Origin of the sequence: Nocardioides halotolerans DSM 19273, from assembly GCF_000422805.1 — a bacterium.
GTDB classification, from domain to species: Bacteria; Actinomycetota; Actinomycetes; order Propionibacteriales; family Nocardioidaceae; genus Nocardioides; species Nocardioides halotolerans.
Genome location: NZ_KE383922.1, coordinates 326,802 through 382,931, shown reverse-complemented (window position 1 = coordinate 382,931; position 56,130 = coordinate 326,802). Strand labels below are relative to the sequence as shown.

General features: G+C 73.3%; 54 protein-coding genes, 1 pseudogene and 1 riboswitch (2 of these 56 running past the window's edge). Of the genes and pseudogenes, 12 read left to right on the top strand and 43 right to left on the bottom strand.

Annotated elements, in window-relative coordinates; all coding sequences use genetic code 11:
- The 4 genes from G514_RS26530 to G514_RS26525 form a co-directional block, all read left to right on the top strand.
- On the top strand, positions 1-832 hold the 3' portion of the coding sequence (locus G514_RS26530) for a maleylpyruvate isomerase family mycothiol-dependent enzyme (protein WP_028652008.1). It extends 5 nt beyond the left edge of the window; only the last 832 of its 837 coding nucleotides appear in the window; its start codon lies beyond the left edge, outside the window; its stop codon occupies positions 830-832.
- 26 nt (positions 833-858) lie between these two features.
- Positions 859-1,914, top strand: coding sequence for an L-glyceraldehyde 3-phosphate reductase (mgrA, locus tag G514_RS0112440; RefSeq protein ID WP_028652007.1), 1,056 nt, complete (start codon positions 859-861; stop codon positions 1,912-1,914).
- A 428-nt stretch (positions 1,915-2,342) separates the two neighbouring features.
- Positions 2,343-3,353 (top strand): daunorubicin resistance protein DrrA family ABC transporter ATP-binding protein, encoded by a 1,011-nt coding sequence (locus G514_RS0112435; protein WP_028652006.1) that lies wholly within the window; start codon positions 2,343-2,345, stop codon positions 3,351-3,353.
- Positions 3,350-4,198: an ABC transporter permease gene (locus G514_RS26525; protein WP_084152077.1), complete on the top strand. Its 849-nt coding sequence runs from the start codon at positions 3,350-3,352 to the stop codon at positions 4,196-4,198. Before G514_RS0112435 ends, G514_RS26525 begins: the two co-directional genes overlap by 4 nt.
- Positions 4,199-4,235: 37 nt before the next feature.
- Here the strand turns inward: G514_RS26525 and G514_RS0112425 are convergent, their stop codons facing one another.
- The 7 genes from G514_RS0112425 to G514_RS0112395 all read right to left on the bottom strand — a co-directional run bounded on the left by G514_RS0112425 (position 4,236) and on the right by G514_RS0112395 (position 16,458).
- Positions 4,236-7,361: an ATP-binding protein gene (locus G514_RS0112425; protein WP_028652005.1), complete on the bottom strand. Its 3,126-nt coding sequence runs from the start codon at positions 7,359-7,361 to the stop codon at positions 4,236-4,238.
- On the bottom strand, positions 7,358-8,224 hold the full coding sequence (locus tag G514_RS0112420; protein WP_028652004.1) for an aldo/keto reductase: 867 nt from the start codon (positions 8,222-8,224) through the stop codon (positions 7,358-7,360). Before G514_RS0112420 ends, G514_RS0112425 begins: the two co-directional genes overlap by 4 nt.
- The gene (gene pheT / locus G514_RS0112415; RefSeq protein WP_028652003.1) at positions 8,208-10,688 is read right to left on the bottom strand and encodes a phenylalanine--tRNA ligase subunit beta; all 2,481 of its coding nucleotides are present in this window, start codon (positions 10,686-10,688) and stop codon (positions 8,208-8,210) included. Before pheT ends, G514_RS0112420 begins: the two co-directional genes overlap by 17 nt.
- Positions 10,689-10,755: 67 nt before the next feature.
- Positions 10,756-11,853, bottom strand: a complete 1,098-nt coding sequence (gene pheS / locus G514_RS0112410; RefSeq protein WP_028652002.1) for a phenylalanine--tRNA ligase subunit alpha — start codon at positions 11,851-11,853, stop codon at positions 10,756-10,758.
- Between the two features lie 146 nt (positions 11,854-11,999).
- The gene (locus tag G514_RS26520) at positions 12,000-14,597 is read right to left on the bottom strand and encodes a DUF4153 domain-containing protein (protein WP_051247405.1); all 2,598 of its coding nucleotides are present in this window, start codon (positions 14,595-14,597) and stop codon (positions 12,000-12,002) included.
- Positions 14,594-15,298, bottom strand: coding sequence for a response regulator transcription factor (locus G514_RS0112400; protein WP_036564822.1), 705 nt, complete (start codon positions 15,296-15,298; stop codon positions 14,594-14,596). The genes G514_RS26520 and G514_RS0112400 overlap by 4 nt, the downstream gene beginning before the upstream one ends.
- Positions 15,299-15,402: 104 nt before the next feature.
- Positions 15,403-16,458: a sensor histidine kinase gene (locus tag G514_RS0112395; RefSeq protein WP_028652000.1), complete on the bottom strand. Its 1,056-nt coding sequence runs from the start codon at positions 16,456-16,458 to the stop codon at positions 15,403-15,405.
- Positions 16,459-16,554: 96 nt separating this feature from the next.
- On the opposite strand from G514_RS0112395, the gene G514_RS0112390 reads away from it, so the two are divergent.
- Positions 16,555-18,066, top strand: coding sequence for a hypothetical protein (locus tag G514_RS0112390; protein ID WP_028651999.1), 1,512 nt, complete (start codon positions 16,555-16,557; stop codon positions 18,064-18,066).
- 11 nt (positions 18,067-18,077) lie between these two features.
- On the opposite strand, the gene G514_RS0112385 is transcribed toward G514_RS0112390, so the two are convergent.
- The 5 genes from G514_RS0112385 to G514_RS26515 all read right to left on the bottom strand — a co-directional run bounded on the left by G514_RS0112385 (position 18,078) and on the right by G514_RS26515 (position 21,073).
- The gene (locus G514_RS0112385; protein ID WP_425411446.1) at positions 18,078-18,815 is read right to left on the bottom strand and encodes a TrmH family RNA methyltransferase; all 738 of its coding nucleotides are present in this window, start codon (positions 18,813-18,815) and stop codon (positions 18,078-18,080) included.
- 35 nt (positions 18,816-18,850) lie between these two features.
- The gene (rplT, locus tag G514_RS0112380; protein ID WP_028651997.1) at positions 18,851-19,243 is read right to left on the bottom strand and encodes a 50S ribosomal protein L20; all 393 of its coding nucleotides are present in this window, start codon (positions 19,241-19,243) and stop codon (positions 18,851-18,853) included.
- A 52-nt stretch (positions 19,244-19,295) separates the two neighbouring features.
- Positions 19,296-19,508 carry a large ribosomal subunit protein bL35 gene (locus G514_RS0112375; RefSeq protein WP_028651996.1) on the bottom strand — a complete coding sequence of 71 codons (213 nt, stop codon included), beginning with the start codon at positions 19,506-19,508 and terminating at the stop codon, positions 19,296-19,298.
- Between the two features lie 150 nt (positions 19,509-19,658).
- The gene (gene infC, locus G514_RS0112370) at positions 19,659-20,324 is read right to left on the bottom strand and encodes a translation initiation factor IF-3 (RefSeq protein ID WP_342662585.1); all 666 of its coding nucleotides are present in this window, start codon (positions 20,322-20,324) and stop codon (positions 19,659-19,661) included.
- 299 nt (positions 20,325-20,623) lie between these two features.
- Positions 20,624-21,073, bottom strand: coding sequence for an SseB family protein (locus G514_RS26515; protein WP_051247404.1), 450 nt, complete (start codon positions 21,071-21,073; stop codon positions 20,624-20,626).
- 59 nt (positions 21,074-21,132) lie between these two features.
- On the opposite strand from G514_RS26515, the gene G514_RS0112360 reads away from it, so the two are divergent.
- From G514_RS0112360 to G514_RS0112345, 4 genes are read left to right on the top strand one after another with little or no spacing between them, the layout of a single operon-like run.
- The gene (locus G514_RS0112360; RefSeq protein WP_028651994.1) at positions 21,133-21,579 is read left to right on the top strand and encodes a hypothetical protein; all 447 of its coding nucleotides are present in this window, start codon (positions 21,133-21,135) and stop codon (positions 21,577-21,579) included.
- Positions 21,580-21,592: 13 nt separating this feature from the next.
- Positions 21,593-22,819, top strand: coding sequence for an amino acid deaminase/aldolase (locus G514_RS0112355; protein ID WP_245582188.1), 1,227 nt, complete (start codon positions 21,593-21,595; stop codon positions 22,817-22,819).
- On the top strand, positions 22,797-23,375 hold the full coding sequence (locus G514_RS0112350) for a uridine kinase family protein (RefSeq protein WP_036564634.1): 579 nt from the start codon (positions 22,797-22,799) through the stop codon (positions 23,373-23,375). The genes G514_RS0112355 and G514_RS0112350 overlap by 23 nt, the downstream gene beginning before the upstream one ends.
- A 5-nt stretch (positions 23,376-23,380) precedes the next feature.
- Positions 23,381-24,295: an aldose 1-epimerase family protein gene (locus G514_RS0112345; RefSeq protein WP_028651991.1), complete on the top strand. Its 915-nt coding sequence runs from the start codon at positions 23,381-23,383 to the stop codon at positions 24,293-24,295.
- A gap of 108 nt (positions 24,296-24,403) precedes the next feature.
- Here the strand turns inward: G514_RS0112345 and G514_RS0112340 are convergent, their stop codons facing one another.
- Genes G514_RS0112340 through G514_RS0112330 form a run of 3 tightly spaced genes read right to left on the bottom strand, consistent with a single transcriptional unit; the run spans position 24,404 to position 26,040 of the window.
- Positions 24,404-24,871 carry a PH domain-containing protein gene (locus G514_RS0112340; protein WP_028651990.1) on the bottom strand — a complete coding sequence of 156 codons (468 nt, stop codon included), beginning with the start codon at positions 24,869-24,871 and terminating at the stop codon, positions 24,404-24,406.
- Positions 24,855-25,703, bottom strand: coding sequence for an ATP phosphoribosyltransferase (gene hisG / locus G514_RS0112335; protein WP_028651989.1), 849 nt, complete (start codon positions 25,701-25,703; stop codon positions 24,855-24,857). The genes G514_RS0112340 and hisG overlap by 17 nt, the downstream gene beginning before the upstream one ends.
- 19 nt (positions 25,704-25,722) lie before the next feature.
- A complete protein-coding gene (locus G514_RS0112330) occupies positions 25,723-26,040 on the bottom strand; it encodes a phosphoribosyl-ATP diphosphatase (protein ID WP_211222126.1) in 318 nt (105 codons plus the stop codon).
- A gap of 20 nt (positions 26,041-26,060) precedes the next feature.
- On the opposite strand from G514_RS0112330, the gene G514_RS0112325 reads away from it, so the two are divergent.
- Positions 26,061-26,630 carry a GNAT family N-acetyltransferase gene (locus tag G514_RS0112325; protein WP_028651987.1) on the top strand — a complete coding sequence of 190 codons (570 nt, stop codon included), beginning with the start codon at positions 26,061-26,063 and terminating at the stop codon, positions 26,628-26,630.
- On the opposite strand, the gene ribH is transcribed toward G514_RS0112325, so the two are convergent.
- From ribH to ribD, 4 genes and pseudogenes are all read right to left on the bottom strand, one after another.
- On the bottom strand, positions 26,617-27,093 hold the full coding sequence (gene ribH / locus G514_RS0112320; protein WP_028651986.1) for a 6,7-dimethyl-8-ribityllumazine synthase: 477 nt from the start codon (positions 27,091-27,093) through the stop codon (positions 26,617-26,619). The genes G514_RS0112325 and ribH overlap by 14 nt on opposite strands.
- Positions 27,090-28,343, bottom strand: coding sequence for a bifunctional 3,4-dihydroxy-2-butanone-4-phosphate synthase/GTP cyclohydrolase II (locus tag G514_RS0112315; protein ID WP_028651985.1), 1,254 nt, complete (start codon positions 28,341-28,343; stop codon positions 27,090-27,092). The genes ribH and G514_RS0112315 overlap by 4 nt, the downstream gene beginning before the upstream one ends.
- On the bottom strand, positions 28,340-28,942 hold the full coding sequence (locus tag G514_RS0112310) for a riboflavin synthase (protein WP_028651984.1): 603 nt from the start codon (positions 28,940-28,942) through the stop codon (positions 28,340-28,342). Before G514_RS0112310 ends, G514_RS0112315 begins: the two co-directional genes overlap by 4 nt.
- Before the next feature lie 161 nt (positions 28,943-29,103).
- A pseudogene (ribD, locus tag G514_RS26510) lies at positions 29,104-30,090 on the bottom strand (bifunctional diaminohydroxyphosphoribosylaminopyrimidine deaminase/5-amino-6-(5-phosphoribosylamino)uracil reductase RibD); the annotation flags it as partial.
- 83 nt (positions 30,091-30,173) lie between these two features.
- Positions 30,174-30,303, bottom strand: a riboswitch (FMN riboswitch).
- Between the two features lie 157 nt (positions 30,304-30,460).
- On the opposite strand from ribD, the gene G514_RS0112300 reads away from it, so the two are divergent.
- Entirely contained in the window at positions 30,461-31,366 is a 906-nt protein-coding gene (locus G514_RS0112300; protein WP_028651983.1) for an EamA family transporter, read from the top strand.
- A gap of 92 nt (positions 31,367-31,458) precedes the next feature.
- On the opposite strand, the gene G514_RS30305 is transcribed toward G514_RS0112300, so the two are convergent.
- The 3 genes from G514_RS30305 to G514_RS29250 are packed head-to-tail and all read right to left on the bottom strand — an operon-like array spanning position 31,459 to position 32,856.
- Entirely contained in the window at positions 31,459-31,611 is a 153-nt protein-coding gene (locus G514_RS30305) for a hypothetical protein (RefSeq protein ID WP_157544764.1), read from the bottom strand.
- On the bottom strand, positions 31,608-32,270 hold the full coding sequence (gene rpe / locus G514_RS0112290) for a ribulose-phosphate 3-epimerase (RefSeq protein WP_028651982.1): 663 nt from the start codon (positions 32,268-32,270) through the stop codon (positions 31,608-31,610). Before rpe ends, G514_RS30305 begins: the two co-directional genes overlap by 4 nt.
- A gap of 13 nt (positions 32,271-32,283) precedes the next feature.
- A complete protein-coding gene (locus G514_RS29250; protein WP_051247403.1) occupies positions 32,284-32,856 on the bottom strand; it encodes a MarR family winged helix-turn-helix transcriptional regulator in 573 nt (190 codons plus the stop codon).
- Positions 32,857-32,901: 45 nt separating this feature from the next.
- Here G514_RS29250 and G514_RS0112280 point away from each other — a divergent pair, with 45 nt between their 5' ends.
- Positions 32,902-33,327, top strand: a complete 426-nt coding sequence (locus tag G514_RS0112280) for an SRPBCC domain-containing protein (RefSeq protein ID WP_028651981.1) — start codon at positions 32,902-32,904, stop codon at positions 33,325-33,327.
- Positions 33,328-33,358: 31 nt separating this feature from the next.
- On the opposite strand, the gene ligD is transcribed toward G514_RS0112280, so the two are convergent.
- The 21 genes from ligD to G514_RS0112175 all read right to left on the bottom strand — a co-directional run.
- Positions 33,359-34,333 carry a non-homologous end-joining DNA ligase gene (ligD, locus tag G514_RS0112275; protein ID WP_028651980.1) on the bottom strand — a complete coding sequence of 325 codons (975 nt, stop codon included), beginning with the start codon at positions 34,331-34,333 and terminating at the stop codon, positions 33,359-33,361.
- Positions 34,334-34,358: 25 nt separating this feature from the next.
- Positions 34,359-35,726: an RsmB/NOP family class I SAM-dependent RNA methyltransferase gene (locus G514_RS0112270; protein WP_028651979.1), complete on the bottom strand. Its 1,368-nt coding sequence runs from the start codon at positions 35,724-35,726 to the stop codon at positions 34,359-34,361.
- Between the two features lie 40 nt (positions 35,727-35,766).
- Complete coding sequence (locus G514_RS0112265; protein WP_036564815.1) at positions 35,767-36,183, bottom strand: MmcQ/YjbR family DNA-binding protein; 417 nt, start codon at positions 36,181-36,183, stop codon at positions 35,767-35,769.
- A 10-nt stretch (positions 36,184-36,193) separates the two neighbouring features.
- Positions 36,194-37,141, bottom strand: coding sequence for a methionyl-tRNA formyltransferase (gene fmt / locus G514_RS26500; protein ID WP_051247402.1), 948 nt, complete (start codon positions 37,139-37,141; stop codon positions 36,194-36,196).
- 22 nt (positions 37,142-37,163) lie between these two features.
- Positions 37,164-37,706 (bottom strand): peptide deformylase, encoded by a 543-nt coding sequence (def, locus tag G514_RS0112255; protein WP_036564629.1) that lies wholly within the window; start codon positions 37,704-37,706, stop codon positions 37,164-37,166.
- 413 nt (positions 37,707-38,119) lie between these two features.
- Positions 38,120-40,162 carry a primosomal protein N' gene (locus G514_RS0112250; RefSeq protein WP_084152075.1) on the bottom strand — a complete coding sequence of 681 codons (2,043 nt, stop codon included), beginning with the start codon at positions 40,160-40,162 and terminating at the stop codon, positions 38,120-38,122.
- Positions 40,163-40,569: 407 nt separating this feature from the next.
- Positions 40,570-41,760 carry a methionine adenosyltransferase gene (gene metK / locus G514_RS0112245; protein WP_028651975.1) on the bottom strand — a complete coding sequence of 397 codons (1,191 nt, stop codon included), beginning with the start codon at positions 41,758-41,760 and terminating at the stop codon, positions 40,570-40,572.
- A gap of 123 nt (positions 41,761-41,883) precedes the next feature.
- Positions 41,884-43,038, bottom strand: coding sequence for a bifunctional phosphopantothenoylcysteine decarboxylase/phosphopantothenate--cysteine ligase CoaBC (gene coaBC, locus G514_RS0112240; RefSeq protein WP_425411445.1), 1,155 nt, complete (start codon positions 43,036-43,038; stop codon positions 41,884-41,886).
- Between the two features lie 67 nt (positions 43,039-43,105).
- The gene (gene rpoZ / locus G514_RS0112235; RefSeq protein ID WP_028651973.1) at positions 43,106-43,429 is read right to left on the bottom strand and encodes a DNA-directed RNA polymerase subunit omega; all 324 of its coding nucleotides are present in this window, start codon (positions 43,427-43,429) and stop codon (positions 43,106-43,108) included.
- 93 nt (positions 43,430-43,522) lie between these two features.
- On the bottom strand, positions 43,523-44,101 hold the full coding sequence (gene gmk / locus G514_RS0112230; protein ID WP_028651972.1) for a guanylate kinase: 579 nt from the start codon (positions 44,099-44,101) through the stop codon (positions 43,523-43,525).
- Between the two features lie 144 nt (positions 44,102-44,245).
- The gene (gene mihF / locus G514_RS0112225; protein WP_028651971.1) at positions 44,246-44,560 is read right to left on the bottom strand and encodes an integration host factor, actinobacterial type; all 315 of its coding nucleotides are present in this window, start codon (positions 44,558-44,560) and stop codon (positions 44,246-44,248) included.
- Positions 44,561-44,667: 107 nt separating this feature from the next.
- Positions 44,668-45,135 carry a hypothetical protein gene (locus G514_RS0112220; protein WP_036564626.1) on the bottom strand — a complete coding sequence of 156 codons (468 nt, stop codon included), beginning with the start codon at positions 45,133-45,135 and terminating at the stop codon, positions 44,668-44,670.
- A gap of 1 nt (position 45,136) precedes the next feature.
- Entirely contained in the window at positions 45,137-45,985 is an 849-nt protein-coding gene (gene pyrF / locus G514_RS0112215) for an orotidine-5'-phosphate decarboxylase (RefSeq protein ID WP_028651969.1), read from the bottom strand.
- Complete coding sequence (locus tag G514_RS0112210; protein WP_028651968.1) at positions 45,982-46,998, bottom strand: quinone-dependent dihydroorotate dehydrogenase; 1,017 nt, start codon at positions 46,996-46,998, stop codon at positions 45,982-45,984. Before G514_RS0112210 ends, pyrF begins: the two co-directional genes overlap by 4 nt.
- Complete coding sequence (gene carB / locus G514_RS0112205; RefSeq protein ID WP_028651967.1) at positions 46,995-50,297, bottom strand: carbamoyl-phosphate synthase large subunit; 3,303 nt, start codon at positions 50,295-50,297, stop codon at positions 46,995-46,997. The genes G514_RS0112210 and carB overlap by 4 nt, the downstream gene beginning before the upstream one ends.
- Positions 50,297-51,430: a glutamine-hydrolyzing carbamoyl-phosphate synthase small subunit gene (gene carA, locus G514_RS0112200; protein WP_028651966.1), complete on the bottom strand. Its 1,134-nt coding sequence runs from the start codon at positions 51,428-51,430 to the stop codon at positions 50,297-50,299. Before carA ends, carB begins: the two co-directional genes overlap by 1 nt.
- 131 nt (positions 51,431-51,561) lie before the next feature.
- Complete coding sequence (locus G514_RS0112195) at positions 51,562-52,617, bottom strand: zinc-dependent alcohol dehydrogenase family protein (protein ID WP_028651965.1); 1,056 nt, start codon at positions 52,615-52,617, stop codon at positions 51,562-51,564.
- A gap of 207 nt (positions 52,618-52,824) precedes the next feature.
- Complete coding sequence (locus G514_RS0112190; protein ID WP_028651964.1) at positions 52,825-53,583, bottom strand: amino acid ABC transporter ATP-binding protein; 759 nt, start codon at positions 53,581-53,583, stop codon at positions 52,825-52,827.
- On the bottom strand, positions 53,580-54,488 hold the full coding sequence (locus G514_RS26495; protein ID WP_051247400.1) for an amino acid ABC transporter permease: 909 nt from the start codon (positions 54,486-54,488) through the stop codon (positions 53,580-53,582). Before G514_RS26495 ends, G514_RS0112190 begins: the two co-directional genes overlap by 4 nt.
- Positions 54,489-54,500: 12 nt before the next feature.
- Entirely contained in the window at positions 54,501-55,415 is a 915-nt protein-coding gene (locus G514_RS0112180; RefSeq protein WP_028651963.1) for a transporter substrate-binding domain-containing protein, read from the bottom strand.
- Positions 55,416-55,493: 78 nt separating this feature from the next.
- On the bottom strand, positions 55,494-56,130 hold the final stretch of the coding sequence (locus G514_RS0112175) for a dihydroorotase (protein WP_028651962.1). Its footprint extends 647 nt past the window's final position; only the last 637 of its 1,284 coding nucleotides appear in the window; its start codon lies off the right edge, out of view; its stop codon occupies positions 55,494-55,496.

Here is a 56,130-nt window from a genome sequence, read left to right as displayed (position 1 = left end):
TCGACTGGAGTACCCCACCTACCTCGACCACATCCGCACCGAGTCGGCGCGGTTCCGCGCCGCGCTGGCCGACTGCGACCCGGCCGCGAAGGTGCCGACCTGTCCCGACTGGGACGCCGCCGACCTGCTGTGGCACCTCGCCGGGGTGCAGCTGTTCTGGGCGAAGGTGATCCGCCACCGGCCCGCCTCTCCCGACGACCCCGCGATCGGCAGCGAGGACGCCGCGGAGCGGCCGGCGTCGTACGCCGAGCTGCTCGACGCGTTCGACGACTACTCCCACGCGCTGGCCACCGAGCTCGAGCGGGCCGACCCCGAGGCCGAGGCGTGGCACTGGTCGGGCGACCTCCGCGTGGGCACGTCCTACCGGCGCCAGGCGCACGAGGCCGCGATCCACCGGATCGACGCCGAGCTGACCGCCGGCCTCGCCGTGACACCGCTCGACGCGGCCCTCGCCGACGACGGCGTGGCCGAGGCGCTCGGGGTGATGTACGGCGGGGCGCCGGAGTGGGGCTCCTTCACCGGCTCCGGCGAGACGATCGGGGTGCACCTGAGCGACACCGGCACCCGGCTGCTCGTCGAGCTCGGCGCGTTCTCGGGCACCGACCCCGACAGCGGCACGACGTACACCGACGAGGACGACATCGCGCTCGTCGACGACGGCGCCGACCCGCTCGCCACCATCACCGGCACCGCCGCCGACCTCGACACCTGGCTGTGGAAGCGCGACCCGGCGCTGCTGCCCGGCAAAGGAGCGGACGACCGGATCCGCGTCGACGGCGACCGGATCGCCTGCGAGAAGCTGCTCGCGATCCTGGGGCAGCCGATCAACTGACGCCGCGGGCGGGTACACATGGACCCATGACCCCGCCGCCCTACCGCGCCGCCGACGACCGCTACGAGTCCCACGCCTACCGCCGCTGCGGCCGCTCCGGGCTGAAGCTGCCGGCCGTCTCGCTCGGCCTGTGGCACAACTTCGGTGACGACAAGCCGCTCGAGGCCCAGCGCGCGATCCTGCGCCGGGCCTTCGACCGGGGCGTGACGCACTTCGACCTGGCGAACAACTACGGTCCGCCGTACGGCGCCGCGGAGACCAACTTCGGGGCGATCTTCGCCCAGGACTTCAAGCCGTACCGCGACGAGCTCGTGATCTCGACCAAGGCGGGCTACGACATGTGGCCCGGCCCCTACGGCGAGTGGGGCTCGCGCAAGTACCTCCTCGGGTCGCTCGACCAGTCGCTGGCCAGGATGGGCCTCGACCACGTCGACATCTTCTACAGCCACCGGTTCGACCCGGAGACGCCGCTCGAGGAGACGATGGGCGCGCTGGCCACGGCGGTGCAGTCGGGCCGGGCGACGTACGCCGGCATCTCGTCGTACAACGCCGAGCGGACTCGCGAGGCGGCCGCGCTGCTGCGCGAGATGGGCGTGCCGCTGCTGATCCACCAGCCGTCGTACTCCATGCTCAACCGCTGGGTCGAGGAGGTGCCCGAGGACGGCGGAGCGTCGCTGCTCGACGTGCTCGGCGAGGAGGGCGTGGGGTGCATCGCGTTCTCGCCGCTGGCCCAGGGGATGCTCACCGACCGCTACCTCGACGGCATCCCGGAGGGGTCGCGGGCCGCCCAGGGCAAGTCGCTCGACCCGTCGCTCCTCACCGACGAGGCGCTCGCGCACGTGCGGAGGCTCAACGAGATCGCGCAGGGGCGCGGCCAGTCGCTGGCCCAGCTCGCCCTCGCGTGGGTGCTGCGCGACGAGCGGGTGACGTCGGTGCTGATCGGCGCCAGCAGCGTCGAGCAGCTCGACGACAACCTCGCCGTGCTCGACAACCTGACGATCGCCCCCGACGAGCTCGAGGCGATCGAGCAGGACGCCGTCGACTCGGGGATCAACCTCTGGTCGGCGTCCAGCGAGGGGTGAGGCCCGGTCGGGCTCGGCGCGGGGCGGGGCGGCGGTCAGCCAGCAACCTGGACGAGTCCGGATCGGCGTGTGCGGGTTGCCTGCTGACCGCTGCACCGGCCCGCGCCCGAGGCGGCGGTCAGCCAGCAACCTGGCCGAGTCCGGATCGGCGTGTCCGGGTTGCCTGCTGACCGCTGCACCGGCCCGCGCCCGAGGCGGCGGTCAGCCAGCAACCTGCCCCAGCCCGGATCGGCGCGTCCGGGTTGCCTCCTGACCGCTGCACCGGCTCGCCCAAGGCAGCGGTCAGCCAGCAACCCCGAACAAGCCCAGATCCGCACATCCCGGGTTGCCTGCTGACCGCTGCACCGCAAGTGCCCGTGAAACCGCGCGCCCGGCCGTGAAACCGGTGTGAAGTCGCGCTGAAACCCGCGAGCATCACCGTTGTGGTCATGAACCAGAACTCCTCCCCCACCACCGAGCTCGCGGTCTCCGCGCACGGCCTGGTGAAGACCTTCGGCGACCTGCGGGCCGTCGACGGTGTCGATCTCGAGGTACGCCGCGGCGAGGTCTTCGGCGTCCTCGGTCCCAACGGCGCCGGCAAGACCACGATGCTCCAGATGCTGGCGACGCTGCTGCCGATGGACGGCGGCCGCGCCGAGATCTTCGGCGTCGACGTGAAGCAGCACCCGCACGTGGTGCGCCAGCTGGTCGGCGTCACCGGCCAGTACGCGTCGGTCGACGAGAACCTCACCGCCCGCGAGAACCTCTACCTCTTCGGCCGGCTGCTCGGCGTCGACAAGGCGGCCGCACGCTCGACCGCCGAGGACCTGCTCGGCCGGTTCGGCCTCCAGGACGCCGGCGACAAGCAGATCTCGCAGTTCTCCGGCGGCATGCGCCGCCGGCTCGACCTGGCCGCGAGCCTGATCGCGCAGCCGCCGCTGATCTTCCTCGACGAGCCGACCACCGGTCTCGACCCCCGCACCCGCGGGCAGATGTGGGAGACCATCCGCGACCTCGTCGCGCAGGGCTGCACGGTGCTGCTGACCACGCAGTACCTCGACGAGGCCGACCAGCTCGCCGACCGGATCGCGGTCATCGACCGCGGGCACAAGGTCGCCGAGGGCACGTCCGACCAGCTCAAGAGCCAGGTCGGCACGTCGACGCTCCAGCTGCGGCTGCTCGACCCGGCGCAGACCGGCCAGGCCGTCGACGTCGTACGCCGCGTGGTCGGCGACGAGCCCGTGCTCACCCCGGAGGCGGGCGGCATCAACGTGCCGCTGCCCGACGCGAACCGCGCCGCCGACGTCCTGATCGGGCTGCGCGAGCAGGAGCTGCTGATCACCTCCGCCACCGTCCAGAAGCCCACGCTCGACGAGGTCTTCATGGCGCTCACCGGTCACGGCGCCGGCGAGGACGACGACACCGACCACCACGACTCAGACCTGGAGGCCGTCCGATGACGCTGCTGTCCACCTCCGGCGCGGTCGACGAGACCGTCACCGCCACCACCCACGTCGGCGCCCAGGACCTGCCCGCCCGGCCCTCCGCGCGCGACACCCTCAACCAGAGCCTCGCGATGGCCTGGCGCGCCACCAAGAAGATGCGCCGCAACCCGGAGCAGTTCTTCGACGTGACCATCCAGCCGCTGCTGTTCACCGCGATGTTCGCCTACATCTTCGGCGGGGCGATCTCGGGCAGCGTGGCCGACTACCTGCCGATCATCATCCCGGGCATCCTCGCCCAGACCGCGCTGACCGCCTGCATGGCGACCGGCATCCAGCTGCGCGAGGACATGGACAAGGGCGTCTTCGACCGGTTCAAGTCGCTGCCCATCGCCCGGATCGCGCCGCTGGCCGGGCCGGCGATCGCGGACCTGCTCCGCTACGGCACCGCGGCGACCCTGACGATCCTCACCGGCATCGCGATGGGCTACCGCCCCGGCGGCGGCGTCCTCGGCGTGCTCGGCGGTTGGCTCCTGACCGTCGTGGCCGGCTGGTCGCTCGCGTGGATCTTCACCTGGCTCGGCACGGTCGCCCGCAGCGCGCAGGCGGTGCAGGGCATCTCGATGATGATCATGTTCCCGCTGACGTTCCTGTCCAACGCCTTCGTCCCGGCCGACACCCTGCCGGGCTGGCTCAAGGCGTTCGTCAACGTCAACCCGGTCAGCCACGTCGTCACCGCCGTGCGCGACCTTCTCAACGACGGGCAGGTCACCGCGCAGGTCGGCTGGGCGCTCCTCGGCTGCGTGGTCACCGTCGCGGTCTTCCTGCCGCTCTCGGTGCGCTCCTACAGCCGCAAGATGTGAGCCGTCGACCCGGCGCGAAGTTCGCGCCGGGTCGACCTCATCGCGGGGCGGCGATCCGCTTGGCCACGGTCCGGGCCTCCGGCAGGAGGTCCGGGCCCTTGCGGTCGGCGTACTCCGCGCGCAGGCGTGCCGCGAAGCCCGGCGCGCTGCGCTCGGCCGCCTCGTGGGTGCGGTCGGGGTCCATGGTCGTGGTGAACCGCGGGTAGGAGAACAGGTCGGCCAGCACCAGCAGCCGGATGGCGTCCTCGGGATCCATGGCCTCCTTGACCAGCCCCCACGTGCCGAGCCCGTGGAGCACCAGACCGGCCACCGGGTAGTCCAGCCGCGGCCGGCCCAGGTCGAGGACGCGCGGCGCCTTCTCCCGCAGGGCGTCGAACAGGTCGACCCCCGCTTCGCCCGCGCCGTACAGCGCGTACGCCGTGGTGCCGGCGGCGGTGCCGAACAGCGCCCAGGGCTCGAGGCCGGTGAGCTCCATGCCCGGCAGCGTGATCGCGGCGAGCTCCTCGGCAGCCCGCCGGTAGAGCCGCAGCCCCTCGGCGACGTCGCCCTGGGCGAGCGCCAGCTCCGCACGCACGGTGCCGGTGATGAACGCGCCTCCGAACCCGGCCCGGTCGGTGCCGATCCGCTCGATCTCCGCGATGAGCGCGGTGGCCTCGTCGAAGCGGCCCTCGGCGATGGCGCTCCCGGCGAGCAGCGAGCGCGCCTGGATGCCGTCGTCGTTGGCCTCGAGCTGGTCGAGGATCGGGATCGCGACCCGGGCGTGCTCGGCGGCCTCGGCGCGCTTGCCGAGCTGGGCGTTGAGCCCGCCGGCGACGCTGTGCATCATCGCCTTGAGCCACGGCCCGTCGTCGTCGTGCACCAGCCCCAGGCCGGCCTGGATCTCCTCGAGGGCCTGCTCCGGGTCGCCGTCGTTCTCGAGGTGGTGGGCGGTCATCAGCCGCGCCGACGCGGCGGACTGGCGGTCGTAGCCGCGCGCCGGGTCGATCTCGCGCAGCCGCCGGAGCGACCCGGGGAGGTCGTGGGGGTCCTGGGCGGCCAGCACCGCCACCATCCCCCGGGCGCGGCTGTCGGAGGTGCCCTCGCCGTACTTCTCCAGGAGCGCGACGCAGTTGGGCGACTCGACGATCTGGCCCATCATCGTGTTCATCGCGGTCACCGCGGCCGCGCTCACGGCCCGGTCGACCTCGTCGGGAGCGGGCTCCCACCCCTCCAGGGCCGCGTCGATCGCGGCGGTCACGGCGATCACGCGGGTGTTCTCGCCGCGGATCGTCCAGAAGCCCGCCAGCGCGGCCGTGAGGTCGACCGTGGTGGCCGGGTCGGGGACCGCGGTGGCGGCGCGGAGCGCGTCGGCCAGGTTGCTCTCCTCGGCGGCGATCGCGCGCACCGCCGCCACCTGGTGCTGGGAGAACAGCGCGTCGGCGTGCGCGTTGGCGAGGCCGCGCGCCCACGCGAGCTGCGCCGCGTGGGCCACGGCGTCCTCGCCCGCGCCGACCAGCTGCATGCGGCCGAACTCGCGGACCGTCTCGAGCATGCGGTAACGCACCGACCCGCGCGCATCGATGACCGAGAGCAGCGACTGGTCGACGAGCGACTCGACGAGGTCGAGGGCGTCGCACCCGAGCAGCGTGCCGGCGCTGTCGAGGGTGAACCCGTCGTGGAAGACCGAGAGCCACCGCAGCGCGCGTCGCTCGGCCTCGGTGAGGAGGTTCCACGACCAGTCGATCACCGCGATCAGCGTCTGGTGCCGGTCGGGCGCGCTCCGGTCGCCGCCGCGCAGCAGCGCGAACCGGTCGTCGAGCCGGCGGTCGATGTCGTCGACCGACATCACCCGGACCTTGGCGGCCGCGAGCTCGATCGCGAGGGGCAGCCCGTCGAGGCGGCGTACGACGCGGCGTACGGCGTCGTCGTCGAGGGGTACGCCGGGACGCGCCGCCTCGGCCCGCTGCCCGAACAGGTCGGCTGCGGCGTCCTCGGAGAGCTGGCCGAGGGCGAAGACGCGTTCGGCGGCGATGGCGAGCGGCGCCCGGGTCGTGGTGACCACCCGGAGCTGCCGGCACGAGGCGACGAGGAAGGCCACGAGCTCGGCCACGGCCTCGACCACGTGCTCGCAGTTGTCGAGGATCAGCAGGGTCGGCGCCTGGTCGAGGAGCTGCCCGATGCGGGCGCGGACGTCGTGGCGCTGCTCGGCGGTGAGCACCCGGCGGCCGGTGACGGAGTCGCGCACGCCCAGCGCCGAGCCCACCTCGCCGACGACGTCCTCGGCAGAGGCGACACCGACGAGCTCCACGAAGTGCACGACCGGCTGCTCGGCCTCGCGGCCGAGGAGGTGCGCCAGCCGGGTCTTGCCGAGCCCGCCGGGACCGAGGATCGAGGTGACCCGGGCGTCCCTGACCGCGGCCCGGAGCGCGCGGATGTCGTCGTCGCGCCCGACCAGCGACGTCGACTCGAAGAGCAGGCCCTCGCGCACCGGCCGGTCCGCGGCGAGCAGCTCACCATGCACCGCCTGGAGCAGCGGCCCCGGATCGACGCCGAGCCGGTCCGCGAGCTGCGCGCGGTGCCGCTCGTAGCGTTCGAGGGCCGCGGCCGCGCCCTGCACGGCCGCCGTCGACCGCAGCAGCGCGGCGACGGAGGAGTCGTCCTCGGCCGGCGCCAGCAGCGGCAGCGCCTCCTGGTGGTCGCCGAGCGCCGACAGCGCCCGGCCCAGCACCAGGGCTGCGACCTCGCGCTGGTGCCGGGCCGCCGAGCGGAGCTCGCCCAGCGGCCCTTCCCCAGCGCTGCCCGGCGCCGGCAGCGCGAGCGCTGCCCGCGCGAGGTCGCGGGCGCGCACCAGGTCGTGGCGGCCCTCGGCCTCACGCGCGCCCACCACGGCGTCGCGGAGCACGAGCGCGTCGACGGCGTCAGGAGGGAGACCGAGCCGGTAGCCGTGGTCGGTCCTCGCCACCACCTCAGGCGCGGTCTGCGAGCGGACCCGAGAGACGACGACCTGGAGCGCCTTGGCGGGGTTGGCCGGCACCTCGTCGGGGCCCCAGACCTCGTCGACCAGGCGCTCCTCCGAGACCTGGCCTCCGGCCGCGACGAGGGCGGCGAGGAGCGCGTGGTTGCGGCCGCCCGGCAGCGGGGTGCCCCGCCAGGACACCTCGTCGAGCAGCCGCAGGGAGGTCATGCCGACAGTCTGGCCATCTGCTCGGCGCTGAGCCGGAGGCCCGCCGCGGCGACGTTCTCCTCGAGGTGCGCGACGCTGCCGGTGCCGGGGATCACCAGCACGTGCTCGCCCAGCGCGAGCGTCCACGCGAGCCGCACCTGGGCGGGGGTCGCGTCGAGCTCGGCGGCCACCTCGAGCACGGCCTCGGGCTCCTCTCCCGGCGCGCCCTGGCGGGCCCGTCCGGCGACGGTGAAGAACGGCACGAACGCGATGCCGAGCTCGCCGCACCGGCGCAGCACCGCGAGGTCGTCGGCCGAGTCGATCGAGAACCGGTTCTGGACGCAGACCACTTCCGTCACCGCGCGGGCCGCCTCCAGCTGGTCGAGGGTCACCGCCGAGACGCCGACGTGCCCGACGAGCCCCTCGGCGACGAGCTCGGCCAGCGCGGCGACGTACGGCGCGACGTCGGGGTCGTCACCCGTGCGGAAGTTCACGACGTCGAGCCGGTCGCGCCCGAGCTGGCGGAGGTTCTCCTCCACGTGGCCGCGCAGCCCGTCCGGCCCCGGCCGCTCGGCCCAGTCGCCGTGCACGTCGCGCACCGGACCCACCTTGGTGACGATCGTGAGGTCGCCGGGGTAGGGCGAGAGCGCGGCGTTGATCAGCTCGTTGGCCGACCGGGTGCGGCTGAAGTAGAACGCCGCGGTGTCGACGTGGTCGACGCCGAGCTCGACGGCACGCCGCAGCACCGCGATCGAGGTGTCGCGGTCGCGCGGGACCCCCGCGTGGAACGGCCGGGTGCCCGTGAGGCGCATCGCGCCGAACCCGAGCCGGGTGACCGTCCGGTCACCCAGCCGCCACGTGCCGGCGTCAGCGCTGGACGGCACCGCACCGCTCGGCGGCCAGCGCGACCGCCGCGTCGCGGGCGGCGCCGGTCTCCTGCTCGGTCAGGGTCCGGTCGGCGGCGCGGAACCGCAGCGCGAACGCCAGCGACCGGTGGCCGGCCTCCACCTGGTCGCCGGTGTAGACGTCGAAGAGCCGGATCGACTCCAGGTGCTCCCCCGCGCCCTCGCGGAGCGCCGCCTCGACCTCGGCGGTGGTCACCTCGTCGGGCACCACCAGGGCGACGTCCTCCTTGGCGACGGGGAATGTAGAGAACTCCGGGCCGGGGATGACGTCGACCGCGTGGGCCATCAGCCGGTCGAGGTCGATCTCGACGGCCGCGGAGCGGGCAGGCAGTCCGAACGCCGCGCAGACCTGCGGGTGCAGCTCGCCGGCGTGGCCCAGCTCCTCGCCGCCGACGCGCACGACGGCACAGCGACCGGGGTGCCACGGCATCAGGCTCGACGACCCGACCTCCACCTCGACGCCGAGCTCCTCCCCGAGGCGCCGGACGAGGCCGATGGCGTCGGCCCAGCCGGCGGTGCGTCCCTCGCCCCACCAGCCGGCGCGCTCGCGCTCACCGGCGAGGACGACGGCGAGGTGCAGCGGCTGGACGGGCAGCGCCTCGAACAGCTTGGCGAGCTCGGCCTCGGTCGGGCGCCAGTCGACGCCGTAGATCGGTGCCGGACCCCGGCCGGAGGGGAACGCGACCGTGCCGGTCTCGAACAGGCCCACTCCGGGGGTGCCGCGGCCCAGGTTGCGCGACGCCGCCTTGAGCAGGCCGGGGAGGAGCGTGGTGGTGTAGGACGGCTCCTCCGACGAGATCGGGTTGGAGAGCCGGACGGTCGAGCGGCGCGGGTCGTCGGCCGGCAGCCCGAGGAGGTCGAACGTCGCCTCGCCGACGAACGGGAAGCTGATCACCTCGACGCACCCCGCGCCGGCGAGGGTGCGCCCGATCCGGCGGCGGAGCCGCTGCTCGCGGGTCAGCCCGCGCCCCGCGGCCTCCCGCGGGAGCACCGACGGCACCCGGTCGTAGCCGACGACCCGCACGACCTCCTCGACGAGGTCGTAGGGGTCCGTCAGGTCGGGCCGCCAGGGCGGCGGGACGACGGCGAGCGTGCCGGAGCCGTCGTCGACCGCACAGCCCACCGCAGCGAGGTCGGCGACGACGGTCGCGGTGTCGATGTCGATGCCGGAGATGCGACCCGGGAGCGTGGCGTCGAGCGCGATCGCCGGCAGCGCCGGCGGGGTGCCGACCACGGTGACGCCGGGCTCGGCGGTGCCGCCGCCGTGCGCGACGAGCAGCTCGACGACCCGGTCGGCCGCGGCCTCGCAGATCGTCGGGTCGACGCCGCGCTCGTTGCGCTTGCCGGCCTCGGAGGTGAGCCGGTGCCGCTTGCCGGTGCGGAACATCGACACGGCGTCCCAGTGGGCCGCCTCGACGAGCACGCGGGTGGTGCCCTCGGAGACCTCGGTGGTCTCGCCGCCCATGACCCCGCCGAGGCCGATGATCCCGGAGTCGTCGGTGACCACGAGGTCCTCGGTCGACAGCGCGCGGTCGGCGCCGTCGAGGGTCGTGAGCCGCTCGCCCTCGCGTGCGCGCCGGACCCGGATCGCGCCCTGGAGCTTGTCGGCGTCGTAGCCGTGGATCGGGCGCCCGAGCTCGAGCATCACGTAGTTGGTGACGTCGACCGCGAGCGAGATCGGTCGCATGCCGCACAGCGTGAGGCGCTGCGCCATCCAGTCGGGCGTCGCCGCCGCGGGGTCGATGCCGCTGACGACGCGAGCCACGAAGACCGGGCACCCGTCGGGGTCGTCGACCTCGACGGGGTGGCCGGCGCCGTCGGCGGCGGGGACGTCGCGCTGCGCCGGGTCGGCGTACGCCGCGGCGTACGCCAGCGCCGCCTCGCGGGCGACCCCGCGCAGGCTGAGCGCGTAGGCGCGGTCGGGGTTGATCTCGAACTCGATGACCTCCTGGTCGAGGCCGAGCACCGGACGCGCGTCCTGGCCGGGCTCCCCCGCGCCGGCGGGCAGCACGATGATCCCGTCGTGGTCCTCGCCGATGCCGAGCTCGCGGGAGGAGCAGATCATCCCCGCGCTCACGTGGCCGTAGGTCTTGCGCGCCGAGATCTCGAAGTCACCAGGGAGCACGCCGCCGGGCAGGATCACCACGACCAGGTCGCCTGGCTCGAAGTTGTGGGCGCCGCAGACGATCCCCTGCGGCTCGCCCGTGCCGTTGGCCTCCCCGACGTCGACGGTGCACCAGTTGATGGTCTTGCCGTTCTTCTGCGGCTCGGCGTCCATGGTCAGCACCCGGCCGACCACGAGCGGGCCGCGGATCTGCTCGCCGGGCTTCTCGATCGCCTCGAGCTTGAGCCCGAGCGCGGTCAGGCGGGCGGCGAGCTGCTCCGTGGTGATGTCCGCGGGGAGGTCGACGTACTCACGGATCCAGGAGACGGGCGCCTTCATCCGGGGTCCCCGCGGAAGCGCGCGGCCTCCGCGCGAAGCGCCGCATCCGTGCGGTCTCGTGGGGTGGTCACAGCTCTGCCCCGAAGGCGGCGGTGAACCGGACGTCGCCCTCGAAGAGAGCGCGCAGGTCCTCGATGCCGTGGCGGAACATCAGCGTGCGGTCGATGCCCATGCCGAACGCGAAGCCGGAGTAGGTGTCGGGGTCGATGCCGCAGGCGCGCAGCACCCGCGGGTTGACCACCCCGCAGCCGCCCCACTCGATCCAGCCCTCGCCGCGGCAGGTGCGGCAGTCGTCCGGGTCGACCCCGCGGCAGACGAAGCAGACGAGGTCGACCTCGGCGCTGGGCTCGGTGAACGGGAAGTACGACGGGCGGAAGCGCGTGTTGATTCCCTCGCCGAACATCGACGCCGCAAAGTGGTCGAGGGTGCCCTTGAGGTGGGCCATCGAGATGCCCTTGTCGACCGCCAGGCCCTCGACCTGGTGGAAGACCGGGCTGTGGGTGGCGTCGTACTCGTCGGTGCGGAAGACCCGGCCCGGGCAGACGACGTAGATCGGCGGCTGCTGGGCCAGCATGGTGCGGGCCTGGACCGGCGAGGTGTGGGTGCGCAGCACGAGGTGGTCCTCGGCAGGGTCGGTCCAGAACGTGTCCTGCATGGTGCGGGCGGGGTGGTCGGGCCCGAGGTTGAGGGCGTCGAAGTTGAGCCACTCGGCCTCGAGCACGGGACCTTCGGCGACCTCCCAGCCCATCGCCACGAAGATGTCGGCGATCAGCTCGGACCCCGTGGTGACGGGGTGCCGGGCGCCGGTGGGCAGGCGGTCGGTGGGCAGCGTGACGTCGACGGTCTCCTCGGCGAGCATCCGCTGCTCGTGCTCGGCCTGGAGCTCGGCCTGGCGCGCGGCGAGGGCCTGCTGGACGGCGCCGCGGGCCTGGCCGACCCGCTGGCCGGCCTCCTTGCGGGCCGCCGGCGGGAGCGCGCCGATCTCGCGGTTGGCCAGCGCCAGCGGCGAGCGGTCGCCGGTGTGCTCGATCCGGACCTTCTTGAGCGCGTCGAGGTCGGCGGCGCCCGCGATCGCGGCCAGCGCGGCGTCGCGCGCGGCCTCGACCTCCTCGGGCTTCAACGCGGCCACCTCCACGGGGTCGAAGTCGGTGTTGGGTCCGGACACGGGATGAGTCTAGGAACCGCACCGACACGCCCGCGAACGGGTAAGCGCCTGTGGACGGACCCGGCGGTCGGGGTAGTCCCTGACGTAAGGGCCCCAGGGCGACGCAACCGGGGGCCGTTTCGTCAGGGACTATCCCGCCGTCGGTGTCAGGGCGCCGTCGGGCAGTCGTCCGCCGAGGGGTCGTCACGGGTGGGGAGGGCGGTCCTGAGGGCGGCGTCCATGGTCTCCGGGCCGTCGTCGACGGCGGCGGAGGCGCGGGCGCGGCCGAGGTTCCAGGCGAGCCAGTCGTCGTGCTGGTCCCAGTGGCGCGGCAGGCCGCAGGCGACCTCGAGGTCGGACCGGTCCTCGAAGACCGGGACGGCGTCGGCGGACAGGGCGCGCAGGTAGTGCCAGTCGACGCGGCCGGTGTCGGCGTACCGGTCGAGGTTGCGCTCGGCGATCCAGGCGTCCGGGTTGATCACCGCGAGCCCCAGCAGGCCGGCCACCCCGGTGACGAGCGCGAACCGTGGCACCCACACGCCCCACCGCACGACACCGGCCACCGCGACGGCGACGACGAGCACGCCGAGCCAGCCCTCGAAGGTGTCGACGAAGAGCCGGAGCCGGGTGAAGCCGTAGGCCTGCTGGTAGAGGTGCATCCGGTAGAGCGCGGACCCCACGACCACCAGCGTGAGCGCGCAGAGCCCGCCGAGCGACCCGCGCAGCCACGCCCGGTCGGCGGCCGCGTCGCCCGCCCAGTGCGACGCCGCCCAGACGACCAGGAAGGTGAGGAGCGTCGCCACCGTGAGCTGGCCGAAGCCCTGGTGGACGTAGTCGGCGTAGGTCAGCCCCGTGGTGCGCCGGACGTAGTCGTGCCCGCCGAACAGCACCGACAGCTGCGCCGCGACGAACACCGCGAACACCACGTCCACGAGCAGCACGGGCACGAGCCACTCGAACCGGTGCGCCACCGAGCGCGCCCGCCCGGTCGACAGGACCTGGACGTTCGGCGGGTTCAGCGCGAGGTACGCCGCGGCGAGGGTCGCACCGGCGACGGCGACGGCGATGAACACCCGCTGCACGATCGCGTCGATGGTCAGGTCGGGCAGGACGACGTCGACCCAGCTGGCCACCACAGCGTCGGCGGAGACGAACAGCAGCCCGAACACGAGCACGGCCAGACCCGACAGCAGCGCGGTGACGACCACCCTCGGGGCGCTCCCGTGCCCGGTCAGCCGGCTGAGCGTGCGGCCGAGCCAGGGCAGGTCGCGCAGCCCCGCGAGCGGCCACGAGGCGCCGGCGAGCAGGAACTCGTGGAACCGGCGGACCCGGCACACCCCGGCCACCACCGAGCTCGCGCCGGCCAGGAGGCACAGCACGCCGATCCAGGTGGCGTCGAGCAGCACGATCGGCAGCGTGCAGAGGCCCGCCAGGACGAGGCAGGTGAGGGTGAACGGGTCGCGGCGGTGCGCGGCGGCGTACGCCGCGGTGAGACCGGCCGTCAGGGCCACGAGGAAGAGCGCCAGGCCGGCGCTGCGGTTCGGCAGCACGAGCCCGGCCAGGAGGCCGACCGCCGCGGCGGAGAGCACCGCACCCGGGTGCGCGCGGGCCGTGTCGGGCCAGAACCGGCCGAAGACCGGGTCGAGCACCGGCGCGGGCACCACCTCCGCGCCCGGGCGCTCGGCGTGGCTCGGCTGCGGGGGCGGGGGCGGTCCGGGCGGGGTGGGAGTGGCGGCTCGGGGCACGGGGACCTCCGGGGTCGGGACGGGTGCGAGGGGCAGGTCGACGCGGAGCAGGGCACCGGACGAGCCGGGCGGCGGGTCGACGAAGCGGACGGTGCCGCCGTGCAGCGTGGCGACCCAGCGGGCGATGGTCAGGCCGAGGCCCGTGCCGCCGGTGTCGCCGTCGGGCGAGGTCAGGGTGCCGAACCGCTCGAAGGCGCGCTCGCGGTCGGCGGGAGGGACCCCGGAACCCGCGTCGGCGACGTCGAGCCGCCACCGGTCGCCCAGGAGAGCCGCGTGCAACCGCACGGTCCCGCTCTCGGGGCCGTGGCGGACGGCGTTGTCGAGCACGTTGGTGAGGAGCTGGCGCAGCCGGGCGCGGTCGGCGCTGACCTCCAGCGACGCCGGCACGTCGACGGCGAACCGCACGGCCCGCCCCGTCGGCACGAGGTCGGCGACCACCTCGTCGACGAGCGCCGCCACGCCGACCGGGCCGAGCCGCAGCGGCGCCACGCCGGCGTCGACGCGGGACAGCTCGAGGAGGTCACCGACGAGGGCGCCGATCCGCTGCGCCTGGTCGACGGCCCGCCCGAGGTGCGTGGCGTCGGCCGGGCGCACGCCGTCCGCGAGGTTCTCGAGCGTGGCCGTGAGGGCCGCGAGCGGCGTGCGCAGCTCGTGGGAGACGGTCGCGACGAGCGCGCGCTGCTCGCGGTCGACGGTCGCGAGCTCGGCGGCCATCTGGTTGAACGCCCGCGCCAGCTCGCCGACCTCGTCGGACGACTCGGCCCGCACCCGGCCCCGGTAGTCGCCGCGCGCCATCCGCCGGGTGGCCTCGGTCATCTCGCGCAGCGGCGAGGTCATGCCGACCGCCAGCAGCTGGGTGACGGCGAGCGCGAGGGCGACGGTGACGGGTACGGCGAGCAGCACCGGGACCCCGGCGTCGCCCGCCAGCACCCCGACCAGCGCCGCGACCAGCACGCTGGCCGTGACCAGCAGCCCGAGCTTGACCTTGATCGAGCCGACCTGCTGGAGCGGGGAGCTCATCGGCCCGCCTCCGGGTCCTCCAGCGCGTAGCCGACCCCGTGCACGGTGCGGACCCGGTCGGGCCCGACCTTCGCGCGCAGCGCGCGCACGTGGCTGTCGACCGTGCGGGTGCCGGTCGCGTCCGGCCAGTCCCACACCTCGGCCAGCAGGTGCTCGCGGGTCAGCACCTCGCCGGGCGTGGCGGCCAGCCGGGTCAGGAGGTCGAACTCCGTGGGGGTGAGCCGCACCTCCTCCCCCGAGACGGTGACCCGCCGGGTGCCGGTGTCGACGACCAGGTCACCGACGGCCAGCCGGGCCGAGGGCCTGGCCGCGAGCTCGGCGGCGCGGTCGACCCGGCGCAGGAGCGCGTTGACCCGCGCGACCAGCTCGCGCATCCGGAACGGCTTGGTGAGGTAGTCGTCCGCGCCCACGGCGAGCCCGACCAGCACGTCGGCCTCGTCGTCCCGCGCGGTCAGCATCAGGACCGGCACCGGCCGGGCGGCCTGGATCCGTCGGCAGACCTCGAGCCCGTCGAACCCGGGCAGCATCACGTCGAGCACGACCACGTCGGGGTCGCCGTCGGCGCACGCGGTGACGCCCGACGGGCCGTCGTAGGCCTGGTCGACGCTGAAGCCCTCGGCCCGCAGCCGGTCGGACACGGCGTCGTTGATGACGGGCTCGTCCTCGACGACGAGCACGCGCCGGGCCGGGGGCTGCTGCATGACCGCCACGGTAGGTGCGGGAGCGCGCAGGACGGGGGTGGGACTCGTGAAGGTTCTGTGCAGGAGTTCCGGCCTCTCCCGGGAGATCCCCGGGACGGGTGGGGTCAGACGTCGGGCAGCGCGGCCGGCCAGGCGACCTCGATGCGCGCGCCGCCGTGGGGGGCGTCGTCGATGGTCACGGTGCCGCCGTGCACCTTGGTGAGGCCGTTGACGAGGTAGAGGCCGAGGCCGGAGCCGCCGCGCTTGCCGCCCTTCCAGAACTTCGTGAACACCCGGCGGCGCATCTCGACGGGGATGCCCTCGCCCTCGTCGTCGACCGTGATGCGTACGCCGGGCTGGTCGCCCAGCTCGCCCGGCCCGAGGGGCACCAGGGAGACCCGGACCGTGCCCTCGCCGTGGCGCACGGCGTTCTCGACCAGGTTGGTCACGACCTGGGTGAACTTGTCGGGGTCGGCGTGGATCTCGGGCAGCTCGTCGGACACCTCGAGGCTGATCGGCCGCGCGGTGCCGGCCGAGACCGAGTCGACGATGCGGCGGGTGAGCAGCCCGGCGTCGCTGGGTCGCGGGTGCAGCTGGAGCCGGCCCGTGTCGATGCGGGCCACGTCGAGCAGCTCCGCGATCAGGCGGGTGAGCCGGTCGGAGTCGGCGGCGACCGTGGTGAGCATGAGCTTCTTCTGCTCGTCGTTGAGCCGCTCCCAGCGGTTGAGCAGGGCCTGGACGAACCCCTTGACGCCGGTCAGCGGGGAGCGCAGCTCGTGGGCGACGGTCGCCACGAGGTCGGAGCGCTCGCGGTCGAGGCGTTCGCGGCCGCGGCCCGACCGCAGGGTGATGGCCACCTCGTCCACGGGCCGGTCGAGCGCGGGGCGGCGGATCCGCGCGACGACCAGCACCTCCTCGCCGTTGCGCGCCAGCCACGACTGCTCCGGGACGGCGGTGCGCGTGGCGAGGCCCTCGTAGGGCCGGTTGTGGGCCACCCAGGCGTTGTCGTCCTGGTCGCGCAGGGCCAGCACCTCGTGCAGCGGCCGGCCCACGCTGTCCTCGGGCGCTCCGAGCAGCCGCCTCGCGACCGCGGAGATCATCGTGACCCGCCCGTCCGCGCCGGCGATCACGACTCCGTCGGGCAGCGCGTCCACGACGGCCTGTGCTGGACGGGTCGGCATGCGCACAGACTAGGAGCTGCGCCCCACGCGGTCTCGAGGCCGTAACGATCGCGCGCCGCGGGTGACCATCGGACGCGATGGGGGCATCACAGGGGCATGCGACGTCTCGCGGTGCTCGTCCCTGTCCTCGCGCTGCTGCTCCCTGGCCTGCTCCTGCTCGACGGGTCACCGGCCGGGGCCGCCGGGCCGGCGTCGTACCGCTTCCTGCCGGCGCAGGTCCTCGGCCCGGTCGCGATCGGGATGCCCGACGAGCACACGGTCTCGATCCAGCACCTCGACGTCGCCACCGGCGAGTGGGACGCGCCGTCCACCCTGGTGCACACCCGCGGTCGGGTGACCTGCGGCGCGATCGACGCTCGGCACTCCCCCGGCGGCTTCGCCGTGCTCGTCGAGTGCGACAAGCCCTACTACGTCGACCAGGCGCCGGTGCACAGCCTCGCGCTCGTCTCGCGCGACGGCCGCACCTGGAGCCGGACCCGCCTGCCCGGGGAGGCCTACCAGGCGCCCGCGATCTCCCCGTCGGGCACCTACGCCGCGTGGCTCGTCGGCCGCGCCGGGCAGTACGTCGAGTGGTCGGCCACCGGGGGGTTCGGCGGGCTCGCGCGGACGACGTACACCTACGACAGCGGCGGCGAGACACCGGTCGTCGACGACACCGGCACCGTCACGATCATCGGGCCCGAGCCGGCCGGCCGCCGTGGCCCGTGCGTGATCGGCGTCCATACCCGCGACCTGGCTGGGGCGACCACGCACACGCAGGTCGCCGGCACCGACCCCGGGTGCACCGAGGGCTCGTTCGAGAACGTCGACGCTCTCACGGTCCTCGGTGGCGGCTACGAGCGCGCCGAGCAGTTCACCTTGTCACGCGCGACGGTCGGGGCGCCGTGGTCGGTCACGCGGCCCGCGCCGGTCGACGTACCTGGGCTGGTGCGCTACGGGTACGGACGCACCCGGATCACGACCCACTTCCTCTACACGAACGTGCCGGGCGCGCCGATCGTGGCGATCGGCAGCCCCGACCGGCACCGGGTGATGGCCCAGGTCTTCGACCTCGGCGCCTACACCTGGGGCCTGCCCACCCAGGTCCACGCCTCGGCCAAGCGCTGCACCGACAGCTACGCGGACCTGATCACCCCGCCGGCGCTGTACGTGCAGGACCTCCGGTGCGGGCGCTCGCACGTCGTGCTGGTCAGCCCCGACGCGACGGCGTGGACGGTCCGGTCCGTCGGGCGTCGGCCGTGGACCGTCGCCGCCGGCGGGGTCGCGCTGCCCGGCCGCCACGGCACCACCGTGGTGCGGACCGACGGCGTGCAGGAGTTCCCGGGCACCACCGGCGGACGCTGCGACGTGGTGCAGGCCGGCCGGCCGGGCGAGCTGGTCCGGCTGCACGGCGGGAGGAACCGCTGGCCGGCCAAGGTCCAGGTCTCGACGGGCGGCCCGTTCCGCACCGTGTCGCGCGCGCGCCGGTTCGCGGAGCCCTGCCGGCAGGTCGTCGTCTTCGAGGGCCGGCTCAGCTTCGACGGCCCCCACCACGTCCGCGACGCGCAGCTCGTGCTGAGCCGGGGCACCTGGAGGCTGCGCTACCTGCACGGCGGGACCGTCGAGTGATCCCGGTGGGCTCACGCGCCGCGGCGGCGCGCCGACTCGTAGAGGCAGAGGGCGGCCGCGGTGGAGAGGTTGAGGCTCTCCGCGCGACCGTGGATGGGGATGGCGACGCGGTGGTCGGCGAGGTCGGCGAGGTCGGCGGGCAGGCCCCACGCCTCGTTGCCGAACAGCCAGGCGGTCGGGCCCGCCGGGGCGTCGTAGAGCCGCGTCTCGCCGGCACCGTCTGCGGCCAGCACCGTGAGTCCGGCGTCCTTGGCCGCGCGTACGGCGGCCTCGGCGGACCGCTCCACGGAGACGGGCAGGTGGAACAGCGAGCCCGCGCTGGCTCGGACCGTCTTGGCGTTGTAGGCGTCGACCGAGCTGCCGGCGAGCACGACGGCATCGGCTCCGGCGGCGTCGGCGCAGCGGATCACGGTGCCGGCGTTGCCGGGGTCGCGGACGTCGGCGCAGATCGCGACCAGCCTGGCACCGGCCAGCGCCTCGGCGAGCGGCACGTCGACGTAGCGGCACAGCGCGACGACGCCGCCGGGTGACACCGACTCCGACAGCGAGCCGAGCGCCCGGTCGTCGACCCAGGTCAGCCTGACGCCGTCGGCGAGGTCGGGCAGGAGGTCGTCGGCGCCGGGCCGCGCGAAGACCTCCTCGACGCAGCCGGCCTCGAGCGCGGCCTCCACGGCGTTCGGGCCGTCGGCGAGGAAGAGCCGCCGCTCGGTGCGTACCGAGCGGCGGCTGAGCTTCCGGAGGTCCTTCAGGCGGGCGTTGCTCGCCGTGAGGGGTGCTGCGTGGTTCAGGCCGTGGCCTCGGCCCGGGGCGCGTTGACGTCCTCGGGGAGGGCGGCCTTCGCGACCTCGACCAGCGCGTTGAACGCGGCGATGTCGTTGACGGCGAGGTCGGCCATGATCTTGCGGTCGACCTCGACACCGGCGAGGTTGAGCCCCTGGATGAACCGGTTGTAGGTCATCCCCTGCGCACGGGCGGCCGCGTTGATCCGCTGGATCCAGAGGCGACGGAAGTTGCCCTTGTTCTTGCGGCGGTCGTTGTAGCTGTAGACCAGGGAGTGGGTGACCTGCTCCTTGGCCTTGCGGTAGAGGCGCGAGCGCTGGCCGCGGTAGCCGGCGGCGCGCTCGAGGGTGGTGCGGCGCTTCTTCTGGGCGTTCACTGCCCGCTTGACGCGTGCCATGGTTCTTAGCTCCTTGTGATGTCAGGTCAGTCGTGAAAGGCGGGGCAGAAACTCAGAGACCCAGCATCTTCTTGGCGCGCTTGACGTCGGCCGCCTCGAGCTCGACCATCCCGGCGTTGCGGCGGTGCTTCTTGCGGCTGCCGGTGGTGGGCGCGGACGCGAACGCAGCGCCGGACTTCCGGCCGGCCTGCAGGCGCATGATCTTGCCGCTGCCGGTCACCTTGAACCGCTTGCTGGCACCGGAGTGCGTCTTGTTCTTGGGCATCTCTTTCTCCTTCGTACGTCATGTGGTCAGGTCGGCCGCGCCGCCTGCGGTGTGTCTCGACCCGCTGCCGCGACTTCGTCCCTCAGTCGCGGCGCTTGCTCGACCCGTTCGCGCGGACGCCGAGCGCTCGTTCCTCGCGCTCGGCTGCGCTCACGCCTCGATCTCGGGATCCAGGTTCTCGGAGCGGCCGCGCTCCTTCTTCTGGGCCACGGGGCCGGCGGCACGGGCGGTCGCGCGCTCGGCGGCCTCCTCGGCAGCCTCGGCTGCACGCTCGGCCATGCGCTCCTCCTTGGCGTGCTGCTGCTCGACCTTGGCCTCGGCCTTCTTCTTGTGCGGGCCGAGCACCATGATCATGTTGCGGCCGTCCTGCTTCGGTGCGGACTCCACGAAGCCGAGCTCCGTGACGTCTTCTGCCAGCCGCTGCAGCAGCCGGAACCCCAGCTCGGGGCGGTGCTGCTCGCGACCGCGGAACATGATCGTGATCTTGACCTTGTCGCCGGCCTTGAGGAACCGCACGACGTGACCCTTCTTGGTCTCGTAGTCGTGCGCGTCGATCTTGGGACGAAGCTTCATCTCCTTGATGATCACGTTCGTCTGGTTCCGGCGTGCCTCACGGGCCTTCTGGGCGTTCTCGTACTTGAACTTCCCGTAGTCCATGAGCTTGCAGACCGGAGGCTTGCCCTGGGGTGCGATCTCGACGAGGTCGAGGTCCGCCTCCTGGGCGAGCTTGAGCGCCTGGTCCGTCGGCACGATGCCCACGGTCTCGCCGTTGGGCCCCACGAGGCGCACCTCGGGAACCCTGATCCGGTCGTTGATACGAAGCTCGGTGCTGATGTGTCCTCCTGCGATTCGGTGACTGGGCCGGGGGCTCCTCGCACTCGGGCTCGCGCCCGAAATCCAAGAAGGCCCCCGCGTCGCAAGCGGAGGCCAGTCGAGCTCGTCTTGCGGGATCCCGCCGTGCGGGCACCCGTGGACGAACCACCAGACCGGACCCGACGGCCTGTGCAGCTGGGCGGCCGATGCGGGTGGGAGCCAGGCGACCCGGGGGCCGCTGTCATCCGCTTGTGATCTGTGCTCCTGGGAGCACGGATCGGTCAACGCTCGATGGTAACCGACTATTCCGCCGGGGACGAAACCGGGACGAGGTAGCGCACCGGGCCGGCGAGGTCGATCAGCAGGGCCTCGGCGCCGTCCTGCAGGGCCGCGAGGGCCGCCATCCGGGCCGGCACCGGCACCGGCCGGGCCTCCGGGTCCCACCGGTGCAGCGCGTCGAGCCCGGTGAACGCCAGCAGCGCCTGCCGGCCGTCGGGGCCGCGCATCAGCACGGTGGCCATGTCGCTGGACTTGTCGTGCACGAGCCCGTCGGGACCGGTCTCGGCCTCCCCCAGCTCGGCGACCACCGGCACGAGCAGCCGGGCCTCGGCCAGCGCGGCCAGCACCTCGGGCTCGCGAGCGGGGTCGGCGGCGTACGCCGACAGCGCGGCGGCCAGCGCCGGGTCGGCCGCACCGGTGTCGCCGGGCGCGCCCGCGCCCGCCAGCAGCCGCTGCCCGCCCGTGCTCTCCACGGTCCCACGGTAGGCGTGCGGGCAACGCCCGGCTTCGGCGGAGTCTCTAGGCTGAGGGCGTGGACGACGCCGCCTGGGGAGCGCTGACCCTCTCGCTCACCCTGCTGGGCGGCATCTACACCTGGTTCGCGTTCCGGAGCCGCGGCTTCGTGGCGGGGCTGCGCGGGGTGGGGCTCACGCTCATCCCGGTCGCCCTGCTGCTGACGGACACGCTCGAGATGGCGACCGAGATCGGCGGCGCCGTCGGCGACTGGGTGACCGGCTTCGCCTTCAGCCCGGCCAGCTGGCTCGGGATCATCCTCGCCGTCGTGTCGGTGACCTGCTTCGCCGCGGCCGGCTTCCTCGCCGAGCGCGGGGTGGGGCGCGCGCGGGCCGCCGAGGGTGACGCACCGGCCCGCAAGGAGCTCGGCAGGGGCCGGGGCACGAAGAAGGAGCCCGTCGTGTCCGACGTCGACCCGGAGCTGGCCGAGATCGAGGCCCTGCTGCGCAAGCGCGGCATCACGTGACCGGGAGACGCCCGTGAACCCCGACTCCGGCACGCTCGAGCGCAACCGGCTCTGGGCGCGGCTCAACGACGCCGTGGCCGCCCACGCCGAGCCGCTCCCGACGCCGCTGATGGTCGTCGACCTCGACGCCTTCGACGCCAACGCCGACGACCTCGTGCGCCGGGCCGGCGGCACGCCGATCCGGGTCGCCTCGAAGTCGGTCCGCGTGCCCGCGCTGCTCAGCCGGGTGCTCGCCCGCGAGGGGTTCCAGGGCGTGCTCGGCTACACGCTGGCCGAGGCGCTCTGGCTCGAGGAGCACGGCGTCTGCGACGACATCGTGGTCGCCTACCCGACCGTCGACCGCGGGGCGCTGGCGCGGCTGGTCGCCTCGCCGTCCGCCGCGGCGCACATCACGCTGATGGTCGACCAGGTCGCGCACCTCGACGTCGTCGACTCCGTGCGCGCCTCGCAGGCGGTGCCGGTCCGGGTCGCGATCGACGTCGACGCCGGGCTGCGGATGGGCCGCCAGCACGTCGGGCCCAAGCGCTCGCCGCTCTACGACGCCGGCGACGTGGTGCTCCTCGCCAAGGAGATCGAGTCGCGCCACGGGTTCCGCCTGGTCGGCGCGATGACCTACGAGGGCCAGGTCGCCGGGGTGCAGGACGAGGTGCCGTCGCAGCGGGCCCGCTCGGCCGTCGTACGCCGGATCAAGGCGCTGTCGATGACCCAGCTCGAGGTGCGCCGCCGCGAGGTGGCCGAGGCGCTGCGCGCCGCGGGCGTCACCCTCGAGTTCTGGAACGCCGGCGGCACCGGCTCGGTCGAGGCGACCGTCGCCGACGCGGTGGTGACCGAGGTCGCGGCCGGGTCGGGACTGCTCGCGCCGACGCTCTTCGACCACTACCAGTCCTTCGCGGCCCGCCCGGCTGCGTACTTCGCGCTGCCCGTCACCAGGCGCCCCTCCCCCGACATCGCGACGGTGCACGGTGGCGGGCTGGTCGCGTCCGGCCCGGCCGGCAAGGACCGGCTGCCGACGCCGTGGGCGCCCGCCGGGCTGCACCTGACCGGGCTCGAGGGCGCCGGCGAGGTGCAGACCCCGCTCACCGGGCACCCGGCGGCGCTGCTGGAGGTGGGTGACCTGGTGTGGTTCCGGCACGCCAAGTCGGGCGAGCCCTTCGAGCACACCAACACGGTCCAGCTGCTGGCCGGCTCCCGGTTCACCGAGGAGGTCCCGACCTACCGTGGCCACGGGCTCGCCTTCTGAGGCTGCCGACCTCGTCCTGAGGCTCGCCGCGTCCCGGCCCCCGACGCTCGGCCCCGGGCGGTTGGTGTGCGTCGACGGCCCGGCCGGGTCCGGCAAGACCACCCTCGGGAAGGCCCTGGCCGAGCGGACCGGCGCGCAGCTGGTCCACGGCGACGACCTGATGGAGGGCTGGCGCGGGCTCGACGCCGTCGGCCGCCAGCTCGTGGGGCTGGCCGAGGCGCTCGCGGCGGGACGCCCGGGCAGCTACGACCACTTCGACTGGCAGCACCACCGCTACGACCGGACCGTGCCGGTCGCCCCCGCGCCGTGGCTGGTCGTCGAGGGGGTCGGCAGCGGGGCGGCCGCGCTCGCGGCGTACACCACCGTGCTGGTGTGGGTGGAGGTGGACGACGAGCTGCGGCTGCGGCGCGGGCTGGCGCGCGACGGCGAGGCGATGCGGCAGCACTGGCTCACGTTCATGGCCGACGAGCGCGCGCTGTTCGCCCGCGAGCGGACCCGCGAGCGCGCCGACGTGGTCGTCGACGGCACCGGGAGCACGCCGCCCGTCGTACGGTGACCTCCGTGGTGGCACCGAGCGGCGAGCAGTACGAGATCTCCGGGAGCGGCTATCGCGCGGTCGTGACCGAGTGCGGGGCAACCCTGCGGGTGCTCGAGCACGACGGGCGCGCGCTGCTGCACGGCTTCGACGAGGACGGCATGTCCACCGGCGGGCAGGGGCAGCTGCTGGTGCCGTGGCCGAACCGGATCCGCGACGGCCGCTACACCGTCGGCGACCAGGAGCTGCAACTGCCGCTGAGCGAACCGACCCGCCAGAACGCCTCGCACGGGCTGGTGCGGTGGGTGGCGTGGAGCGTGGAGGAGCACACCGGCGGGTCGGTCGCCCTGCGCTACCGGCTGATGGCGCAGAGCGGCTACCCGTGGACGCTCGACCTGCACGTCGTCTACGACGTGAGCGCCGACGGGCTGACGGTGACCCAGACCGCGACGAACCTGGCCGCCGAGCCGGCGCCGTACGCCCACGGCGCGCACCCGTACCTCTCGGTCGGGCCGGGCCCGTGCGACGGCTGGGAGCTGACGCTGCCCGCCGCGACCCGCACGATCTCCGACCCCGAGCGCAAGCTGCCGGTCGGGCCGGAGCCGGTCGAGGGCACCGGGTTCGACTTCCGGGTGCCCCGGCCGATCCGCGAGACCGAGATCGACCACGCCTTCACCGACCTCGCGCGCGACGGGTCCGGGCGCGTCACCGTCGAGCTGCGCGACCCCGCGACCGGCCACGCGGTGGCGCTGTGGGCGGACGCCGCCCACCCGTGGCTGATGGTCTACACGGCCGACGACCTCCCCGGCGCGCACCGCCGCGCCGTGGCCGTCGAGCCGATGACCGCCCAGGCCGACGCCTTCCGCACCGGCGAGGACCTCCTCGTGCTCGACCCCGGCCAGGACTTCTCGGCCTCCTGGGGCATCCGCGACCTCACCTGACCCAAGCACCGCCGAGTCGGCGTTGCTGCTGACGAGTAACCGGCCGAGTCGGCGTTACTGATGATCAGTAGCGCCGACTCGGCGTGACGGGGCTCGGTTCGGCTCGGGTCAGGGGGAGGCGGAGGAGGCGGCGACGAGGGACTTGAGCTCGCGGAGGGCGGTGCGGGCGCGCTGGCCGTCGGAGCCCTGGATGGCCAGGACCGACGCGGTCTCGCCGTCGGCCAGGTCGAGCGTGACCCAGGGCGCGCCCGGTGGGAGGCGGGCGGCGACGATGAAGGGCCACTCGTACTCGTGGCGGCGGTAGCCGTTGACCACGACCAGCCGGTCGGCGTACGCCACCGCGCGCGAGCGGATCAGCGCGAACATCAGCGCCAGGTAGAGCAGCCCGAAGAACACCAGCGTGCCGCGCTGGAACAGCGTGAACTTGGCGCGGGTCTCGGCCCCCAGGTTGATCCACCCGACGGCGACGACGGCGATCAGCGCCAGCGTCACCGCGATGCCGACGACCCGCGGGCCCAGCGGCCGCCAGGTGCGCGGGAGCGGCGGGAGCCCCGCCGGCTCAGAGTCGGCAGGCATGGATGTCCGTGAGCAGGATGCCCCGCGCGCCGATCTCGTAGAGCTCGTCCATGAGCCGCTGCGCGCCGTCGCGGGGCACCATCGCGCGGACGGCGACCCACCCCTCGCGATGCAGCGGAGCGATCGTGGGGCCCTCGATGCCGGGCGTGAGCGCGACCGCGTCGCCGACCCTGCCCTCCTCGATGTCGTAGTCCATCATCACGTAGCTGCGGGCCACGAGGACGCCCTCGACCCGGCGGCGGAAGATCTCGAAGCCGGAGGGGCCGTGCCCGGCACGGGTGACCAGCACCGCCTCGGAGTCGAGGATCGTCTCGCCGAAGACCTCCAGCCCCGCCGCGCGCAGCGTGCTGCCGGTCTCGACGACGTCGGCGACCGCGTCGGCGACGCCGAGCTGGATCGAGGTCTCGACGGCCCCGTCGAGGCGCACCACCTCGGCCGCGATCCCGCGCTCCTCGAGGAACGCGCTCACGACCCCGACGTACGACGTCGCGATCCGCGCGCCGGCCAGCTCCGCGAGGTCGGAGTAGCGGCCCACCGGCCCGGCGAACCGGAACCGGCTGCGTCCGAAGCCCAGGGAGAGCACCTCGTCTGCCTTCGCGCCGGAGTCGCGCAGCAGGTCGCGGCCGGTGATCCCGACGTCGAGGGTGCCCTCGCCGACGTAGAGCGCGATGTCGCGCGGCCGCAGGTAGAAGAACTCCACGCCGTTCTCGGCGTCGGTGAGCGTGAGCTGCTTGGCGTCGTCGCGCTGGCGGTAGCCCGCCTCGCGCAGGATGTCGGAGGCGGACTGGGCCAACGAGCCCTTGTTGGGGACGGCGATGCGGAGGAGTGACACGGCCAGGGTTCCGATCGGGCTAGAGGTGTGCGTAGACGTCGTCGAGCGTGAGGCCCGTGGCCAGCATCAGCACCTGGGCGTGGTAGAGCAGCTGGCTGATCTCCTCGGCGGCGCGGTCCTTGCCCTCGTGCTCGGCGGCCATCCAGGACTCCGCGGCCTCTTCGACCAGCTTCTTGCCGATCGCATGGACGCCGGCGTCGAGCTCGCGCACGGTGCCGGACCCGTCGGGACGGGTCTCGGCCTTCTCGGAGAGCTCTGCCCAGAGCTCCTCGAACGTCTTCACGACGAGCCAGCCTAGTTGGCGGTGGTCCGGCAACTCGCTCGCCGGTCCGGGCATGGACGGGACAGGATGGGCCGGTGCCCCGCGCGATCACCGACCTCACCTGGCCCGTCACCACCGAGCGGCTCTCGATCCGGCCCGCCGAGCAACGCGACGCCGCGCCGACGTACGCCTTCCGGAGCCTGCCCGAGGTCGCCCGCTGGCTGACCAACCACCCGCAGGACCCGGCGGCCTGGGAGGACGGCTACGCCGAGCGGCAGACCGACACCCTGATCGTCGAGAAGGACGGCGTCGTGATCGGCGACCTCTACCTCAGCATCCAGGACCCGTGGTCGCAGGCCGAGGTCCGCGAGCAGGCCGCGAGGACGCTGGTCGAGATCGGCTACGTCTTCGACCCGGCGTACGCAGGCCAGGGGTTCGCCACCGAGGCGGTCCGCGAGGAGCTGCGGATCTGCTTCGAGGACCTCGGCGTGCGCCGCGTGATCGCGCAGTGCTTCGCCGACAACGACGCGTCGTGGCGCCTGATGGAGCGGCTCGGCATGCGCCGCGAGCAGCACACCAAGCAGGACTCGCTGCACCGCGACGGGCAGTGGCTCGACGGGATGATGTACGCGCTGCTCAGGGACGAGTGGCTCAGCGCCCGCTGACCTCGCGCAGGGTGCGCGCCGTGGCCAGCGCCGCCGCGGTCGCCTCGTAGCCCTTGTCCTCGTGCGAGCCCTCGAGCCCGGCCCGGTCGAGGGCCTGCTCGTCGGTGTCGCAGGTGAGCACGCCGAAGCCGACCGCGACCGTGTGGTCGAGGGCGACCCTCGTCAGGCCGTCGGTGGCCGCCGAGCAGACGTAGTCGAAGTGCGGCGTGCCGCCCCGGATGACGACCCCGAGCGCCACCACGGCGTCGTATCCCTGCTGGGCGAGCGCCGAGGCCACGACCGGGAGCTCGAACGTGCCCGGTACGCGCACGACCGTGGCCTCGACCCGGTGGTCGGCGCACGCGCGGGCCGCGCCGGCGAGCAGGCCGTCCATCACCACCGTGTGCCAGCTCGCCGCGACCACCGCGACGCGCAGGCCGCTCGCGTCGAACGGCTCGACCGCGGCGGCGCCCTCGCCGCTCATCGGGTGACGTCCTCGAGGACGTCGAGGCCGGGGAGCACGTGACCCATCCGGTCGCGCTTGGTGAGCAGGTAGGCGAGGTTGTGGTCGTTGGGGTGCGGGGTGAGCGGCACCCGCTCGGCGACGGTGATGCCGTACTCCTCGAGGCTGGTGACCTTGTCGGGGTTGTTGGTCAGCAGCCGGACGCTGGCGACGCCGAGGTCCTTGAGCACCTGGGTGGCCGCGCCGTAGTGGCGGGCGTCGGCGGGCAGTCCGAGGTCGAGGTTGGCGTCGACGGTGTCGCGGCCGCCGTCCTGGAGCTGGTAGGCCTGCAGCTTGGCGACCAGGCCGATCCCCCGGCCCTCGTGGCCGCGCAGGTAGATCACCACTCCGCGGCCCTCCGCGACGATGCGGTCCATCGCCTCGTTGAGCTGGGGACCGCAGTCGCAGCGGCTGCTGCCGAAGACGTCGCCCGTCAGGCACTCGGAGTGCACCCGGGTCAGCACCGGCTCGGTGCCCGACACGTCGCCGTAGACCAGCGCGACGTGCTCGGAGTCGTCGACCGAGATCCGGTAGCCGTAGGCGGTGAAGTCGCCGTGGCTGGTCGGCAGCCGGGTCTCGGCGACCCGGTCGACGAGCACCTCGTTGCGGCGCCGCCAGCGCACCAGGTCCTCGATCGAGATCATCGCCAGCCCGTGCTCGTCGGCGAACTCGCGCAGCTCGGGCGCGCGCTTCATGGTGCCGTCGTCGTTCACCAGCTCCACGAGGACGCCGGCAGGGGTGAGCCCGGCCAGGCGGGCCAGGTCGACCGCCGCCTCGGTGTGGCCGCGACGGGCGAGCACCCCGCCCTCGCGGTAGCGCAGCGGGAAGACGTGACCGGGCCGGGTGATCTCCCACGGCTCGGTGGCCGAGTCGGCGAGCACGCGGGCGGTGTGCGCGCGGTCGGCAGCCGAGATCCCGGTCGTGACGCCGTCGCGGGCGTCGACCGAGATCGTGTACGCCGTGCGCATCTTGTCCTTGTTGTGCGGCGTCATGAGGGGGATCTCGAGCCGGTCGAGCATCGCGCCCGGCATCGGCACGCAGATCACGCCGCTGGAGTGCCGGATCGTGAACGCCATCAGCTCGGGCGTGGCCTTGCTGGCGGCGAAGATGAGGTCGCCCTCGTTCTCGCGGCCCTCGTCGTCGACGACCACGACCGCCTTGCCGGCGGCGATGTCGGCGACGGCCCGCTCGATGGGGTCCATCCGCACCCCCACGTGCTGGGGAATCGTCATGACGCGTCCTTCCTGTGCGCGAGGAGCTTCTCGACGTGCTTCGCGAGGACGTCGACCTCGAGGTTGACCCGGTCGCCGACCTGGCGGCTGCCCAGCGTGGTGCGGGCGAGGGTCTCGGGGATGAGGCTGACCGTGAACCCGTCGTCGCGGGCCTCGACGACGGTGAGGCTCACGCCGTCGACGGTGATGGACCCCTTGTCGACCAGGTAGCGCGCCAGGTCTGCCGGCATCGAGACCTCGACGACCTCCCAGTGCTCGCTCGGGGTGCGCGAGACGACCGTGCCGACGCCGTCGACGTGGCCCTGGACGATGTGTCCGCCGAGCCGGGTCGTGGGCGTGACGGCGCGCTCGAGGTTGACCCGGTCGCCGGGTGCGACCCCGGCGAGGCTGGTCTTGTCGAGGGTCTCCTGCATGACGTCGGCGGTCCACGTTTCGCCGTCGCGCTCGGCGACGGTGAGGCAGCAGCCGTTGACGGAGATCGAGTCGCCCAGTCCGGCGTCGGACAGCACGTGCTGGGCGTGGATGGTGAGCCTGATCGCGTCGCCCTGGTCCTCGACCCCGGCGACGGTGCCGAGCTCCTCGACGATCCCGGTGAACATCAGTGATCTCCTCTGGTGGGGGTCTGGGTGGGGGTCTGGGTGGGGGTCTGGGTGGGGGTCTGGGTGGGGGTCTGGGTGGGGGTCTGGGTGGGGGTCTGGGTGGGGGTCTGGGTGGGCGTCAGGGTGATGCGGACGTTCGGCTCCTCGCCGTCGAGCCCGTCGAGCACGGCGATGTCGGTGACCACCGGACGCAGCGCTCCGGCGATCGTGGTGATTCCCAGGTCGGCCACCGCGTGCTGCCCGGCGCCGAGCAGCATCGGGGCGACGTAGGCGACGATCTCGTCGACGAGGCCGGCTTCGAGGAACGCCGCGGCGAGGGTCGGGCCGCCTTCGAGGAACACGTGCTGGCGGTCGCGGGAGAACAGCGTCTCGAGCGCGGTCTCGGGATCGCGGGTGCGGAGGTGAACGGTCTCCGCCTCCTCGTCGAACACCCTCTTGGTGGGCGGCAGGTCGCGCACGCCCATGACCACGCGCAGTGGCTGCCGGTCGCGGGGCAACGGCTGGTCGTGCTCGTCGCGGACCGTCAGCCGCGGGTCGTCGACGTCGATGGTGTTGGTGCCGACCAGCATCACGTCGCAGAGCGCCCGGAGTCGGTGGGTGTCGAGCCGGGCGGCCCGGCCCGAGACCCACCGGCTGGTGCCGTCGGCTGCCGCGCTGCGCCCGTCGAGGGTGGTCGCGAACTTCCACGTCACGAACGGCCGGCCGTGCTCGACCGCGAAGGTCCACACCCGGTTGAGGGCGCGGGCCTCGTCGACCAGCAGGCCCTGCTCGACCTCGACGCCGGCCCCGCGGAGCAAGGCGCCTCCCCCGGCCGCGACCGGGTTGGGGTCGCCCTGGGCGAACACCACGCGTCGTACGCCGGCATCGCGGAGCGCGACCGCGCAGGGACCGGTCCGGCCGGTGTGCGCGCAGGGCTCGAGGGTGACGACCGCGGTGGTGCCGCGCGCCCGGTCGCCGGCGTTCGCGAGCGCGTCGGCCTCGGCGTGCGGGCTGCCGGCGCCGCGGTGGAAGCCCTCGGCCACGGTCTGGCCGTTCGCGTCGAGGAGCACGCAGCCGACCCGTGGGTTGGGACCGAGTGGCACGCCGGGGCTCGCGGCCAGCGCGAGGGCGCGCGTCATCGCCGTTCGCTCGGCCTGGCTGAAGCTCATCGTCGCTCTCTCGGGTCGGCTCACGACTCCGGGGCGACGGCTCGCTCGGGCACATGTGCTCCTGACCAGTGCGCGAACGAGACCTGCGTGCGCTTCTCATCCGGACTTTGACCGTCGGTCCAGGAGTTCCACCTGGTCAACCGGTCACTGGAGGTGACCGGGTCGCGGACTTTCACCGCCGGTGCGGAGTTCCACCGCCCCCAGAGCACGCGAGCAATCTCTACTCGTCCCCACGAGTTTGCCACAGTGCGCCAGCCGTAGCCCCCGTGATCCCGCCCACAGTCGCCGGCGGGCCGGGTTGGCAGGATGTCGCCGCTCGCGGGCAGGGGGCGAGGTCGTACGCCGGCGCCGCACCCGCGAGGCTTGGCCCATGACCCCGCGGCACACCATGCTCGCCGTGCTGACCGCGGCGATCTGGGGCTTCAACTTCGTGGTGATCCAGTGGGGCATGGCCGGGGTGCCGCCGCTGCTGTTCGGGGCCGTGCGGTTCCTCGCCGTCGCTGCGCCGGCGGTGCTGCTGCTGGTGCCCCGGCCGCGGGTGGCGGCGTGGAAGATCGCGGCGGTCGGGACCTTCCTCAGCCTCGGCCAGTTCGCGTTCCTCTACGTCTCCATCGACGCGGGCATGCCGGCCGGCCTCGCCTCGCTCGTGCTCCAGTCGCAGGTGGTCATCACGATCCTGGCCGCCACGGTCGTGCTCCGGGAGCTGCCGACCCGGGCGCAGCTCGCCGGGGTGCTGCTGGGCTCGGCCGGGCTCGTCGTGGTCGCGGCCGGCCGCGACGGGCACGTGCCGCTGGGGGCGCTGGTCCTGTGCGTGTGTGCGGCGTGCTCGTGGGCGGTCGGCAACGTGGTGGTCCGTGCGCTGAAGGTGCCCGGCGGGCTCTCGCTCACCGTGTGGTCGGCCCTCGTCGCGCCGGTGCCGATGGTGGCGCTCTCACTGCTCGTCGACGGGCCCGACGGCGTCTCGGCGGGGCTGTCGGCGTTCGGCTGGAAGGCAGTGGTGTCCACCGCCTACACCGCGGTGCTCGCCAGCTTCGTGGGGTACGGCGCGTGGAACTCGCTGCTGGCGCGCTACCCGTCGAGCCAGGTCGTGCCGTGGGTGCTGCTCGTGCCGCCGGTGGGCATCGTCAGCGCGTGGCTCTGTCTCGGGGAGACACCGGGCGCGGCCGAGCTCGCCGGTGGCGGGGTGCTCGTCCTCGGCGTGCTCGTCGCCCAGGGGCGGCTGCGTCGCTCGCCGCGTGCCTCGGTGGCAGACGAGCCGGCGTCCGCGGCGGCGTAGTCCGTGACGAAACGGCCCCGGGTCGGCTCGATCGGGGGTCGTTGGGTCAGGGACTATCCCCCACGGCCGCGGGTCGACCAGGGTGTGTCTCGTCAGGCCTCGCCGCGCTGCTCGTGCCAGCGCTTGTGCAGGAGGGCCGAGTCGGAGACCGGCGCGACGCCCGTCCCGCAGACCGGGCAGATGAGGACCTCGGTCACGCGCAGGTCGCCGTACCACTCCCAGGCGGCCTGCTGCTCGGGTGTCATCGTGCTGCCTCCTCTGCCATGGTGCGGAGCTCCGCGACCATCCGGTCCGGGTCGTCGGCGGAGTAGACGGCCGAGCCCGCCACGAACACGTCGGCGCCCGCCTCCGCGCACCGCTCGATGGTCTCCAGCGACACGCCGCCGTCCACCTGGAGCCAGGTCTCGCCGCCGTGCTTCTCGATCAGCCGGCGCGCGGTGCGGATCTTCGGCAGGCACAGGTCGAGGAACTTCTGCCCGCCGAAACCGGGCTCCACCGTCATCACCAGCACCATGTCGAGCTCGGCCAGCAGCTCCTCGTAGGGCTCGATCGGGGTCGCCGGCCGAAGCGCCATCGCGGCCCGCGCGCCGTGGCCGCGGATCTCGCGGGCCAGCCGCACCGGCGCCCGCGCGGCCTCGACGTGGAAGGTCACCGAGCCGCAGCCCGCCTCGACGTACGCCAGTGCGTTGCTGTCGGGGTCGTCGATCATCAGGTGCGCGTCGAGCGGCAGGTCGGTGTGCGACGCGAGCGACTCGAGCATGCTCGGCCCGAAGGTCAGGTTGGGCACGAAGTGGTTGTCCATCACGTCGACGTGCACCCAGTCGGCGCTCCCGATCCGCGCCACCTCGTCCGCCAGGCGCGACAGGTCGGCGTTGAGGACGCTCGGCGTGATCTGGATGCCCACGCCCCCAGCCTATTCAGCCGCGCGCCGGTCCGGACGTCACCCGCGCGGCGGCGACCTGGGCGGGGCAGCGCCCCTCGGGCCGGCCGCACGCCGCGAAGTCGCAGGTGCGGCACCACCACGCGCCGGCCTCGCCCGCGCGGCGGCGTTCGACGCGGACCGCGACCCGGGCCGCGACCAGCCTCTCCAGCAGGCCCTCCAGCGTCTCGGCGTCGCCGTCGGAGAGGTCGCCGGTCGCCTGCCGCACGACCTTGTCGCGCGCCGCGCGGGCCGCGGCGGCCCGGCGCCGGCCCGCGGCCGTGAGCCGGACCTCGACGCGGCGGCGGTCGGCGCCGCTGCGGCGCTCCGCGAGGCCCGAGCGCTCCAGCTGGCTGACCAGGCGTACGGCGCCCGAGTGGGTCAGCCCCAGCACGTCGGCCAGCCGCCCCACGTGCGCGTCGCCGAGGAACTCCTCCAGCGCCAGCAGCGCCGCGGTCGCGCTGCCGGTCAGCCCCGACGCACGCTCCAGTGCCGCCTGCGACTCCTCGGCGAGGTTGAGCGACAGCGCCGCCAGCAGGTTGTCGAGGCGGGGGTGTGCGGAGGTGCTCATCCGGTTATTGTATGAGTGGGTCATATATCGGAGGAGATGACACGCATGGCCGAGTTCACCGCCACCGCACAGACCGACGTCGCCGCCCCGCCGGAGCGGGTGTGGGCCGCGCTCACCGAGCCTGACCAGATCGCGGCGTACATGCAGGGGTCGCGGGTCACGACCTCGTGGGAGGTGGGCAGCCCGATCACCTGGGACGGCGAGTACGACGGCCGGACCTACCAGGACAAGGGCGAGGTGCTCACCTACGACGAGCCGCACGTCCTTTCGGTGACGCACTACAGCCCGCTGATGGGCCAGCCCGACGAGCCGGCGAGCTACCACACGCTCGTCTACACGCTGACGCCCTCGGAGTCCGGCACCCACCTCGAGCTCACCCAGGACGGCAACGAGAGCCAGGAGCAGGCCGACCAGTTCAGCCGGAACTGGCAGGGGATGCTCGACGGCCTGAAGGCCCTCGTCGAGGGTTGAGCCGTCGACCCGGCGCGAACTTCGCGCCGGGTCAACCTCCACCGGGGTCGGGCTCCTCGGGCGTCTCCTTGCCCTCGGCCTCGTCGCGCTCGGCCCACTCGAGCAGCGGGCGGAGGTCGAAGGCGTGCGCGTCGATGGCCTCGTGGAGGTCGCCCTTCTCGGCGAACCGGGCCGGGACGGTGAACATCGTGAAGTCGTGGGGGTCGGCGTCGTCGACCTCCGACCACTCGATGGGCGTGGAGACCCGGGCGTCGGGCAGTCCACGGACGGAGTACGCCGCCGCGATCGTGTGGTCGCGCGCGTTCTGGTTGTAGTCGACGAAGAGCTTGCGCGGGTCGCGGTCCTTGCGCCACCACGTCGTGGTCACGTCGGACGGCGCACGGCGCTCGACCTCGCGGGCGAAGGCGAGCGCGCCGCGGCGTACGTCCTTGAAGCCGTGGTCGGGGTGGATCCGCACGTAGACGTGCATCCCCTTCCCGCCCGAGGTCTTCGGGAAGCCGACCGCGCCCAGCTCGTCGAGCACCTCGTGGACGACGTGGGCGACGCGCTGGACCGTCGCGTAGTCGCAGTCGTCGCCGGGGTCGAGGTCGATGCGCCACTCGTCGGGCTTCTCGGTGTCGGCGCGGCGGCTGTTCCACGGGTGGAACTCCACCGTCGACATCTGCACCGCCCAGATCACCGAGCCGAGCTCGGTCACGCACAGCTCGTCGGCGGTGCGGCCCCAGCGCGGGAAGTAGAGCTGCACGGTCTCGACCCAGTCGGGTGCGCCGGCCGGGAGCCGCTTCTGGTGGACCTTCTTCTCCGCCAGCCCCTTGGGGAAGCGGTGCAGCATGCACGGCCGCTCGCGCAGCGCGTTGACGATGCCCGGGCCGACCGCGAGGTAGTACTCGACCAGGTCGAGCTTGGTCGCGCCGCTCTCCGGGAAGTAGACCCGCTCGGGGTTGCTCACCCGCACCACCCGGTTGTCGACCTCGATCTCGACGGCGGGCGACTTCGAGGAGGCCATGCGCCGACGGTAGCCGCCGCGGGTGTCAGGACCGGCGGAACAGCGCCATGAACATCGCGTCGGTGCCGTGCCGGTGCGGCCACAGCTGCACCGTGCCGGGCACGGGCCCGGCCGAGCGAGGCACGTCGGCGAGCTGGGGGCCGAGGTCGAGGAGCTCGGCGTCGGTGCGGGCGCCGCGCACCGACGTGACCACGCTCGAGGTCTCCGAGATCACCGGCGAGCAGGTCGCGTAGAGCACCACGCCGCCGGGCCGCACGAGGTCGAGCGCCGCGCGGAGCAGCTGGCGCTGCAGCATCACGAGCGCGAACAGGTCGTCGGGCTTGCGGCGCCAGCGCGCCTCGGGCCGCCGGCGCAGGGCGCCCAGGCCGGTGCACGGCGCGTCGACCAGCACCCGGTCGAAGACCGCGGCGCGGTACGGCGCGAGCGTGCCGTCGGCCGCGACGACTCCCGCCACGCCCGGCACGTAGTCGCCGTCTTCGGTGAGCGTGCGGCGGACGAGCCCCCCGCGCACCGGCTGCCGCTCGCTCGCGACCAGCCGCGCGCCGCGCTCCGCGGCCAGCGCCGCCAGCAGCCCCGCCTTGCCGCCGGGGCCGGCGCACAGGTCGAGCCACAGCTCGTCGGGCCCCTCGAGCGGCGCCTCGGCCAGCGCCAGGGCGACCAGCTGCGAGCCCTCGTCCTGCACGCCCGCGCGGCCCTCGGCCACCGCCGGCACCGACCGCGGGTCGCCGCCCTCCAGCACGACGCCGTACGGCGAGAAGGCGGTCGGCTCCCCCGGCAGCTCGTCGCGGGTGGAGCGGCCGGGCCGAGCGACCATCGTGACCCGCGGGTTGTCGTTGTCGGCGTCGAGCAGCGCGTGCAGCTCGTCCTGGCCGACCGCCTCGCGGAGCTCGTCGACCACCCACTCCGGGTGGCTGAACGCGAGGGCGGCGTACCGCGTCGGGGAGGCGCGCTCGTCGGGGGTGATCTTGTCGACCCACTCGTCGAAGTCGCGCTCGCTGACCGAGCGAAGGACGGCGTTGGCGAAGTTGCCGGCGCCGGTGTTGACCCGCGCCCTGACCAGGTCGACGGTGGTGCTGATCGCCGCGTGGTCGGGCACCCGCATCGAGATGAGCTGGTGGGTGCCGATGCGCAGCGCGTCGAGCACCTTCGACTCGACCTTCGACAGCGGCCGGTCGATGCACGCCGCCAGGATCGCGTCGTAGGTGCCCCGGCGCCGGATGGTGCCCGACGCCAGCTCGGTGGCGAACGCCGCGTCGCGGCCCTCGAGCTGGTAGTGCCGGAGCACGGCGGGGAGCAGCAGGTTGGTGTAGGCGCGGTCGACCCGGACGCCCTTGAGCACGTCGAGGGCGGCCGCGCGCGCCGGGTCGAGGACGATCTTGCGCCCGCCGGGCACGCCGGTTGGCGCCTCCCGGTGCTGAGCCCGAGGCCGGGGCTCACCCATGGGCGAGGAGCGCCTTGGCCAAGGATTTCGGCGCCTTGGTGAGCCAGGCGTCGGTGAGGATCTCGGCGAGCTCGTCGCGGTCGATCTCACCGAGGCGGCTCTGCTGGACCAGCACGGCGTGGTAGCCCTTGAAGTGGTCGATGGTGAAGAACGGCAGCCGGTCGTCCTCGACCAGGGCGCGCTTCTCTGCCTCGCCGGGCACCTGGATGACGAGCAGGTCGTCGTACGGCTCCCCGGTCTCGGGGTCGATCGCCGTGCGACCCGGTGGGCGGTGCATGACGAAGCCCTTGCCGCGCACCTTGTAGGTCGGGTTGTCGCCCCACGACGTGCCGAGCTGGACCTCGGGCAGGCCGAGGCAGATGGCGTCGACGTCGTCGGGCGTCGCGCCCCTGGGGGGAGCATCCGTCACGGCCGCCACGCTACTCGTTCCCGGCTGTGGGCTCGTCGGGACCGAAGCGCCGGCTGCCCGCCTCGCGCAGCCCGCGCGCCCAGTCGGCTGCGGGCATCTGGCGCGACCCGAACGCCTTGACCTCGCCCAGGCGTACGGCGGTCGTGCCCGTGCCGACCAGCACGTCGTTCTTTCCTACCCTGAGCTCGCCGGGCGGCAGCCGCTCCTCGGTGTGCGCGACCGGGCCGAGCTTGACCCTGGTGCCGGCGTTCGTCGTCCAGGCGCCGGGCGCGGGGGTGCAGGCGCGGATCCGCCGGTCGACGCCGAGCGCCGGGTCCTCCCAGTCGACGCGGGCGTCGTCGACGGTGATCTTGGGCGCGTAGCTCGTGCCCTCGCCCGGCTGGGGCCGGGCCTCCAGGCTGCCGTCCTCGATGCCGTCGAGCGTGGCGACGAGCAGCCCGGCACCGCCCTCCGCGAGCCGGGCCAGCAGGTCGCCCGCGGTGTCGGTGTCGCGCACCCGCTCGGTCATCACCCCGAACGTCGGCCCGGCGTCCATCTCCTTGACGATCCGGAACGTCGTCGCGCCGGTCACCTCGTCGCCGGCCCAGATGGCGTGCTGGACCGGAGCCGCGCCGCGCCAGGCGGGGAGGCACGAGAAGTGCAGGTTGACCCAGCCGTGCTCCGGGATGTCGAGCGCGCTCTGGGGCAGCAGCGCGCCGTAGGCGACCACCGGGCAGCAGTCCGGCCCGAGCTCGCGCAGGGCCGACTGGAAGTCCGGGTCGCGCGGGTGCGCGGGCTTGAGCACGGGCACGCCGAGCTCCTCGGCCACCACTGCCACCGGGCTCGGCGTGAGCCGGCGCCCGCGCCCGGACGGCGCGTCGGGGCGCGTCATGACCCCCACGAGCTCGTGGCGGGAGTCGGCGACCGCGCGCAGGCTCGGCAGCGCGACCTCCGGCGTACCGGCGAAGACCAGCCTCACGGATGCTGCCGTGCCCGGCGCATCAGAACCCGAGCCTGCCGGTCGGGTGCGGCGAGACCTTGACCCTCGGGGCCTCGAGCCCGAACCACTCCGCCTCGCGGATGGCCCTCTTGGCCTCCTTGCGGAGCTCGTCGTCGAGCCGGTCGATGAACAGCACGCCGTCGAGGTGGTCGGTCTCGTGCTGGATCGCGCGGGCCAGCAGCTCGGAGCCGTGGACCGTGACCGGCTCGCCGTGCATGTCGAAGCCCTTCGCCACCACCGACAGCGCGCGCCGGCAGTCGAAGGTGAGGCCGGGGATCGACAGGCAGCCCTCGGGGCCGAGCTGCTGCTCCTCCGACAGGTCGAGCACGGGGTTCACCAGGTGGCCGACCTCGTCGTCGACGTTCCAGGTGAACACCCGGAGCCCCACGCCGAGCTGCGGCGCCGCGAGCCCCGCGCCGGGCGCCTCGAGCATCGTGTCGGTGAGGTCCTCGACGAGCTTGCGCAGCTCCTTGTCGAAGTCGACCACCTCGACCGCGCGCTGGCGCAGCACCGGGTCGCCGAACAGGCGGATGGGCTGGATCACTCGAGCCAGTCTAGGTAGCCCGCCCTCACCGCCTCGGGATGGTCCAGGACGTCTCAGCCGCGGCGTACGCCGGGCGCGGGTCCGCGAACGTCTCGGGCGCGCCCGTTCGGCTAGGCCCTGCGTGCCCTGCGGCGGTCGGGCGGGCGGGGCGGCGGTCAGCACGCAACCTGTCGATGGCCCTACCGGCCACGTCGGGTTGCTGACTCACCGCCACCCCGGGCACCGCCCAGCCCAGCGGTCAGCATTCAACCCCCCGACACCCCGAACCGGCCCCGCCAGGTTGCTGACACACCGCCACCCCGGCGCAACCCAGCGCAACCCAGCCCAGCGGTCAGCACCCAACCTCCCGACACCCCGAACCGGCCAAGCCGGGTTGCTGGCTCACCGCCGCACGGGCGCAACGCAGCAGGGTCTCAGAGGGTCGGCGGGTCGACCTGGATGCGGACGGCGTCGAGCTTGCGGGCCGAGCGGACCCGCTGCACCTCGCCGAGCGCGTGGGAGAGGTCGAGGCCGTGACTGCGGGGCACACGAACGACGGCGCGCGACTCGCCGTCGGACCCGAACGGCACCGGCCCGAGCAGCTCGAACCCCACCGGCGGCGACAGCAGGGTGAGCGCGTCGTCGACCGCACCGGGCTCGCCGGTGATGGTCGCGAGGCGGGAGGCCGGCGGGAGGTGGGCGGTACGGCGCTCGGCCGCCTCCCGCGCCGCGAAGCCGGCCGGGTCCCAGCGGACCAGCGCCTGCAACGCGGGGTGGGCGGGGTCGCCGACCGCGACGGCCCGGCCGCCGGGCCGCACCAGCCCGACCGCGTTGGCCCAGCGGCGAAGGGCCTCCTCCGCCGCCCTCAGGTGGGCCAGCCCGAGCACCAGCCAGGTGTCGAGCAGCACGACAGCGGCGTAGCCTCCAGGCGCGACCGGCTCGGCGCCGGGCGTGGCGACCACGATCGCGGGCTCGTCGTCCACCGTCGCCAGGACGCGGTCGCCGCCCGAGGTACGCACCACGGTGCCGGCGAAGGCCCGGCCGAGCTCCTCCGCCGTGCGGGTCTCCCCCACGACCGGGGCGCGCAGGCCGCGGTGGCCGCACTCCGCGCACGCCCAGGCCTCGTGGGAAGTGCCGCACCAGCGGCAGGTCGGGGGCGCCGTCGCTCCGCTGAGTCCGAGCGGGCCCGAGCAGACCCGGCACCGCGCAGGCGTGCGGCAGCGCTCGCACGCGAGCGCCGTGGCGTAGCCCGCGCGCGGCGTCTGCACCAGCACCGGCCCGCTCGCCAGCGCGTCTCGGATGGCGTGGTGCACCTCGCTCGGCACCCGGGTGGCGCGGGCGAGCGGGTCGCGGGCCAGCGCGTGCTCGTCGGCGCCGGCCACCGACACCGTGACCCTGGCCCTCAGCTCCTCGCGCGACGCCGCCAGCTGGTGCGCCCACCCCGACCGCACCAGCTGCTCGGCCTCGACGCTCATCGCGAACCCGCCCACCAGGACCGCCGCGCCCTCGCGCTCGGCCCGCAGCAGCAGCGTCTCGCGGGCGTGCGGGTACGGCGCCCGGGGCTCGGCGTGCAGGTCGTCGCCGTCGTCCCAGATCACGACCAGCCCGAGACCCGCCACCGGCGCGAACGTCGCCGCGCGGGTGCCGACCACCACCCTGCGGCGACCACGAGACACCGCGAGGAAGTCGCGGTAGCGCCGGGCCGGGCCGGCGTCGGCGGTGAGCACGACGTGCCGGTCGGCGCCGAGCACGGCGGTCAGCGCCGCGTCGACCCGTGCGACGTCCTTGCCGTCGGGCACGACGACGAGCGCGCCGCGGCCGCCCGCGAGCGCCGCGGCCACGGCGTGCGCGACGAGGACCGGCCACTCGGCGCCGGGGGCGGCGCTCCAGACGGCCCGTGGCGACTCACCCTCGGCGAGGTGGCGCAGGAACGCCGGGGCCGGCCCATGGGCGGCCCACGCCGCCTCGGCCGCGCCGGAGTCGTAGGCCGACGGCGGGACGGCTGCGGGCGAGTCCTTCTTCTCCGTCGTGGCGTGCCGGGCCGGCAGCGCGAGCCGCAGCACGTCGGACCGGGTGCCGGCGTAGCGCTCGGCGAGGTCGGCGGCCAGGGCCGCGACCTGGGGTGACAGCACACGCTCGGGGCTCACCACCCGCCGCAGCGGGGTCAGTGACCCGTCGTGGTCGGTGCCCGCCGCCCGCTCGAGCACGAACCCGTCGACGTCACGGCCCGCGAACCGCACCTTCACGCGAGCCCCGGGCTGCGCCTCCTCCGACATCGACGCCGGGACGGCGTAGTCGAAGGACCGGTCGAGGTGCGCGAGGGGTACGTCGACCAGCACCCGCGCCACGGGGTCGACCTCGGCGACGGGCTCGGGTGCGGGCGCCGTGCGCCGCGTGGGCCGCACCCGGGCGCGGACGATCCCCGGGAGCAGCTCCTGCTGCCCCCGGCGATCTTCGGCGTTGCTGGGTCCGGGCACGGCGACATGGATACCAGTCGCCGCCCTCAACACTTTGGTGCGGAGCCCCAGACTCGAGCCCGCCTCTGAGAGAAACGGGCAAGCAATGGGAGCGGTGGGAGCGCAGCGACCCGGTTTGTCCCGAGCGCAGCGAGGCGCCCCGCGATCGGCCTCCGAGCCGCGGCGCCCGCGCCGAAGCGAGGTGCAGCGAGCCAGGCGCCGCGAAGCTGGCGCCGCGGATTGGGGGCCGAGACTCGCGGGGGTAAAGCAATGGGAGCGGTGGGAGCGAAGCGACCCGGTTTGTCCGCGCGCAGCGCGGCGCCCCGCGATCGGCCTCCGGGCCGTGGCGCCTGCGCCGCAGCGAGCGCCAGCGAGCCAGGCGCCGCGAAGCTGGCGCCGCGGATTGGGGGCCGAGACTCGCGGGGGTATCAGACAGCCACGGCTGCTTTCAGTGCCTCGGCGCGGTCGGTGCGCTCCCACGTGAAGTCGGGCAGCTCGCGGCCGAAGTGGCCGTAGGCCGCGGTCTGGGCGTAGATCGGCCGCAGCAGGTCGAGGTCCTGGATGATCGCGGCGGGACGCAGGTCGAAGACCTCGAGCACGGCCGCCTGGATCGCCTCGTCGGACGCGGTGCCGGTGCCGAAGGTCTCGATGAAGACACCCACCGGCTGGGCCTTGCCGATCGCGTAGGCGACCTGCGCCTCGCAGCGACGGGCGAGGCCGGCGGCGACGACGTTCTTGGCGACCCAGCGCATGGCGTAGGCGGCGGAGCGGTCGACCTTCGACGGGTCCTTGCCGGAGAAGGCGCCGCCGCCGTGGCGAGCCATGCCGCCGTAGGTGTCGACGATGATCTTGCGACCCGTCAGCCCGGCGTCGCCCATCGGGCCGCCGACGACGAACCGGCCGGTCGGGTTGACCAGCAGCCGGTAGCCCTCGGAGGGCAGCGCGAAGGTCTCCAGGACGGGGTCGATGACGTGCTTCTTGACGTCGGCCTCGAGGGTGTCGAGCTCGGTGTCCTCGGAGTGCTGGGAGGAGAGCACCACGGTGTCGACGCGGACCGGGCGGTTGTCGGCGTCGTACTCGATGGTGACCTGGGTCTTCCCGTCGGGGCGCAGGTAGGGCAGCGTGCCGTCCTTGCGCACCTCGGTGAGCCGCTCGGCCAGGCGCTGGGCCATCACGATGGGCAGCGGCATCAGCACGTCGGTGTCGTCACAGGCGTAGCCGAACATCAGGCCCTGGTCGCCGGCGCCCTGCTTGTCCATGGCGTCGACCGAGCCGGTGCGGGACTCGTGCCCGGTGTCCACACCCTGCGCGATGTCGCCGGACTGGCCGCCGATCGCGACCATGACGCCGCAGGACTCGCCGTCGAAGCCCTTCTCGGACGAGTCGTAGCCGATCGAGAGGATCCGGTCGCGGACGACCTTCTTCACGTCGACGTAGCCCGAGGTGGTGACCTCGCCGGCGACGACGACGAGGCCGGTGGTCAGCAGCGTCTCGACGGCGACCCGGCTGTGGGGGTCCTGGCGCAGCATCTCGTCGAGGACGGAGTCGCTGATCTGGTCGGCGATCTTGTCCGGGTGACCCTCGGTCACCGACTCGGAGGTGAACAGACGTCCTGACACGAGCTTGTCTCCTGGTTCGTTCCTGCGGGCTGGTCCACGCTACTGGGTGTCTCGGATGGCGGGACCGGTGTCTCAACGCCGGTCAGCAGCGCACGTCACGCGTGCGCGCGGCCGGCCATCCGGTCAATCGTGCAGCCTCGCGGCCACTTCGTCCCAAATGACGTGGGCGAGGGCCGTCTTGGAGCCATGGGGCACGTCGGTGGCCGAGCCGTCGGCCCCCAGGATGACGGCCTCGTTGTCGGCGCTGCCGAAGACGCCTCCCCCGCTCACGTCGTTGACGACGAGCAGGTCGCAGCCCTTGCGCGCCAGCTTGGCCCGCGCGAGGTCGAGCACGCTGGAGGTGGCGTCGCCGGTCTCGGCGGCGAAGCCCACGATGACCGCCCCGGCCCGGGGCCGGGTGGTGCTGAGCTCGTGCAGGATGTCGGGGTTCTGGGTCAGCGCGAGGGACGGCGCCGAGCCGTCGTCGGCCTTCTTGATCTTGGCCTCGCTGACCGAGGTCGGCCGGTAGTCGGCGGGTGCGGCGGCCATCACGACCGCGTCGGCCGCCGCCGCGGCGGCGAGCACCTCGGTGCGGAGCTGCTCGGTCGTCTCGACGCGCACCACCTTGACCCCCGCCGGGTCGGGCAGCGCGGTGTTGGCGGCGACGAGGGTGACCTCGGCGCCGCGCGAGGCCGCGGCCCGCGCGAGGGCGTAGCCCTGCAGGCCCGAGGACCGGTTGCCGAGGAAGCGCACCGGGTCGAGGTACTCGCGGGTGCCCCCGGCCGACACGACGACCTGGCGCCCGGCGAGGTCGTGGACGCCGACGCCGCGCGCGAGCGCGTCGAGGCAGATGTCGTAGATCTCCCCCGGGTCGGGCAGCCGGCCCTTCCCGGAGTCGGCGCCGGTCAGCCGGCCCTCCGCGGGCTCGATCACCAGGCAACCGCGCGAGCGGAGCGTGGCGACGTTGGCCTGGGTGGCGGCGTGCTCCCACATCTCGGTGTGCATCGCCGGCGCGAACACGACCGGGCAGCGCGCGGTGAGCAGGGTGTTGGTGAGCAGGTCGTCGGCCAGGCCGTGGGCGGCCTTGGCCAGCAGGTCCGCGGTGGCGGGCGCGACGACGACGAGGTCGGCCGACTGGCCGATCCGGACGTGCGGGACCTCGTGGACGCCGTCCCAGACCTCGGTCGCGACCGGCTTGCCGGACAGCGCCGCCCAGGTCGGGGCGCCGACGAAGTGCAGCGCGGCCGCCGTGGGCACGACCGTGACGTCGTGCCCGGCCTCGGTGAACCGGCGGAGCAGCTCCGCGGCCTTGTAGGCCGCGATGCCTCCGGATACCCCGAGAACGACGCGGCTCAGGTCACTGCCCTCAGGCGTCGCCCGCGTCGGCGGCAGCGGCCTTGGCCGCGGCCTCCTCGGCAGCGAGCTCGGCCGGGTCGACGTCCTCGCAGGTCAGCAGGTCGTCGTTGATCTCGCGGAGCGCGATCGAGAGCGGCTTCTCCTGGACGTGGGTGTCGACGAGCGGGCCGACGTACTCCAGCAGGCCCTCGCCCAGCTGGGAGTAGTAGGCGTTGATCTGCCGGGCGCGCTTGGCGCTGTAGAGGACGAGCTTGTACTTGCTGTCGGTCTTGGTGAGCAGGTCATCGATCGAGGGGTTGGTGACACCCTCGGCGTCGATCTTGGGGGCAGACACGCGGAAGCCTCGCTGGCGTTGGGTTCGATGGCCGACCCGTCGGTGGACGGTCGGCGCAGGACCGGATGAGCCTCACCAGAGGTCACACGGGCGTCACTCGTCGAGGCCCTGCTCCATCAAGGCTACCAACTCCTCCGCAGCAGCGTGAACTTCGCGGTTGACGATGCTCACGTCGAACTCCGGCTGCGCGGCCAGCTCCTCGCGCGCCGTGGCCAGCCGGCGCTCCCGCTCGGCCTCGTCCTCGGTGCCGCGGCCGACGAGCCGGCGCACCAGCTCCTCCCACGACGGCGGCTCCAGGAAGACGAACAGCGCCTCGGGCATCGTCTGCCGCACCTGCCGGGCGCCCTGGAGGTCGATCTCGAGCAGCGCGGGCTGTCCGGACGCCAGCGCCAGGTCGACGGGCTGGCGGGGCGTGCCGTAGCGGTTCTGGCCGTGCACCACTGCCCACTCGAGGAGGTCGTCCTCCTCGACCATCCGGTCGAACTCCTCGTCGGAGACGAACCAGTAGTGGACGCCGTTGAGCTCGCCGGGGCGCGGCCTGCGCGTGGTCGCCGACACCGAGATCCAGACCTCGGGGTGGTGCGCGCGGATGTCGGCGGCGACGCTGCCCTTGCCGACCGCGGTCGGGCCGGCCAGGACGACGAGACGACGGTTGCGCTCGGGTTCAGTCATTCACCCACCGCTGGTTGAGGAAGTTGCGCAGCAACTGTCTCGAAACCACCGCAGCCCGCGCACCTGCTGAACGCGGCCAACATCCAGCCTCATCGCACGAGGTTTCGAGACGGGCGCAGAGCGCCCTCCTCAACCAGCGTGAAGTCAGGCACCGAACTCCTTCTGAAGAGCAGCCACCTGCTTGGTGCCGAGGCCGCGGACCCGGCGGCTCTCGGCGATGCCGAGGCGCTCCATGGTCTGGCGGGCGCGGATCTTGCCGAGGCCGGGCATCGACTGCAGCAGGTCGATCACGCGCATCTTGCCGATGACGTCGTTCTGCTGACCTTGCGCGAGCACGTCGGAGATGGAGGCGCCGGCGTTCTTCAGCCGGTTCTTCACCTCGGCGCGTTCCCGTCGAGAGGCTGCGGCCTTCTCGAGGGCCGCCTTTCGCTGTTCGGGAGTGAGCGGGGGCAGAGCCACGGTCCGGGGTCCTTAGTGCTACGAGATGGGAGGGAGCGTGGAGTCAACATAGCCACGTACGTGCGCCTGCGGCAATCGGCCCCCTGCACGGGCCGACGCACGCACGATCAGCCCATTTGCAACGGGGTGCCGCAGACGTCTTTGGCCTGCTGGTCGACCCCGCTGAACGCCGTCACGGTGTCCTGGCCGGCCAGCCGCCGGGCCGCGGCGTCGATGGCTTCCTGCTCGTCCTGGCTCAGCCCGTCGGGCGGGTGGTCGCGGTCGTAGGTCGCCGGGTCCACCCCGGCGTCCTCCAGCGCCCGCCGGAGGCCTTCGAGCGCGTCGATGACGGTCTTCCACTCGTCGCGGAGGTCGTCTGGGGCCTCGTCCGCGAGGTCCTCGAAGATCGGCAGCGCCTGCAGCAGCGCGTCGGGCGCGCCGCCGCCCAGCACCTCGCCGAGCTCCTGCTGGTGGTCCTTCACCGCGTCGCAGTACTTCTCCTGCTGGTCCGCGCAGCCGCCGGCCACGACGGCGACCGCCACCGATGCCGCCGCGGCCGCCGCGAGTCGTCTGCGCAGCCGAGCGGGAGAGTCCATGTCAGACCGCGGACGAGCCGAAGCGGCGGAGCTCGTCGTTGAGCCGCAGCGCCTCGTCGCGCATCGCCTCGAGCGACGGCCCGCGGCGCAGCAGCTCGCGCGACGAGCTCGGCGTCACCGCGGCGACGGCGGAGCCGAAGATCCGGCGTACGTCGGCGACCGTGCCGCCCTGGGCGCCGAAGCCCGGCGCCAGGATCGGGCCGTTGAAGTCGAAGTCGAGCTCTCCCCCAGGCTCGGAGACGTCGGCGATCGTCGCGCCGATGACCGCGCCGAACGGGCCGAGCGGCTCCTCGTCCGCGTTGAGCCGGCGCAGGTGGTCGAGCACCCGGCCGGCCACGAGGACGCCGTCGTCGGTGCGCGCGTGCTGCACCTCCGGGCCCTCCTTGTTGGAGGTCAGCGCGAGCACGAACAGCCCCGCGTCGTGCTTGCGGGCCGCGTCGACCATCGGCTCGAGCGAGCCGAAGCCGAGGTACGGCGAGGCCGTGATCGCGTCGGCCGCGAGCGGCGAGCTCGGGTCGAGGTAGGCCTCGGCGTACGCCTGCGAGGTCGAGCCGACGTCGCCGCGCTTCACGTCGAGCAGCACCAGCGCACCGGCGGCGCGCGACTCGGCGACGACCCGCTCCAGCACCGCCACCCCGCGGCTGCCGAACCGCTCGTAGAACGCGGACTGCGGCTTCACGACAGCCACGTGCGGCGCCAGTCCCTCGACCGCGGTCAGCGCGAACGTCTCGAGTCCGGACACGTCGTCGGGCAGCCCCCACTCGTGCAGCAGCCCGGCGTGGGGGTCGATGCCGGCGCACAGCGGCCCGCGGGCCTCGAGCGCGGCGGCGAAGCGAGCTCCAAATGTCATTTGAGTCCTCCCAGGATGCGGCGCGGCCAGCCCGGCCCCTCGTAGACGAACGCGGTGTAGCCCTGGAGCAGGTCGGCCCCCGCGTCGAGCCGGGCGCGCGCGTCGTCGACGGTGGTGATGCCCCCGACGCCGACCAGGGTCAGCGCGTCGCCGACCCGCTCGCGGAGCATCCGCATCACCTTGTCGGCGCGCCCGGTCAGCGGGGGGCCGGACAGCCCGCCGGCCCCCACCGCGGCGACCTGCTCGGGGGTCGAGGCGAGCCCGTCGCGCGAGATCGTGGTGTTGGTCGCGATGATGCCGTCGAGCCCGACGGCCAGGGCGAGGTCGGCGACGGCCAGGACGTCCTCGTCGGCGAGGTCGGGCGCGATCTTCACCAGCAGGGGAACGTCGCCCGCGACCCGGCGGACGGCGACCAGGATCGGCTCCAGCTTGTCGACGGCCTGCAGGTTGCGCAGGCCCGGCGTGTTCGGCGAGCTGACGTTGACCACGAGGTAGTCGGCGTGCGGCGCGAGCAGCCGCGCGGACTTCTCGTAGTCACGGACCGCGTCGTCCTCGGGGACCACCTTCGACTTGCCGATGTTGATCCCCAGCACCGGTCCGCGCCCGGCCCGGGACCCAGCGGCTCGCGACCGAGCGGCCAGCCTCGCGGCCACGGCCTCGGCGCCGTCGTTGTTGAAGCCCATCCGGTTGACCACGGCCCGGTCGGCGGTCAGCCGGAACAGCCGCGGCCGGTCGTTGCCGGGCTGCGGCTCGCCGGTGACGGTCCCGACCTCGACGTGCCCGAAGCCGAGCGCGCCGAGCGCGTCGATGCCGACGGCGTTCTTGTCGAAGCCCGCGGCCAGCCCGAGCGCGTTGGGGAAGGTCAGCCCCATCGCGGTCACCGGGCACCCCGGCGTGCGCCGCCGCGCCAGCACCGGCCGCGCCGCCCGGACCGCGCGGAACCCGAGCCGGTGCGCCTTCTCGGCGTCGACGCGGGTCAGCACCCGGGAGAAGAGCGCGTCGTAGGCCGTCACCGGAACCAGTCCTGCAGGGACCGCACGCCGATCGACCCACGGATCGAGGCCTCGATGCCCTGCACGGCGGCGCCGAGCCCCTGGACCGTGGTGATGCACGGGATGTTGGCCATCACGGCCGCCGTGCGGATCTCGTAGCCGTCGATGCGCACCGCGCCGCCGCCGGCCGAGCCGTGCGGGGTGTTGACCACCAGGTCGATGTCGCCGTCGAGGATCCGCTGGACGGTGGTCCGCTGGTCGCCCTCGCCCGGGCCCTCGAAGTGCTTGCGCACGATCGTGGCCTGGACGCCGTTGCGGCGCAGCGCCTCGGCGGTGCCCTGCGTCGCCAGGATCTCGAAGCCCATGTCGGCGAGCACCTTGATCGGGAAGATCATCGTCCGCTTGTCGCGGTTGGCCATCGACACGAAGACCCGGCCGGAGGTCGGGAGCGAGCCGTAGGCCGCGGCCTGCGACTTCGCGAACGCCTGCCCGAAGTTGGCGTCGAGCCCCATCACCTCGCCGGTAGACTTCATCTCCGGGCCGAGCACCGTGTCGACCTGCCGCCCGTCGGGGGTGCGGAACCGATTGAACGGCATCACGGCCTCCTTGACCGCGATCGGCTGGTCGGGCGGCAGCGTGCCGCCGTCGCCGGTCGCGGGCAGCAGCCCCGACGCGCGCAGCCCGGCGACGGTCTCGCCCATCATGATCCGCGCCGCCGCCTTGGCCAGCGGGGTGGCGGTCGCCTTGGAGACGAACGGCACCGTGCGCGAGGCACGCGGGTTGGCCTCCAGGACGTAGAGGATGTCCGCGCCGAGGGCGTACTGGATGTTGAGCAGCCCCCGCACGCCCACGCCTCGCGCGATCGCCTCGGTCGCCGAGCGGATGCGCTCGATCTCGGAGTCGCCCAGCGTGATCGGCGGCAGCGCGCAGGACGAGTCGCCGGAGTGGATGCCGGCCTCCTCGATGTGCTCCATGACGCCGCCGAGGAAGAGCTCCTCGCCGTCGTAGAGCGCGTCGACGTCGATCTCGACCGCGTCGTCGATGAACCGGTCGACCAGCACCGGGTGCTCGGGGCTGACCTGGGTCGCCCGGGTGATGTAACCCTCGAGCGCCTCGTCGCCGTAGACGATCTCCATGCCGCGCCCGCCGAGGACGTACGACGGCCGGACCAGCACCGGGTAGCCGATCTCGGCCGCGATCTCGCGGGCCTCGTCGAACGACGTGGCCAGGCCGTGCTTGGGCGCGGGCAGACCGGCCTCGTGCAGCACCCGGCCGAACGCCCCGCGCTCCTCGGCGAGGTGGATCGCGGCGGGCGACGTGCCGACGATCGGGACGCCGTTGTCCTCCAGCCCCTGGGCGAGGCCGAGCGGCGTCTGCCCGCCGAGCTGGCAGATCACGCCCGCGACCGGGCCGGCCTGCTGCTCGGCGTGCACGATCTCGAGCACGTCCTCCAGCGTCAGCGGCTCGAAGTAGAGGCGGTCGGAGGTGTCGTAGTCGGTCGAGACCGTCTCGGGGTTGCAGTTGACCATCACGGTCTCGTAACCCGCCTCGGACAGCGTCATGGCCGCATGCACGCAGGAGTAGTCGAACTCGATCCCCTGCCCGATCCGGTTGGGCCCCGAGCCCAGGATGATCACCGCCGGCCTCTCGCGCGGCTCGACCTCGGTCTCCTCGTCGTAGGACGAGTAGTGGTAGGGCGTCGCGGCGGCGAACTCGGCCGCGCACGTGTCGACGGTCTTGTAGACCGGCCGGATGCCGAGCGCGTGCCGGACGCCGCGCACCACGTCGGCGCTCATGCCGCGGATCTTGCCGATCTGGGCGTCGGAGAAGCCGTGCCGCTTGGCGCGGCGCAGGACCGTCGGCGTCAGCTCCGCGGCGCCGGTCACCTCGGCCGCGATCTCGTTGATCAGCAGCAGCTGGTCGACGAACCACGGGTCGATGTGGGTCGCCGCGAAGATCTCCTCGGGCGTGGCGCCGGCGCGCAGCGCGTCCATCACCTTCTTGAGCCGCCCGTCGTGGGGCGTGCGGATCTCCTCGAGCAGCGCGTCCTTGTCGAGGTCGACCCACTCCTGGGTCCAGTCGAAGGGCGCGTCCTTGCTCTCGAGCGAGCGGAGCGCCTTCTGGAGCGCCTCGGTGAAGTTGCGGCCGATCGCCATCGCCTCGCCGACCGACTTCATGTGCGTCGTCAGCTCTCGGTCAGCGGCCGGGAACTTCTCGAACGCGAACCGCGGCACCTTCACCACGACGTAGTCGAGCGTCGGCTCGAACGCCGCCGGCGTGCTCTGCCCGTCGTCGCGGGTGGTGATGTCGTTGGCGATCTCGTCGAGCGTGTAGCCGATCGCCACCTTCGCGGCGATCTTGGCGATGGGGAAGCCGGTCGCCTTCGACGCGAGCGCGCTCGACCGGGAGACCCGCGGGTTCATCTCGATGACGACGATGCGACCGTCGCGCGGGTTGACCGCGAACTGGATGTTGCAGCCGCCGGTGTCGACGCCGACCGAGCGGATGATGCCGATCGAGAGGTCGCGCAGCTGCTGGTACTCGCGGTCGGTGAGCGTCATCGCCGGGGCGACGGTGATCGAGTCGCCGGTGTGCACGCCCATCGGGTCGAGGTTCTCGATCGAGCACACGATCACCACGTTGTCCTTGGTGTCGCGCATGACCTCGAGCTCGTACTCCTTCCAGCCGAGGATCGACTCCTCGAGGAGCACCTCGGTGGTCGGGCTGGCCCGGAGGCCGGCACCGGCGATCCGGTGGAGGTCGGCCTCGTCGTGCGCCATGCCGGAGCCGGTGCCGCCCATCGTGAAGCTCGGCCGGACCACGACTGGGTAGCCGAGCTCCTCGACCGCGGCCAGGCAGTCGTCCATCGTGTGGCAGATCGCGCTGCGGGCCACTTCCCCGCCGAGGTCCTCGACGATCTTCTTGAAGATCTGCCGGTTCTCGCCACGGTCGATGGCCTCGATCGAGGCGCCGATCAGCTCCACGCCGTACTTCTCCAGGACGCCGGCCGCGTCGAGGTCCATCGCGGTGTTGAGCGCGGTCTGCCCGCCGAGGGTGGCGAGGAGCGCGTCGGGCCGTTCCTTCTCGATGACCTTCTCGACGTACTCCGCGGTGATCGGCTCGACGTAGGTCGCGTCGGCGAACTCCGGGTCGGTCATGATCGTCGCCGGGTTGGAGTTGACCAGGACGACGCGGATGCCCTCGGCCCGCAGCACCCGGCACGCCTGGGTGCCGGAGTAGTCGAACTCGCACGCCTGGCCGATGATGATCGGCCCCGAGCCGATGACCAGGACGCTCCTGATGTCGTCGCGCTTGGGCATCAGGCGCTCCTCTCGACGAGCTCCACGAACCGGTCGAAGAGGTACGCCGCGTCGTGCGGACCGGCAGCCGCCTCGGGGTGGTACTGGACCGAGAAGGCCTTGAGCTCGCCGTCGGCCGCGCGCAGCTCCAGCCCCTCGACCACGTCGTCGTTGAGGCACACGTGGCTGACCGTCGCGACGCCGTACGCCGTCTCGGTCGGCGCGTCGAGCGGTGCGTCGACCGCGAACCCGTGGTTGTGCGCGGTCACCTCGACCTTGCCGGTGGTGCGGTCGAGGACGGGCTGGTTGATGCCGCGGTGGCCGTACTTGAGCTTGTAGGTGCCGAAGCCGAGCGCCCGGCCGAAGAGCTGGTTGCCGAAGCAGATGCCGAAGTAGGGGATGTCGTCGGCGAGCGCCGCCTGCAGCAGCTCGACCTGGTCCGTGGTGGCTGCCGGGTCGCCGGGGCCGTTGGAGAAGAAGAGCCCGTCGGCGCCGACCGCGCGCACGTCGTCGATGGTGGCCGTGGCCGGCAGCACGTGCACCTCGATGCCGCGCTCCGACATGCGGTGCGGGGTCATCGCCTTGATACCGAGGTCGAGGGCGGCGACGGTCAGCCGCTTGTCGCCCCGCGCGGGGACGACGTAGGCCTCCCCCGTCGAGACCTCGCCGGCCAGCTCGGCACCCGACATCTCGGCGCTGCCGCGCACCCGCTCGAGCAGCACGAACGGGTCGGGCTCGGTCGACGAGATCCCGACCCGCATCGCCCCCCGCTCGCGCAGGTGACGGGTCAGCGCCCGGGTGTCGACACCGGAGATGCCGACCACGCCCTGCGCCTTGAGCTCGTCGTCGAGGCTGCGCCGCGAGCGCCAGCTCGACGGGACCCGCGCGGGGTCGCGGACGACGTACCCGGCCACCCAGATGCGGGAGGACTCGGGGTCCTCGTCGTTGACGCCGGTGTTGCCGATGTGCGGCGCGGTCATCACGACCACCTGGCGGTGGTAGGACGGGTCGGTGAGCGTCTCCTGGTAGCCGGTCATACCGGTGTTGAAGACCGCTTCGCCGAAGGTCTCACCCTCGGCGCCGTAGGCGTCGCCGTGGAAGGTGCGGCCGTCCTCGAGGACGAGGATCGCTGGGGCTGGGGCGTGCGTCTGCAAGCCGAGTCTCCTTCTCCGCCTCACGGGACGGTGGTTAAAGGATGCGGATCTGCGGCGACCCTACCAGCGGCGACGGGCCGGCGACGGGCGCCGGACCGGCACGTGGACGGCCCGGCCGCGCGCGCCGTTGCTCAGCGCTTGATCACGACCTTGAGCGCCTTGGTCTCGGCCGCCGCACCGAAGGTCTCGTAGGCCTCGAGGATGTCGTTCAGCGAGAAGGTGTGGGTGGCGAACCGCTCCGCCTCGAGCTTGTGCTGCGCCACGAGCTTGAGCAGCATCGGCGTCGTCGAGGTGCTCACCAGACCCATGGTGATCGCGATGTCGGAGATCCAGAGGTCCTGCAGGGCCAGGTCCACGGACCGGCCGTGCACTCCGACGTTGGCGACGGTGCCGCCGGGGCGCACCATCCTGGTGCAGGCGGTGAACGTCTCCGGGACGCCGACCGCCTCGATGGCCACGTCGACCCCGAAGCCGTCGGTCATCGCCATGACCTGCTCAAGCCAGTCGGCGTCGCCGCTGTCGACCACGTCGGTGGCGCCGAACCCCAGCGCCTGGTCCAGCCGGTTGGCGTCGAGGTCGAGCGCGACCACCCGCGATGCGCCGTACAGGCCGGCCGTCATCATCGACGCGAGCCCGACCGGACCGGCGCCCACGACGGCGACGACGTCGCCCGGCTCGACCTTGCCGTAGCGGACCCCGATCTCGAAACCGGTCGGCAGGATGTCGGACAGCATCACGGCGGCCTCGTCGGACACGCCCTCCGGCACCTTGTAGAGCGAGTTGTCCGCGAACGGCACGCGCACGAGCTCGGCCTGGGTGCCGTCGACGAGGTGGCCGAGGATCCAGCCGATGCCCGACGCACCCTCGTCGGCCACGCAGTGGGCGTAGAGGCCCTGGTGGCAGTAGGAGCAGGCGCCGCAGGCGCTGATGCAGGAGATGATCACCCGGTCGCCGACCTCGAAGGTCGAGACCGCCGCGCCGGTCTCGACGACGGTCCCGACGCCCTCGTGGCCGAGGATGCGGCCGTCGGTGACGGCGGCGACGTCGCCCTTGAGGATGTGCAGGTCGGTGCCGCAGATCGTGGTGGTGTCGACCCGGACGACGGCATCGGTCGGGTGCTGGATCGTCGGGTCAGGTACGTCTTCCCAAGCCTTCTGGCCGGGTCCGTGGTACACGAGCGCCTTCATGGGACGGAACCTCCTAGGGGGCACCCCGGCGTCTCCGGGCCTCACGCTCCCCCCATCCACGCTGCTCCCCCGTGCCGGCGCCGGGCAGGGGCCAAGGTCATCGGCGAGAGGGTCGCGGGTCGTGCCGTCGGTGGCGGCGGTGACCGGGACCTGAGGCAGTTTCACCGGGTACCCGGTGAAACGCGTGACACGTGGGGCCTGAGGGGCTCAGAGCACGGCGTCGAGGAAGGCCCGGGTCTCGGGGTTGCGGGGGGCCTCGATGAGCTGCTGCGGCGTGCCCTCCTCGAGGACCCGGCCCTCGTGGAAGAACGCCATCCGGTCGGCGACCTCGCGGGCGAAGCCCATCTCGTGGGTCACCACCATCATCGTCATGTGCAGCTCGGTGGAGAGCGTCTTCATCACCGACAGCACCTCGCCTGTCAGCTCCGGGTCGAGCGCCGACGTCGGCTCGTCGAAGAGCATCACGTCGGGCTCCATGGCGAGCGCCCGGGCGATCGCGACGCGCTGCTGCTGGCCACCGGAGAGCCGGATCGGGTGCTCGCCGGCCTTGTCCGCCAGGCCGACGCGGTCGAGCAGGTCCATCGCGCGCTTGGTGCAGTCGGTGCTGCCGACGCCTGCGCACCGCGGCGCGCAGGTGATGTTGTCGAGAACGGTCATGTTGGGGAACAGGTTGAACTGCTGGAAGACCATCCCGACGTGCAGCCGCAGCTGGCGGATCTGCTCGCGCTTGCGGCGGGTCCGGTGGCCGCCCTCGAGCCGGATGCCGGCGACCTCGATCGAGCCGGCGGTGGGGTCCTCGATGAAGTTCACGCACCTCAGCACGGTCGACTTGCCCGACCCCGACCGCCCGAAGATCACGACCACCTCGCCGCGGCGTACCTCCATGTCGACGCCGCGCACGACCTCGAGGTGCCCGAAGCTCTTGTGCAGCCCGTCGATGCGTACGACGACGTCGTCGCCGCTCATCCGAGGCTCCCTCCGCCGTGCGGCTGCCCCTGCTCGCCGGCTGCCTGCATGGCCCGGGCGACGTGGGTGCGGTCGTAGCCGCGGCCGATGCGCTTCTCGAGCCGCGACTGGAAGAACGTGAAGAGCACGGTGAGCCCCCAGTAGACGAGGGCCGCCGCGACGTAGGCCTCGAGGTTCTTGAAGTCGGCCTTGCCGACCAGCTGCGACCGCCGGAAGACCTCGGCGCTGGCGACGGTGACGCCGAGGAACGACACGAGCGCGGTGTCCTTCATCATCGCGATGAACTCGTTGCCGGTGGGCGGGATGATCACGCGGAAGGCCTGCGGCAGCACGACCTTGCGCATCTTCTGGCCGTAGGTCATGCCGAGCGCGTCGGCCGCCTCGCCCTGGCCGCCCGCGACGGACTGGATGCCGGCCCGGAAGATCTCGGTCATGTACGCGCCGTAGTTGAGCCCGAGCGCGAGGGTGCCCGCGGTCGCGGCGTCGAGGACCAGGGCCTGGTCGAAGCCCTCGGGCAGCCAGGCGTACTCCGCCGCCAGGTTGCGGCCGACCGGCGGCAGGGCCAGGTAGAGCAGGAACATCTGCACGATGAGCGGCGTGCCGCGGAAGAACGACACGTAGAAGCCCGCGACCCCGTAGGCCACCGGGTTGCGCGAGATCCGGGCCAGCGCCCCGAGCAGCGCCAGGACGATGGCCAGGACGATGCCGCTCACCGCGATGACCATCGTGTAGCGCAGGCCGCCGAGGATGTAGCGCAGGTTGTCGCGGATCCAGTCGACGTCGAACCCGGCCGCATTGCCCACGAAGGCGAGCAGGCCGAACAGCACGATCCAGACGAGCGCCACCTTGAGCCGGAACGGCACGCCCGCCGAGGCGAGCTGGGTCCGCTCCCAGCGTTCAGCCATCGCGGTGCCGCGTCACTGCTGGGTGGTGAGGTCCAGGCCGTACCACTTCTCCGACAGCTCGGTGAGGGTGCCGTCCTCGTGCATCTCGCCGACGATCTTGTCGACCGCCTCGTAGAGGCTCTCCGAGGACGGGTCGGAGCTCTTGTCGAAGCCGACCGACAGCGGCTCGTAGAACACCGGGTCGCCCACGATCTTGACGGGGTTGCCGGCGTCGATGTAGCCCTGCGCGGTGGTCACCGAGGTGATGACGGCGTCGAGCCGCCCGTTGGCGAGGTCCTGGAGCGCGGTGGTGTCGGTGTCGTAGCCCGAGACCTCGGCGTCGTCGATGACGAAGTCGAAGTCGTAGCCCTCGATCGTGAGCTCCTTGTTGAGGAACTGCTCGTAGGTGCACCCGGCGCAGACGCCGATCTTCTTGCCGTCGAGGTCGGTGGTCAGGTCGCTCACCGAGTCGTCGTCGGCCGTGACGACGACGACCGCGGGCGTGTAGTTGTAGGGCTGGGTGAAGTAGAGGACCTCCTGGCGGTCGTTGGTCGGCGTCATCGAGCCCACCGTGGTGTCCCAGCGCCCGTTCCAGCTCCCGGCGGTGATGACGTCCCACGAGGGCGCCTCCCACGCGACGTCGACCCCCAGCCGGTGCGCGATCTCGGTGGCCACGTCGATGTCGAAGCCCTCGTAGTCGCCGGTCTGCTCGTTGAGCGAGGACTGCGGCGGGTACGCCGGGTCGGTCGACACCGTCAGCGTGCCCTTGTCGCAGATCTCGGCGAGCAGGTCGGTGACGTCGCCGGCGCAGGCGCCCTCGCCCGTCGCGGAGGGCTCGTCGCTGCCGCCCTTGTCGTCGGCCTTGCTGTCGTCGTCACCCCCGCACGCTGCGAGCAGGAGGGCCAGCAGAGCGGCCAGGACGGCGAACACTGACAGACGGGTGCGCATGCGCGGACTATGCACCTCCCGACGGGCCTAGTCCAGTACTGAGCCGCGAGTCAGTAGCCGGCGCTCGTGGCCGTGGGGCTACTGGAGCTTGCCGTCGAGCACGGTCGCGCGGCCGCGCAGGAACGTCGCGACCACACGCCCCGGCAGCTCCCTGCCGGCGTACGGCGTGTTGCGGCTCAGGCTGGCCGACTCGGTGGGATCGACGACGCGGCGGTCCGCCGGGTCGTGCAGCACCAGGTTGGCCGGCTGCCCGGCCTCGAGCGGCGTGCCGTGGTCGGCGACCCGGCCGATGCGCGCCGGGGTGGAGGACATCCGGTCGGCGACACCTGCCCAGTCGAGCAGCCCGGCGTCGACCATCGTCTCCTGCACGATCGACAGCGCGGTCTCGAGGCCGAGCATCCCGAACGCCGCGGCGGCCCACTCGCAGTCCTTGTCCTCGTGCGGGTGGGGAGCGTGGTCGGTGGCGACGGCGTCGATGGTGCCGTCTGCCAGCCCCTCGCGCAGCGCCTCGACGTCGGTGCCCGACCGCAGCGGTGGGTTGACCTTGTAGACCGGGTCGTAGGTCGCCGCGAGGTCGTCGGTCAGCAGCAGGTGGTGGGGGCAGACCTCGGCCGTGACGCTCCAGCCCTTCGACTTGGCCCAGCGGACGATCTCCACCGAGCCGGCCGTCGAGACGTGGCAGACGTGCAGCCGGGAGCCGACGTGGGCCGCGAGC

Excerpts from the sequence above, each read along its gene's own strand:
- G514_RS0112190 (WP_028651964.1), bottom strand. The coding sequence starts at position 53,583 with ATGAGCGGCGACGACGTCGTCGTACGCATCGACGGGCTGCACAAGAGC.
- G514_RS0112220 (WP_036564626.1), bottom strand. The coding sequence starts at position 45,135 with ATGGACTCTCCCGCTCGGCTGCGCAGACGACTCGCGGCGGCCGCGGCG.
- G514_RS0112425 (WP_028652005.1), bottom strand. The coding sequence starts at position 7,361 with ATGACCTCCCTGCGGCTGCTCGACGAGGTGTCCTGGCGGGGCACCCCG.
- ligD (WP_028651980.1), bottom strand. The coding sequence starts at position 34,333 with ATGGCCTCCTCGAAGTCGCCCGCCGTCGAGATCGAGGTCGACAACCGG.
- pyrF (WP_028651969.1), bottom strand. The coding sequence starts at position 45,985 with ATGACATTTGGAGCTCGCTTCGCCGCCGCGCTCGAGGCCCGCGGGCCG.
- G514_RS0112375 (WP_028651996.1), bottom strand. The coding sequence starts at position 19,508 with ATGCCCAAGAACAAGACGCACTCCGGTGCCAGCAAGCGGTTCAAGGTG.
- G514_RS26495 (WP_051247400.1), bottom strand. The coding sequence starts at position 54,488 with ATGGCTGAACGCTGGGAGCGGACCCAGCTCGCCTCGGCGGGCGTGCCG.
- G514_RS26520 (WP_051247405.1), bottom strand. The coding sequence starts at position 14,597 with ATGAGCTCCCCGCTCCAGCAGGTCGGCTCGATCAAGGTCAAGCTCGGG.
- G514_RS26525 (WP_084152077.1), top strand. The coding sequence starts at position 3,350 with ATGACGCTGCTGTCCACCTCCGGCGCGGTCGACGAGACCGTCACCGCC.
- pheT (WP_028652003.1), bottom strand. The coding sequence starts at position 10,688 with ATGAAGGCGCCCGTCTCCTGGATCCGTGAGTACGTCGACCTCCCCGCG.
- G514_RS0112340 (WP_028651990.1), bottom strand. The coding sequence starts at position 24,871 with ATGCCTGCCGACTCTGAGCCGGCGGGGCTCCCGCCGCTCCCGCGCACC.
- G514_RS0112395 (WP_028652000.1), bottom strand. The coding sequence starts at position 16,458 with ATGCCGACCCGTCCAGCACAGGCCGTCGTGGACGCGCTGCCCGACGGA.
- G514_RS0112330 (WP_211222126.1), bottom strand. The coding sequence starts at position 26,040 with ATGCCCGGACCGGCGAGCGAGTTGCCGGACCACCGCCAACTAGGCTGG.
- G514_RS29250 (WP_051247403.1), bottom strand. The coding sequence starts at position 32,856 with ATGAGCACCTCCGCACACCCCCGCCTCGACAACCTGCTGGCGGCGCTG.
- G514_RS30305 (WP_157544764.1), bottom strand. The coding sequence starts at position 31,611 with ATGACACCCGAGCAGCAGGCCGCCTGGGAGTGGTACGGCGACCTGCGC.
- G514_RS0112280 (WP_028651981.1), top strand. The coding sequence starts at position 32,902 with ATGGCCGAGTTCACCGCCACCGCACAGACCGACGTCGCCGCCCCGCCG.
- G514_RS0112315 (WP_028651985.1), bottom strand. The coding sequence starts at position 28,343 with ATGACGATTCCCCAGCACGTGGGGGTGCGGATGGACCCCATCGAGCGG.
- G514_RS0112435 (WP_028652006.1), top strand. The coding sequence starts at position 2,343 with ATGAACCAGAACTCCTCCCCCACCACCGAGCTCGCGGTCTCCGCGCAC.
- G514_RS0112300 (WP_028651983.1), top strand. The coding sequence starts at position 30,461 with ATGACCCCGCGGCACACCATGCTCGCCGTGCTGACCGCGGCGATCTGG.
- G514_RS0112195 (WP_028651965.1), bottom strand. The coding sequence starts at position 52,617 with ATGAAGGCGCTCGTGTACCACGGACCCGGCCAGAAGGCTTGGGAAGAC.
- G514_RS0112400 (WP_036564822.1), bottom strand. The coding sequence starts at position 15,298 with ATGCAGCAGCCCCCGGCCCGGCGCGTGCTCGTCGTCGAGGACGAGCCC.
- mgrA (WP_028652007.1), top strand. The coding sequence starts at position 859 with ATGACCCCGCCGCCCTACCGCGCCGCCGACGACCGCTACGAGTCCCAC.
- G514_RS0112390 (WP_028651999.1), top strand. The coding sequence starts at position 16,555 with ATGCGACGTCTCGCGGTGCTCGTCCCTGTCCTCGCGCTGCTGCTCCCT.
- G514_RS0112310 (WP_028651984.1), bottom strand. The coding sequence starts at position 28,942 with ATGTTCACCGGGATCGTCGAGGAGCTCGGCACCGTCGCCGGGGTCGAG.
- G514_RS0112180 (WP_028651963.1), bottom strand. The coding sequence starts at position 55,415 with ATGCGCACCCGTCTGTCAGTGTTCGCCGTCCTGGCCGCTCTGCTGGCC.
- gmk (WP_028651972.1), bottom strand. The coding sequence starts at position 44,101 with ATGACTGAACCCGAGCGCAACCGTCGTCTCGTCGTCCTGGCCGGCCCG.
- rplT (WP_028651997.1), bottom strand. The coding sequence starts at position 19,243 with ATGGCACGCGTCAAGCGGGCAGTGAACGCCCAGAAGAAGCGCCGCACC.
- carB (WP_028651967.1), bottom strand. The coding sequence starts at position 50,297 with ATGCCCAAGCGCGACGACATCAGGAGCGTCCTGGTCATCGGCTCGGGG.
- ribH (WP_028651986.1), bottom strand. The coding sequence starts at position 27,093 with ATGAGCGGCGAGGGCGCCGCCGCGGTCGAGCCGTTCGACGCGAGCGGC.